62 protein-coding genes, 1 tRNA gene and 1 riboswitch (2 of these 64 cut by a window edge) are annotated in these 55,826 nt (G+C 64.6%); of the genes, 18 read left to right on the forward strand and 45 right to left on the reverse strand.

The annotated features are described in order from the left end of the window. The 12 genes from K323_RS0116660 to K323_RS26805 all read right to left on the reverse strand — a co-directional run. On the reverse strand, positions 1-238 hold the 5' portion of the coding sequence (locus K323_RS0116660) for a hypothetical protein (RefSeq protein ID WP_022886400.1). The gene continues 122 nt to the left of window position 1, outside the view; the window shows 238 of its 360 coding nt (coding positions 1-238); it begins with the start codon at positions 236-238; its stop codon lies off the left edge, out of view. Further along, complete coding sequence (locus K323_RS29045; protein ID WP_022886401.1) at positions 238-1,368, reverse strand: YqaJ viral recombinase family protein; 1,131 nt, start codon at positions 1,366-1,368, stop codon at positions 238-240. The genes K323_RS0116660 and K323_RS29045 overlap by 1 nt, the downstream gene beginning before the upstream one ends. Further along, positions 1,365-1,589 carry a hypothetical protein gene (locus K323_RS0116670; RefSeq protein WP_022886402.1) on the reverse strand — a complete coding sequence of 75 codons (225 nt, stop codon included), beginning with the start codon at positions 1,587-1,589 and terminating at the stop codon, positions 1,365-1,367. The genes K323_RS29045 and K323_RS0116670 overlap by 4 nt, the downstream gene beginning before the upstream one ends. Beyond that, a complete protein-coding gene (locus tag K323_RS0116675; protein ID WP_022886403.1) occupies positions 1,589-1,948 on the reverse strand; it encodes a hypothetical protein in 360 nt (119 codons plus the stop codon). Before K323_RS0116675 ends, K323_RS0116670 begins: the two co-directional genes overlap by 1 nt. Then, complete coding sequence (locus tag K323_RS29050) at positions 1,948-2,478, reverse strand: RuvC family protein (protein ID WP_022886404.1); 531 nt, start codon at positions 2,476-2,478, stop codon at positions 1,948-1,950. The genes K323_RS0116675 and K323_RS29050 overlap by 1 nt, the downstream gene beginning before the upstream one ends. Next, a complete protein-coding gene (locus K323_RS0116685) occupies positions 2,475-2,777 on the reverse strand; it encodes a hypothetical protein (RefSeq protein WP_022886405.1) in 303 nt (100 codons plus the stop codon). The genes K323_RS29050 and K323_RS0116685 overlap by 4 nt, the downstream gene beginning before the upstream one ends. Next, positions 2,774-3,085, reverse strand: coding sequence for a hypothetical protein (locus tag K323_RS0116690; protein ID WP_157509478.1), 312 nt, complete (start codon positions 3,083-3,085; stop codon positions 2,774-2,776). Before K323_RS0116690 ends, K323_RS0116685 begins: the two co-directional genes overlap by 4 nt. Before the next feature lie 2 nt (positions 3,086-3,087). After that, positions 3,088-3,246, reverse strand: coding sequence for a hypothetical protein (locus tag K323_RS29875; protein WP_157509479.1), 159 nt, complete (start codon positions 3,244-3,246; stop codon positions 3,088-3,090). Continuing rightward, positions 3,243-3,446 (reverse strand): hypothetical protein, encoded by a 204-nt coding sequence (locus K323_RS0116700; protein ID WP_022886408.1) that lies wholly within the window; start codon positions 3,444-3,446, stop codon positions 3,243-3,245. The genes K323_RS29875 and K323_RS0116700 overlap by 4 nt, the downstream gene beginning before the upstream one ends. Continuing rightward, positions 3,443-3,583, reverse strand: a complete 141-nt coding sequence (locus tag K323_RS30275) for a hypothetical protein (RefSeq protein WP_157509480.1) — start codon at positions 3,581-3,583, stop codon at positions 3,443-3,445. The genes K323_RS0116700 and K323_RS30275 overlap by 4 nt, the downstream gene beginning before the upstream one ends. Next, a complete protein-coding gene (locus K323_RS0116710; RefSeq protein ID WP_022886410.1) occupies positions 3,574-3,840 on the reverse strand; it encodes a hypothetical protein in 267 nt (88 codons plus the stop codon). Before K323_RS0116710 ends, K323_RS30275 begins: the two co-directional genes overlap by 10 nt. Before the next feature lie 75 nt (positions 3,841-3,915). Beyond that, a complete protein-coding gene (locus tag K323_RS26805) occupies positions 3,916-4,143 on the reverse strand; it encodes an XRE family transcriptional regulator (protein WP_022886411.1) in 228 nt (75 codons plus the stop codon). 132 nt (positions 4,144-4,275) lie between these two features. On the opposite strand from K323_RS26805, the gene K323_RS29885 reads away from it, so the two are divergent. After that, positions 4,276-4,590: a helix-turn-helix domain-containing protein gene (locus K323_RS29885; RefSeq protein WP_157509481.1), complete on the forward strand. Its 315-nt coding sequence runs from the start codon at positions 4,276-4,278 to the stop codon at positions 4,588-4,590. A gap of 148 nt (positions 4,591-4,738) precedes the next feature. On the opposite strand, the gene K323_RS0116725 is transcribed toward K323_RS29885, so the two are convergent. Beyond that, positions 4,739-4,999: a thioredoxin family protein gene (locus K323_RS0116725; RefSeq protein WP_022886412.1), complete on the reverse strand. Its 261-nt coding sequence runs from the start codon at positions 4,997-4,999 to the stop codon at positions 4,739-4,741. A gap of 160 nt (positions 5,000-5,159) precedes the next feature. Between K323_RS0116725 and K323_RS0116730 the strand changes: the two genes are divergently transcribed. The 5 genes from K323_RS0116730 to K323_RS0116750 all read left to right on the forward strand — a co-directional run bounded on the left by K323_RS0116730 (position 5,160) and on the right by K323_RS0116750 (position 8,423). Continuing rightward, positions 5,160-5,978: an SGNH/GDSL hydrolase family protein gene (locus K323_RS0116730; protein WP_022886413.1), complete on the forward strand. Its 819-nt coding sequence runs from the start codon at positions 5,160-5,162 to the stop codon at positions 5,976-5,978. A 9-nt stretch (positions 5,979-5,987) separates the two neighbouring features. Continuing rightward, positions 5,988-6,608 (forward strand): oligoribonuclease, encoded by a 621-nt coding sequence (orn, locus tag K323_RS0116735; protein WP_022886414.1) that lies wholly within the window; start codon positions 5,988-5,990, stop codon positions 6,606-6,608. Between the two features lie 48 nt (positions 6,609-6,656). After that, a tRNA-His gene (locus K323_RS0116740) sits at positions 6,657-6,732 on the forward strand. Between the two features lie 50 nt (positions 6,733-6,782). Beyond that, positions 6,783-7,133 carry a metallopeptidase family protein gene (locus K323_RS0116745; protein ID WP_022886415.1) on the forward strand — a complete coding sequence of 117 codons (351 nt, stop codon included), beginning with the start codon at positions 6,783-6,785 and terminating at the stop codon, positions 7,131-7,133. Between the two features lie 24 nt (positions 7,134-7,157). Continuing rightward, positions 7,158-8,423: a D-alanyl-D-alanine carboxypeptidase family protein gene (locus K323_RS0116750; protein ID WP_022886416.1), complete on the forward strand. Its 1,266-nt coding sequence runs from the start codon at positions 7,158-7,160 to the stop codon at positions 8,421-8,423. Positions 8,424-8,444: 21 nt separating this feature from the next. Here K323_RS0116750 and K323_RS0116755 read toward each other — a convergent pair whose 3' ends face one another. The 5 genes from K323_RS0116755 to K323_RS0116775 are packed head-to-tail and all read right to left on the reverse strand — an operon-like array spanning position 8,445 to position 12,316. After that, a complete protein-coding gene (locus tag K323_RS0116755; RefSeq protein WP_022886417.1) occupies positions 8,445-8,720 on the reverse strand; it encodes a hypothetical protein in 276 nt (91 codons plus the stop codon). A 9-nt stretch (positions 8,721-8,729) separates the two neighbouring features. Beyond that, on the reverse strand, positions 8,730-9,287 hold the full coding sequence (locus K323_RS26810) for a nucleoside/nucleotide kinase family protein (protein WP_022886418.1): 558 nt from the start codon (positions 9,285-9,287) through the stop codon (positions 8,730-8,732). Positions 9,288-9,339: 52 nt separating this feature from the next. After that, positions 9,340-10,134 carry an energy-coupling factor transporter transmembrane component T family protein gene (locus tag K323_RS0116765; RefSeq protein ID WP_022886419.1) on the reverse strand — a complete coding sequence of 265 codons (795 nt, stop codon included), beginning with the start codon at positions 10,132-10,134 and terminating at the stop codon, positions 9,340-9,342. Beyond that, entirely contained in the window at positions 10,131-11,651 is a 1,521-nt protein-coding gene (locus K323_RS0116770; RefSeq protein ID WP_022886420.1) for an ABC transporter ATP-binding protein, read from the reverse strand. The genes K323_RS0116765 and K323_RS0116770 overlap by 4 nt, the downstream gene beginning before the upstream one ends. Positions 11,652-11,653: 2 nt before the next feature. Beyond that, entirely contained in the window at positions 11,654-12,316 is a 663-nt protein-coding gene (locus K323_RS0116775) for an ECF transporter S component (RefSeq protein WP_022886421.1), read from the reverse strand. 37 nt (positions 12,317-12,353) lie between these two features. After that, positions 12,354-12,463, reverse strand: a riboswitch (TPP riboswitch). 67 nt (positions 12,464-12,530) lie between these two features. Between K323_RS0116775 and K323_RS0116780 the strand changes: the two genes are divergently transcribed. Continuing rightward, entirely contained in the window at positions 12,531-12,725 is a 195-nt protein-coding gene (locus K323_RS0116780; protein WP_022886422.1) for a hypothetical protein, read from the forward strand. A gap of 64 nt (positions 12,726-12,789) precedes the next feature. Here K323_RS0116780 and K323_RS0116785 read toward each other — a convergent pair whose 3' ends face one another. Together K323_RS0116785 and K323_RS0116790 are read right to left on the reverse strand one after the other, a co-directional pair. Next, positions 12,790-13,134 carry a GerW family sporulation protein gene (locus K323_RS0116785; RefSeq protein WP_022886423.1) on the reverse strand — a complete coding sequence of 115 codons (345 nt, stop codon included), beginning with the start codon at positions 13,132-13,134 and terminating at the stop codon, positions 12,790-12,792. 9 nt (positions 13,135-13,143) lie between these two features. Further along, the gene (locus K323_RS0116790; RefSeq protein WP_022886424.1) at positions 13,144-14,364 is read right to left on the reverse strand and encodes a DNA polymerase IV; all 1,221 of its coding nucleotides are present in this window, start codon (positions 14,362-14,364) and stop codon (positions 13,144-13,146) included. Positions 14,365-14,529: 165 nt separating this feature from the next. On the opposite strand from K323_RS0116790, the gene K323_RS0116795 reads away from it, so the two are divergent. Further along, the gene (locus tag K323_RS0116795; protein ID WP_022886425.1) at positions 14,530-15,090 is read left to right on the forward strand and encodes a TIGR03086 family metal-binding protein; all 561 of its coding nucleotides are present in this window, start codon (positions 14,530-14,532) and stop codon (positions 15,088-15,090) included. Between the two features lie 3 nt (positions 15,091-15,093). On the opposite strand, the gene K323_RS0116800 is transcribed toward K323_RS0116795, so the two are convergent. The 11 genes from K323_RS0116800 to K323_RS0116850 all read right to left on the reverse strand — a co-directional run bounded on the left by K323_RS0116800 (position 15,094) and on the right by K323_RS0116850 (position 27,609). Beyond that, entirely contained in the window at positions 15,094-15,594 is a 501-nt protein-coding gene (locus tag K323_RS0116800) for a dihydrofolate reductase (RefSeq protein WP_022886426.1), read from the reverse strand. Then, positions 15,591-16,400: a thymidylate synthase gene (locus K323_RS0116805; protein WP_022886427.1), complete on the reverse strand. Its 810-nt coding sequence runs from the start codon at positions 16,398-16,400 to the stop codon at positions 15,591-15,593. The genes K323_RS0116800 and K323_RS0116805 overlap by 4 nt, the downstream gene beginning before the upstream one ends. Before the next feature lie 217 nt (positions 16,401-16,617). Then, a complete protein-coding gene (locus K323_RS0116810) occupies positions 16,618-17,736 on the reverse strand; it encodes a VIT1/CCC1 transporter family protein (RefSeq protein WP_022886428.1) in 1,119 nt (372 codons plus the stop codon). Beyond that, positions 17,733-18,038: a hypothetical protein gene (locus tag K323_RS26815; protein ID WP_022886429.1), complete on the reverse strand. Its 306-nt coding sequence runs from the start codon at positions 18,036-18,038 to the stop codon at positions 17,733-17,735. Before K323_RS26815 ends, K323_RS0116810 begins: the two co-directional genes overlap by 4 nt. Positions 18,039-18,041: 3 nt before the next feature. After that, positions 18,042-19,547 (reverse strand): Asp-tRNA(Asn)/Glu-tRNA(Gln) amidotransferase subunit GatB, encoded by a 1,506-nt coding sequence (gene gatB / locus K323_RS0116820; RefSeq protein ID WP_022886430.1) that lies wholly within the window; start codon positions 19,545-19,547, stop codon positions 18,042-18,044. Beyond that, a complete protein-coding gene (gene gatA / locus K323_RS0116825) occupies positions 19,547-21,094 on the reverse strand; it encodes an Asp-tRNA(Asn)/Glu-tRNA(Gln) amidotransferase subunit GatA (RefSeq protein ID WP_022886431.1) in 1,548 nt (515 codons plus the stop codon). The genes gatB and gatA overlap by 1 nt, the downstream gene beginning before the upstream one ends. Positions 21,095-21,097: 3 nt before the next feature. Continuing rightward, on the reverse strand, positions 21,098-21,394 hold the full coding sequence (gene gatC / locus K323_RS0116830) for an Asp-tRNA(Asn)/Glu-tRNA(Gln) amidotransferase subunit GatC (RefSeq protein WP_022886432.1): 297 nt from the start codon (positions 21,392-21,394) through the stop codon (positions 21,098-21,100). A gap of 52 nt (positions 21,395-21,446) precedes the next feature. Further along, on the reverse strand, positions 21,447-22,835 hold the full coding sequence (locus K323_RS26820; protein WP_022886433.1) for an alpha/beta hydrolase: 1,389 nt from the start codon (positions 22,833-22,835) through the stop codon (positions 21,447-21,449). A gap of 141 nt (positions 22,836-22,976) precedes the next feature. Next, the gene (gene ligA, locus K323_RS0116840) at positions 22,977-25,241 is read right to left on the reverse strand and encodes an NAD-dependent DNA ligase LigA (protein WP_022886434.1); all 2,265 of its coding nucleotides are present in this window, start codon (positions 25,239-25,241) and stop codon (positions 22,977-22,979) included. A gap of 42 nt (positions 25,242-25,283) precedes the next feature. Further along, positions 25,284-26,405 carry a tRNA 2-thiouridine(34) synthase MnmA gene (gene mnmA / locus K323_RS0116845; protein ID WP_026851760.1) on the reverse strand — a complete coding sequence of 374 codons (1,122 nt, stop codon included), beginning with the start codon at positions 26,403-26,405 and terminating at the stop codon, positions 25,284-25,286. A 16-nt stretch (positions 26,406-26,421) separates the two neighbouring features. Continuing rightward, positions 26,422-27,609, reverse strand: a complete 1,188-nt coding sequence (locus K323_RS0116850; protein WP_022886436.1) for a cysteine desulfurase family protein — start codon at positions 27,607-27,609, stop codon at positions 26,422-26,424. A gap of 19 nt (positions 27,610-27,628) precedes the next feature. Here K323_RS0116850 and glgX point away from each other — a divergent pair, with 19 nt between their 5' ends. From glgX to K323_RS26835, 5 genes are all read left to right on the forward strand, one after another. Beyond that, positions 27,629-29,686, forward strand: a complete 2,058-nt coding sequence (gene glgX / locus K323_RS0116855) for a glycogen debranching protein GlgX (protein ID WP_022886437.1) — start codon at positions 27,629-27,631, stop codon at positions 29,684-29,686. A 9-nt stretch (positions 29,687-29,695) separates the two neighbouring features. After that, a complete protein-coding gene (gene ybaK / locus K323_RS26825) occupies positions 29,696-30,244 on the forward strand; it encodes a Cys-tRNA(Pro) deacylase (RefSeq protein WP_022886438.1) in 549 nt (182 codons plus the stop codon). A gap of 10 nt (positions 30,245-30,254) precedes the next feature. Next, positions 30,255-31,664: a sensor histidine kinase gene (locus tag K323_RS26830; protein ID WP_022886439.1), complete on the forward strand. Its 1,410-nt coding sequence runs from the start codon at positions 30,255-30,257 to the stop codon at positions 31,662-31,664. Next, positions 31,661-32,341 carry a response regulator gene (locus tag K323_RS0116870; RefSeq protein WP_022886440.1) on the forward strand — a complete coding sequence of 227 codons (681 nt, stop codon included), beginning with the start codon at positions 31,661-31,663 and terminating at the stop codon, positions 32,339-32,341. The genes K323_RS26830 and K323_RS0116870 overlap by 4 nt, the downstream gene beginning before the upstream one ends. 228 nt (positions 32,342-32,569) lie before the next feature. Further along, positions 32,570-33,910 carry an acyltransferase family protein gene (locus tag K323_RS26835; protein WP_157509483.1) on the forward strand — a complete coding sequence of 447 codons (1,341 nt, stop codon included), beginning with the start codon at positions 32,570-32,572 and terminating at the stop codon, positions 33,908-33,910. Between the two features lie 28 nt (positions 33,911-33,938). Here the strand turns inward: K323_RS26835 and glgP are convergent, their stop codons facing one another. Continuing rightward, positions 33,939-36,512, reverse strand: coding sequence for an alpha-glucan family phosphorylase (gene glgP / locus K323_RS0116880; protein WP_022886442.1), 2,574 nt, complete (start codon positions 36,510-36,512; stop codon positions 33,939-33,941). Between the two features lie 95 nt (positions 36,513-36,607). Between glgP and K323_RS0116885 the strand changes: the two genes are divergently transcribed. Further along, positions 36,608-38,638, forward strand: a complete 2,031-nt coding sequence (locus K323_RS0116885) for an alpha-1,4-glucan--maltose-1-phosphate maltosyltransferase (RefSeq protein WP_022886443.1) — start codon at positions 36,608-36,610, stop codon at positions 38,636-38,638. Beyond that, the gene (gene glgB, locus K323_RS0116890; protein ID WP_022886444.1) at positions 38,635-40,851 is read left to right on the forward strand and encodes a 1,4-alpha-glucan branching protein GlgB; all 2,217 of its coding nucleotides are present in this window, start codon (positions 38,635-38,637) and stop codon (positions 40,849-40,851) included. The genes K323_RS0116885 and glgB overlap by 4 nt, the downstream gene beginning before the upstream one ends. 11 nt (positions 40,852-40,862) lie before the next feature. Here the strand turns inward: glgB and K323_RS0116895 are convergent, their stop codons facing one another. Both K323_RS0116895 and K323_RS0116900 read right to left on the reverse strand, forming a co-directional pair. Further along, positions 40,863-41,834: a tetratricopeptide repeat protein gene (locus K323_RS0116895; RefSeq protein WP_022886445.1), complete on the reverse strand. Its 972-nt coding sequence runs from the start codon at positions 41,832-41,834 to the stop codon at positions 40,863-40,865. Then, positions 41,831-43,738: a DUF8094 domain-containing protein gene (locus tag K323_RS0116900; RefSeq protein WP_022886446.1), complete on the reverse strand. Its 1,908-nt coding sequence runs from the start codon at positions 43,736-43,738 to the stop codon at positions 41,831-41,833. Before K323_RS0116900 ends, K323_RS0116895 begins: the two co-directional genes overlap by 4 nt. Before the next feature lie 254 nt (positions 43,739-43,992). On the opposite strand from K323_RS0116900, the gene K323_RS26840 reads away from it, so the two are divergent. Both K323_RS26840 and K323_RS0116910 read left to right on the forward strand, forming a co-directional pair. After that, positions 43,993-45,606, forward strand: a complete 1,614-nt coding sequence (locus K323_RS26840; RefSeq protein ID WP_022886447.1) for a DivIVA domain-containing protein — start codon at positions 43,993-43,995, stop codon at positions 45,604-45,606. 56 nt (positions 45,607-45,662) lie between these two features. Then, positions 45,663-46,712 (forward strand): AI-2E family transporter, encoded by a 1,050-nt coding sequence (locus K323_RS0116910; RefSeq protein WP_026851762.1) that lies wholly within the window; start codon positions 45,663-45,665, stop codon positions 46,710-46,712. 27 nt (positions 46,713-46,739) lie between these two features. Here the strand turns inward: K323_RS0116910 and K323_RS0116915 are convergent, their stop codons facing one another. The 9 genes from K323_RS0116915 to rpsB all read right to left on the reverse strand — a co-directional run bounded on the left by K323_RS0116915 (position 46,740) and on the right by rpsB (position 53,560). After that, positions 46,740-47,465, reverse strand: a complete 726-nt coding sequence (locus K323_RS0116915) for an alpha/beta hydrolase (RefSeq protein WP_022886449.1) — start codon at positions 47,463-47,465, stop codon at positions 46,740-46,742. A 39-nt stretch (positions 47,466-47,504) separates the two neighbouring features. After that, entirely contained in the window at positions 47,505-47,804 is a 300-nt protein-coding gene (locus tag K323_RS0116920; RefSeq protein WP_022886450.1) for a hypothetical protein, read from the reverse strand. Between the two features lie 48 nt (positions 47,805-47,852). After that, entirely contained in the window at positions 47,853-48,536 is a 684-nt protein-coding gene (locus K323_RS0116925; protein WP_022886451.1) for an aggregation-promoting factor C-terminal-like domain-containing protein, read from the reverse strand. A 54-nt stretch (positions 48,537-48,590) separates the two neighbouring features. After that, positions 48,591-49,142: a DivIVA domain-containing protein gene (locus tag K323_RS0116930; RefSeq protein ID WP_022886452.1), complete on the reverse strand. Its 552-nt coding sequence runs from the start codon at positions 49,140-49,142 to the stop codon at positions 48,591-48,593. Positions 49,143-49,201: 59 nt separating this feature from the next. Beyond that, complete coding sequence (locus K323_RS0116935; RefSeq protein WP_022886453.1) at positions 49,202-50,179, reverse strand: phosphatidate cytidylyltransferase; 978 nt, start codon at positions 50,177-50,179, stop codon at positions 49,202-49,204. A 12-nt stretch (positions 50,180-50,191) separates the two neighbouring features. Further along, entirely contained in the window at positions 50,192-50,746 is a 555-nt protein-coding gene (frr, locus tag K323_RS0116940) for a ribosome recycling factor (protein ID WP_022886454.1), read from the reverse strand. 32 nt (positions 50,747-50,778) lie between these two features. After that, positions 50,779-51,510, reverse strand: coding sequence for a UMP kinase (gene pyrH, locus K323_RS0116945; RefSeq protein WP_022886455.1), 732 nt, complete (start codon positions 51,508-51,510; stop codon positions 50,779-50,781). Between the two features lie 156 nt (positions 51,511-51,666). Further along, positions 51,667-52,494 (reverse strand): translation elongation factor Ts, encoded by an 828-nt coding sequence (gene tsf / locus K323_RS0116950; RefSeq protein WP_022886456.1) that lies wholly within the window; start codon positions 52,492-52,494, stop codon positions 51,667-51,669. Positions 52,495-52,507: 13 nt separating this feature from the next. Continuing rightward, positions 52,508-53,560, reverse strand: coding sequence for a 30S ribosomal protein S2 (rpsB, locus tag K323_RS0116955; RefSeq protein WP_022886457.1), 1,053 nt, complete (start codon positions 53,558-53,560; stop codon positions 52,508-52,510). A gap of 322 nt (positions 53,561-53,882) precedes the next feature. On the opposite strand from rpsB, the gene K323_RS0116960 reads away from it, so the two are divergent. Then, positions 53,883-54,395 (forward strand): M23 family metallopeptidase, encoded by a 513-nt coding sequence (locus K323_RS0116960; RefSeq protein ID WP_245571015.1) that lies wholly within the window; start codon positions 53,883-53,885, stop codon positions 54,393-54,395. A gap of 95 nt (positions 54,396-54,490) precedes the next feature. Here K323_RS0116960 and K323_RS0116965 read toward each other — a convergent pair whose 3' ends face one another. Further along, positions 54,491-55,420: a tyrosine recombinase XerC gene (locus K323_RS0116965; RefSeq protein WP_026851765.1), complete on the reverse strand. Its 930-nt coding sequence runs from the start codon at positions 55,418-55,420 to the stop codon at positions 54,491-54,493. Positions 55,421-55,492: 72 nt separating this feature from the next. Continuing rightward, positions 55,493-55,826: the end of a phosphodiesterase gene (locus K323_RS0116970; RefSeq protein ID WP_022886460.1), read on the reverse strand. It continues 566 nt past the right edge of the window; only the last 334 of its 900 coding nucleotides appear in the window; the start codon falls outside the window, past its right edge; it ends in the stop codon at positions 55,493-55,495.

The raw sequence follows: 55,826 nt of genomic DNA on the forward strand, positions 1-55,826 counted from the left end.
CGCGTGAGTATCGGCCGCTCACCTTGTGGGTGTCCCAGTCGAAGTGCCCGAGGCGAGTGATCAACGCCTGCGCCTCGGCATCCGTCGTCGGGTGGTGCTGAGAACCCGTGCGAGTCGACCGCTTGCTTGTTTGGGGCTTGTCCGACTTGTGGCCCCAGCGCTCGTGGCCGTCGTCATCCGTGAACCACTCCGAACCGTCTTCGAGAATGTCGGCCAGAGCTTCTGCTTCCTCGGCCATCACTTTCTCGCCTTCGGCGCCTTGACCTCAGTCACCGTGAGGCTCTCCCGAACCGTCTTCGACGTCGTCAGCTTCGAAGGCACCTGCGACGTGTGCTCCTCCAACACCGCAGCCCACTCCGCGCGACGCTTCTCCAACGACCTCGCCGCGGACTCCGCCCGCTTCTCCGCCGCATGCAATGCCGCCCACACGTCCGCCCGAGACGCCTTCGCGGCCTCCTCGTCGACGAACGTGATCGAACCCTCACGCGTCTCCTCGACGAAACCGCCACGAGTCCACGTGATCCGCGCCAGCGGCGACTCCTGCGAGAACGACGCACGATCCGACAGCTTCACCTTCAACTCAGCCCAGGCCGTTTCCTTCGCCCTCGTGGCCTCGCCCTCGGCGCTGCGGAACTTGATCACGTTGAACGCGAGTGTGTCGAGCTCGTCGTCATACGACGGACCGTCCCCGGCCTCCAGTGCCGCGCGTGCCGCGTCCAACTCAGCGAGGAACTCCAGCGCCACCTTCTCTGCCCGGGCCGCGAGCAGCTCGTTGTAGTCGATCCACGCGTACAACGGCTCAGCGCGCAGCGGCGCCGGTTCGAAGTGCTCGGCACCGCGGTCCTGCCAGTCCTTGTCGTGCTGCTCCCACACGTACAAGCACCGGCGAGCACCCGTCACCCGCATGCCCCAGATCATCTGGATCAGATAGCCGACCTCGTCGAACTTCTGAGTACCAGGTGCGATGTCGTAACCAGACGTCTTGTCCTCAGCCAGCAGCAACAGGCCACTGAACGGATCGAACGTCACACCATCAGGCGAAGCCAGGAACCGCGCGTTGTCGGCAGCACGGAACACACGAGACTCCGGCTGGATCCCGAACCGGGTCTCCACCCAAGCTGCAATAACAGGCTCACGCTTGTTGCCCCAGGCCGTGTATTGGTTGCCCGTGAACGTGTCCTTGCGCAGACCCAGCTTCAGAGCGATCAGCTCACGCCGGAACGTTGGCCCCTTCACCATCAGGTCACGAATTTCAGTCGCAGTGACACCGCCCAGGCGCTCGGCGAGCCAAGCCGGGCGGTCAGTGTCAGACGCACCAGCGCGAGACAGCAGCTCGGCGAACACTCGGTGCACAGTCACGGCGCTCATACGTGCTCACCGTTTTCGATGACGTTGCGGAACGTCGGCGCACCATACTTCGCAGGCGCAACCTGAACGTTGTACCCCAGACGCGGATGCACTACACCGCGCTGTGGCCGGTGCGTGACCTTCTTCGCCGGTTCGAGCAGCGGCCGGCTCGCCAGCAACCGGGCACGGAGCATCGGGAACAACTCCCGAGCGGACGGCAACAGACGCCTCCTGGCGGCCATCAGGCGGCATCCTCAGGCGTGTCATCCCACGGACCCTCAGTGACGTTGTCCTCGTCCTCGAGAGGCTCGTCAAGATCAAGCTCCAACGGCAACGTCGCCTCACCCGTACGAGCCGCATACGCCGCCTCCAGCAGCAACCGTGCGCTCTCGGCCCGCTCCCCCTCCAACGGCTCAATGTGCTTGAACCGCACCACAGCAGAAGTGATCTGCTTCACGTCGTCGTACTTCCGCGACGCCCGCTCCACAACCACCACCGCCAGGAACTGATCCGGAGTGCGCTCGTGCAGCAGCTCCTCCTCCATATCGGCCAGCCCGTTTAACTGCTCGCCGGGTACCTGGCCACTCAGATTGATTCCCATCACATGCCCTTCATGTCAGGCCAGGACACAGCGCCCATGGCCTCTAACTGCTTCGGCGTCACCACGTCGAGCGGTGCACCGAGATGCCGGATCCCCATCAGCGCAAGCGCCATGGAATCCGCCACGTTGTCATCCGGGATCTGCACCCCGGGGAAACCTGCACGCATTGCCGCTTTCACAGCGGTCTTGTCCGAGTTACCGTTACCGGTCGCGTACTTCGCCCGACCCTTCGGCGTCACCACCACGACCTCGCCGCGTGCGAGCAGCTGGTCGACGAGGAACCAGAACAGGCCAGCCCTCTCATGCGGCTGCCCGAACTTCGACCGCATCGACGGCCCCTCGATCACGAACAGACCGGATGCCGGCGCCTGGTCGAGAGTGCGCCGCAACGACGTCCGGATCCGCCGGCGAACCTCACGCGGGGAACTGGGGCATGCCGCGGTTCTGCTGCGCCCAGTGCGAACAACGCCGTCTTCGATGACGGTGATCCCCGTGCACGTCAGGGACGGGTCTATGCCGGTGACGTTCACGACGCACCACCAGGAAGCGGAACGAACTGAAGCAGCTCAGCACCAGGAGCAACCGCCTTGCACACGCAGAGCACCGACCGGCACGCCAGCAACACACGACGGTGATCCTCACACGACGGCACGCCAATCCCACAGACACGGCACCGCGCGATGAACGTCGCCGGATGCGGGCACGCTTCGGGCATCGGGTCGTATTCGGTGCGGGCACGGATCTTGCACGCGACCTCGTACTCCCAGTCCAAGTGCTGGATCAGCGCAAGATCCACTGCGGCGTCGAACACCGGTGTCTCGGCGTTCACGAGTCACTCCCGACAATTGACCGGGCGAGCAACATGACCGGCTCTTCGAACACCGCGGGCATGCCCTGGTCGAGGAACCGCTGCAACACTGCGAGCTGCGCGTCGATGGTCCGGTGCAGGGTGACGATCAACTCGGCATTGCCCGAGCGGTGAGCTTGCGCCACCTGATCGTGGTCGTCGTCCTCGTCTGCAGTGCCCCACACGCGCGGATGAGTCGCCCGCTCATAGGTCAAGAACCACGGCCCCGGCGTGCCCTCAATCCGCAACTCGATCAGCTTGTCGATGGCCTCCAACACCACCAGCCCCACGCTCACGGCCGACGCTCCAACCGCAAACCCAGAACCACCGCGGCCACAGTGAACATCAACGTCAACAGCGACAGCCCGTCGTAGGCGATAGCTTCACGGACCAGAATCACCGTCGCACCACCCAGTGCGAGGGCTCCGAAGAGGACCACCCACCACTTCACGACGCACCGCCCGACGTCGACGAGAAGAACATCGCCCACACCAGCAGCCCCGCCGTGGCCACGAACAGCACCCCGGTCACCCACGCCGACACAGACCGCGACTTCCGCACCTGATACATCTCCACAGGCCGCGCCACCGACGCAGCACGCACCGGCTCAGGCAGATCCTCCGGCACCTCGTGCGACACCAGCCGAGTCACGACGCCACCTCAACAACGTCGTCGACCTCAGCGGCGATGGCATCCAAAGCACGCATCGTGCCCGTCATGCACAACCCCAACTCCGCAACCGGAATCACCACACCACGGCGACCCACCAGCACCCCGCTCACAGCCACGCCTTCTTCACAATCGACCGCAACCAGTCCATGCCCCAGGACTCCTGCTGCACCGCAGTGAACGCCTCAACGAGCTCAGGGAACCCCTGACGCAGCCGAGCCTTGTTGCCCTGGTCAGCGGCCGCGATAGCCCGCAGGAGACGGATGGTGAAGCTTCCCGGTTCCTGGCCCAGCTGGCGGTCACCGAAGTGCCACAGCACGTGCTGAGCAACCTCGACAGACACCGTCGAGGTCTTCTCGGCATCGATTTTTTCCATGATGATCGCCCTTCGATCAGTTGATGAGAATCGGCGTTGCGGGTTCGGGTCCCGCAACGACGTGTGTGGGGCGGACTAAGCCGCGTTTGCCAGACGGTCGGGAAAGAACTTGCGGATGTCTTCGTCGAGGGACACTGAGAGTGTCCAGACCTCCGACGCAGAGAACGGAATCTGCCCGCTGAAGCGGGCGCTTACGGACTTGCGGTCCTTGCCGATGATCTTCGCGATCTGGGCCTGGGTGAGTCGCTTTTCCGCAGCGACGCCCCGGACTTTGTCCGCGATCTGTAGCATTTCTTCCGTCATGCTGGACAGTATGGGCGGGATTCCGGACAGTTGCAAGTCATGAAATCGGCGTGTCGGGACGATCTGGGAAGCTGTTAGGACAGAGCGGGGCACATGTTGCGCGAAATGTCCTGAAACTGGTACAGTCCCGATATGGCAATTACACGCAGCAGTCAGGAAAGCGCTGAGAACACTCAGTCAGTACGAGCGAAATACCTCGACGACTGCCTCAAAGCTGAGCGCTGGTCCTACCGCCTACTTGAGACACGCACCGGCATCGCGAAGAGCACAGTAGCTAGTCGCCTCAAAGGCGAAACGGCACTCACCTTCGGCGACATCGAGGTTTTCGCGCAGGTACTCAACCGCGATCCCGTCGAGCTTTTCGGGACGATGCTCCGACTGACGGACACAAAAAAAGGCCCAGCCTCCGAAGAGACTGGGCGGCCGAACATCCGGCCAATAGATTAGAAGGCTGTTGCTCTATCCACTGAGCTACGGAGGCGGGATTATGCGGTTCAACGATACCGCAGCATATTGTCCAGGCGTGCGATCATGCGCCGTCGGATTCCCAGTGCCGTCGAACGCCCAGCGCCGTCGAAACTACAGCGCCGCGAAACTACAGCGCCTTCGATGCGGCCACCAGTACCTGGTCGAGCGTGGGCACCCCTACCGCACGGAACACTTCGGCGCCGTCGGCATTGGCGATGATCACGGTCGGGGTCGAACGGATGCCGGCCGCGGCGGCCTCGTCATTGAACCGGGCGACGTCCAGTTCCCTGACCTCCGCTTGCGGAACGAGTCGAGCGACTTCTGAGAGCACGACCCTGGTCTGGGCGCACGGGTCGCAAAACGACGAGGAGAAGAACGTGAGTTCCATGGTGTACTTCCTGAACGGGGTGAAAATGAGCCCTGACGAATGATGTGCCAGCGCCTCGTCCTATCCAACTCAGTGTACGGAGCACGAATTCCCGGCAACCGGTCGATGACTACTGGGCGATTCGTGTTCTGCCGGAGCATCTCGGTTCGAGAATGGTGCCGTGAAGCCTCACCTGTGGACACGCTATGTTGCTGTCGGGGACTCGATTACCGAGGGCCTCGGCGATCCGGCGCCCACTGACCGTTTCGGGCAGCCTTCGCCCGACTGGCTCGGCTGGGCCGATCGCCTGGCCGTGATACTTGACGGGGCTGCGCACCTCGAAGACCGTCAGGTCGAATTCGCCAACCTCGCCGTGCGGGGCAGACGGATTGAGCATGTGGTCAGCGAACAAATCCCCGCAGCGATCGCCCTTCGAGCCGACCTGGTCACCGTGATGGTCGGAGGCAACGACCTGATGAGCGCCAAGGCGGATCCCGATACGCTCGCCGCGCGGCTGGAGACAGGAATCTCCGAGCTTCGAAACAACGGCTCGACCGTCTTGATCGCCAACTGCTTCGACCCACAGTTCGCATTCTTCCTCAAACCCTTCCGCGGGCGCGCCGCCGTGTTCAATGCGAACATCTGGACGATCGCACGCACGCACGGCGCATCCGTTCTCGACGTCTGGGGGATTCGCGAGTTGCAGCAGGGCATGATGTGGGCCGAAGACCGAGTGCATCTCAGTCCCGCCGGTCACCGGCTTCTCGCCGCCCGCGCGGCGCACGCTCTCGGCGTTCCATACGCGGAGGTCGTCGCCCGCAGCCTGCCCCCTCTCACCGTTCCAGACGATCGCCTTGTGCCGCCGCAGAACCTCGCGCTGCGCACCTGGCTGCGCGTGCATGCCGCACCGTGGCTCGCCAGGCGCATGCGCGGCGTATCGGCCGGTGACGGCATCTCCGCCAAGCTGCCGTTCCCACGACCTGTCGGTCCTCGCCGATAGACTCGGCGCATGACAAACAGCAGTGACCGGTTGGTATGGATTGATTGTGAAATGACCGGACTCGACCTGGAAGCTGACGAACTCGTCGAGATCGCCGTTGTGATCACCGATTACGATCTCAACCTCGTCGACCCCGGCATCGACATCGTGATCAAGCCAGACGCATCCGCCCTGGAGAACATGGGAGACTTCGTGCGCGAGATGCACACCACGTCTGGCCTGATCGAGGAGATTCCGGGCGGAATCAGCGTTGCCGAAGCGGAATACCAGGTTCTCGAATACGTGTTGAAGTTCATTCCAGCGGGCCAGAAGGCGCCCCTCGCCGGCAATTCAATCGGAACCGATCGTGCTTTCCTGACCAAGTTCATGCCGCGCCTCGACGCGCAGCTGCACTATCGCAACGTCGACGTCTCCTCGATCAAGGAACTCGCGCGCCGCTGGTACCCCCGCGTGTACTTCAACGCTCCCGCGAAAGACGGCGGTCACCGTGCACTCGCCGACATTCTGGAGTCGATCCGCGAGCTCGCGTATTACCGCCAGGCAGTCTTCGTCGCCGCACCCGGGCCATCCAGTGACGAGGCCAAAGCCCATTCTGCAGACGTCATGCACAACTTCACCCCTCAGGTGTAATAGAATTCTTGAGTTGCCTTCATTCGAACGGGTGAAGAGCTTCGCATGGTGGGTATAGCTCAGTTGGTAGAGCGCCTGGTTGTGGTCCAGGAGGCCGCGGGTTCAAGCCCCGTTACTCACCCCAATGAAAACCGCGCCCGTCGCTGGGCCGGAGTTCTGTGAGATGGTCGACGGATGCTGGAACTGAATCACGACGACTTCGAGCGTCTCGTCATCGATGAGCTTGATCTTCTCCCTGACGACATGGTTGATGGCCTCGAGAACGTCGTTTTTGTGGTCGAAGACCGACCTGAAGACGGAACCCTGGGCACCCTGGGGCTCTATGACGGCGTCGCCCTGACCGAACGCGGCCAGTACGGTTTCGGTGAGATGCCCGACCGCATCATCGTCTATCGCGAGCCGCTGCTGGCGATCTGCGAAGATCTCGATGAACTGCGCGATCAGGTACACGTGACCCTTGTGCACGAGATCGCACATTTCTACGGAATCGACGACGACAGGCTGCACGCCCTCGGCTGGGCGTGAACCCTGCCGGGTTAGCCTGAGGGCATGAGCTCCTTCCGGCCCGGCCGATTCATCGGCATCACGGCCGGTGCCCTTGTTATCCTCGGTCTCGGCGTCTACGGGCCGGCCACCCTTCTTGGCCCATTGCCCGACGTGCAGATGACAACCGCAAAACCGACCGCGTCGGCAGTACCGGTGTCCCCGCCGGTCCTCCCCGCTGAAGGGGCGAGCGCCGTGGTGACCAGCACAGGTGGCAGCACAGATGGCACCGGAGCAGAGGCTGAGCCGCTGGCCGTCTCTGGTGTCCTCGAAGCTGTACCCATGGCATCCGTTGCCAAGATCATCGCCGCACTCGTTGTGCTGCACGCCAAGCCCCTCGAGGTCGGCAGGACCGGCCCGGCTGTTGTGATGACCGCAGAAGACTTCCAGGGCTACCTCGACTATGCCGCTGGAGACGCCCGCACGGTCACGGTGTTCGCCGGGGAGACCTGGACCGAGCGCGAGCTTCTCCAGGCCATCATCCTCGGATCAAGCAATAATCACGCCGACACCCTGGCCCGGTGGGCGTTTGGGACTGTTGATGCCTATGTCGAGGCTGCAAACGCCTGGCTCGGCGAGCACGGTCTCTCCAAAACCCTCGTTGCGGATGCCACCGGACTCAGCGATACCAGTGCAGGCACGGCAACGGATCTCGCCCGACTGGCCGGTATCGCCGCTCACGACCCCGTGATCACCGAAATACTGGCGAATCCGCCAACGGCGCTGGCCGGCCGAAGCGGAGTCGACAACACGACCGAGTATCTGCCAGAAGAAGGCGTGCGGGGTATTTCCCGCAGTTTCACAGATGCCGCCGGTCTCTGTTTTTTGTTCGCCGCGACGGTCGGTGAAGGAGAATCAGCCTTCACCTTCGCCGGAGCCCTGCTTCGCGAACCGGACTACGAGACCCTCGAGACCGATGTCGTCGCCCTCATGGCCAGCGCGAGGGCGGGCGTCGGCGAGGTGGCATTGCTAGCGGAAGGCGACACGTACGCGACGTTCGAGTCTGCCTGGGGCGACACGGCTTCTGGCGTTGTGGGAGTGTCGAAGACACACGTCGCCTGGCGGGCAGCGGAAACCAGCGATCCCATTATCGAGATCGATCCGTTCACGACCGGTCGGAAAGGAACACGCGTCGGAACCGTGAGCGTGGAAGCCGGCGGTGAGCGAGTGTCGGCACCGTTGGAGCTGGACTCCGCCATCTCGGATCCTGGACCGCTGTGGCGCCTGCTGAATCCTGTTCCGGTGATCGGGGCGCTGATCGAGTCGGGCTGATCGAGTCGCGCTGACTGAAAATCAGTACGGTGCGATGGACTCGGTGTCGTCGCCTGACTGGGCCGAGTCGCTGTCCCCCGCGTCGAAGGTATATCGAACGTGCAGGGTGCCCTGCACATCGCGCTGGTCGACCTCGTCGTACCAGAACACCGATTCCATGCCCTCGATCGCGGCCACCATACTGATGCGCGGAGAGTGCTTCCCGCCGATGAGAACCCTTTTGTCGATCTCCCCTTCCAGGGGCCCATCGATGAATTCGGCGACATAGGCGACATTGGCCGCTTCAGGACTAGTCATGGCACCAACTTAGTACTCCCCAGGCCAGACCGGAGCAGGACGATCCGGCGGCGTCGAAGTGAGACGGATGCTCGCCCACTGCTCTGGCGTCTCCCTGGCGCAGTACGTTTCCCATTCGTGCTGCCACTGGTCCCAGTGATCGGCGAAGGCGACTCCGTCGCGGTCGATCGCGCGACGCTTCCGCTCTCGGTCGTTTGCAGCCAGCCAGACCCTGATATCACTCAGCCCGGTGTTCGCCAGAGCGAGCGTTCCGCAGCCCTCAACGACGAGAGGGCACGCGGCATCCACCGAATGCCACTCGGCTGGTTGTCCCTTCACCCAGTCGTATCGCTGCCAGGCTGCCGGCTCGCCCGCGCGCCGAGGCCTCAGCACGTGTTCGGTCAGGTGCTTCGACGCCGCATCCAGACCGTCCCATCCCGGATAGATATCGTCCAGGCGAACGAGGGTCGGTCGATGACCTGTTGGCCAGGCGTGCACGAGCGCGTCAGCCAAAGTGCTCTTGCCCGCCCCGCTCGGCCCATCGATGAGCACGACCGGATTCGGTCCGACCTCGGCAACGGCCCGCACAACCGGGGCCTGAAGTACATCACGGACAGAGAATGACTCCTGTTTGACGCGATCAGGCGAGGACAAAATGCCACGTCCCCGCCCACATTGCAACGATGATCGCTGCTGCTGCGATGCCCACACCGATTCCCACGACCGCGAATTCGCGGGCACCGAATACGGATGGCCTTGCCCAGGTGCGAGGTTCATCAGAACCGAATCCCTTCGCCTCCATGGCCGTTGCGAGTTTGCTGCCGCGACGAACCGAGATCACCAGCAGGGCGAACGCCTGGCTCGCGATCCGCTTCAGGTTTCCGAACAGCCCGCCGCCGTCTCCGACGCCACGTGCACGACGCGCCAGGGCGAGCGACCGCCAGTCTTCAATGAGCAACCCAACCAGGCGAAGTCCAGCGAGCCCGCCGAGAACAAATCGAGCCGGGAGTCGAAGAACCTGGGCCAGTCCGTCGGCGAGGTCTGTCGGGTCTGTCGTGGCCAGCAGTACAACTCCCGGAAGACCGATCGCCAGAACACGAAGTCCGATCGCCAGCCCGAGTGAGGCGGAGCCCTCCGTAACAGAGACGAACCCGAAATGCCAGAGCAATGCCCCTGAGTCCTCGCCATACAAAACGGTGGTCAGGGCTGCGAGGGGTGCAGCGATCCACACGGGTGCGGTACGCAGCACAAACTGCCGAAGGCCCAGCCCGCTCCACGCCAGCAGGATGCCTTCGAGCAGGAGGGCGACGGCTGCCGACACCCAGTCGATCGACAGCAGAAGGGCGCAACTCACAGTGAGGGCGACCGCAAGCTTCGCCACCGGATTGATCCGGGCGATGGCACTGGGCCGGATTTCCGGCGCTATCAGACTCATCGAGGACTTACCGCCGGCACCGTTGATCGCGTTGCCGGCAGAACGCAGCGCGTGTCGGCCAGCGCATCGACGAAGAGCTCATCGTGAGTGGCCGACAGGAGCGCAATACCCTCAGCCAGGGATTCAGAAAGAAGCGCGACCAGCTCCCGCCAGGTGCGCGAGTCCTGTCCGAACGTCGGTTCGTCGAGAACCAGAAGCTGTGGTCGGGTTGCGAGTGCCGTTGCCACGGAGAGACGCCGCTTTTCCCCCCCGGAGAGGGTGAACGGATTCGCCCCAGCGAGCCTGTCGAGCCGAAGCCGCTGCAGCAACTCATCGACGATGCGCTCGGCATCCGTTGGATTCATGTGGAGCGCACGAGGGCCGACCATCAGTTCATCCCTCACCGTTGCCGCCAAAAACTGGTGCTCAGGATCCTGGAATACCATGCCCACCCTGCTCAGAAGCTGCTTCGATCGCCAACGGTGTGGCGCACCCCCTGCGCCGTTCGCGAGTCGCTCCTGGGCTACAAGGCTTCCGCCAGCCGGCGCAAGCAGCCCGGCCATGGTCAGCGCGAGAGTTGACTTGCCCGCTCCATTCGGGCCGGTGACAGCCGTGGCGGTTCCGGCACTGAGGGTGAGATCGATGGAGGTCGCGACGGCCACCGGTGTCTTTCGGCCGAACGGGATCCGTCCGACCGACAGGTCCGTCGCGACAAGGAGCGACCCCGGGCCTGCCGTCCCGGAGTTCCTGGCCGGATAGTGCGGTGGGATCCCCGGGACCCACACACCCGCCGACGCGAGCCGCTCCCCTTGCGAGGACAACACCTCGTCGACCGGGCCATCCGCCAGCACTCCACCTTCCGGACTCAGCACGATGACACGATCGACGACATCTCGCCAGACCGCGACCCGATGCTCCACCACCACAAGAGTCGCGCCAGAACCACCAATCGAACGAACCACAGCATCACGAACCTCATTCACACCATGTGGATCGAGATTGGCAGTCGGTTCGTCGAGGAGCACCAGGCCCGGTTGCATCGCGAGCACTCCCGCGAGAGCAAGTCGCTGTTTCTGTCCTCCGCTCAGCGTCGATGTCGGATGGCCCTGCGGCAGATCAAGTCCTACGGCCTCAAGCGCGTGTGCAACCCGACGCCAGATTTCTTCCCGCGGAACGGCCAGGTTTTCACAACCGAAAGCGACATCGTCGCCCACTCTGGCCAACACCACCTGTGAGTCCGGATCTTGGAGAACAAGACCGACACGCCCCCGAGAGTCGGCGGGGTGCCTGCTGTCTATGCGCAATTCGCCTGATTCTTCGCCTTCCTCATCATCGCCGAGAACGCCGGCGAGGGCATGCAAGAGTGTGCTCTTGCCTGCCCCGCTCGATCCGAGGAGTAAGACTCGCTCCCCCGGTGCGATTTCCAGATCGAGGTCGGAAACCGCGTCTGTAGTGCGTCCGGCGTGCCTCCAGCCCCACCCGCGGGCGCTGACGCGGGCGCCTTCCGCAGACGGTGACCCGGAGTCGCTGGATGACATAGTCAGGTCGTGACCGATGACCGTGCGTCTGGGCGCGAAGCCTCGCGCCCAGACGCGAATCTGCTTAAGGCGCCAGTCCTGGCCAGTCCGCGCACGGCCAGCCACGAGAGCAGGCCGGCAACGACAACACCGGAAACCACGGCCGACACGAAATAGACCACTTTGTATCCGAGTTCAAGCGCGGCATAACTGGTGAAAGTCGTGTCAAGCAAGCCGACGGCGACACCGGCACCGGCACCGGCCAGGAGCGCTACTCCCAACCTCCAGTTCGCGTAGAGGAACAGTGCAAGCACGATCTCAGCCCCCAGGCCTTCGACCACGCCCCAGATCAGCGTGGAGAAGCCCCATTGGGTGCCGACCAGCATCGACACCACGGCGGCGACGACCTCCGTGTAAAGGGCGGCACCGGGCTTTCGAACAACCAACCCACCGAGAACGCCGGCGAATAACCAACCACCCGCCAGTAGCCCCTCGAGGCCGGGGGTGAAGGCGAGAAGGCCACTGAGCGGTGACCAGGCGAGTCCCCACGCCCAGAAGATGACGCCGCTGGCGACGCCGATGACGCTCGCCACCACGATGTCGACGACCCTCCAGCGGAAGTTGCGTTTGGGCTTGGTGGTGGCCGATTCGCCTGATGCCGACGAGGTTGTTGCTGTTGCGTGCACTGTTCGTGCCCCTTTCGTATGTGAATACAGGGCACGGGTACGAGATGGTCTGCCTCCCTGCGCTGGCATTATCCAGATCAGGTTCGACGGTCGAAGCTTGAGAAGCTTCCTCTCAGCCCGGCTCACCGGACTCCCGTGTTCGATCCAAGTATAGTCCGGCCTAGAATCAACGAATGAGGTCGACCGGTGTCACACCAAGCGCACTGGCACGAGCATGACCATCCTCGCCCCGCTCATCCTCGCCGGCGTGCTGATCGTGCTGCTGCGAGCCGCCATCATCCGTCAACGGAGGATTCGCCTCGGCCTGCCGGTGCGTGGCCCCTGGCATTTCCCACGCTGGCTACGCGCGCTCCCCGGCCGCGCTGCGCGAGTGCTACGCCGCTTCGCGCGTGGCACGCCTCCCGCGTAACGGCCGCGTAACGGCGCACGACCCGCGCTCGCTCGAGCGGGAGCAGAGCTGGCCGCGGTGCCAGTTAGCGTTTGAGCGCGCGGATGATGCGAGCAAAGGCCTTGCCGGCCACCCAGACGAACGGAATTCCGACCGCGAGCAATGAGATCACATTCGGTTCGAAGCGCACCGTTCCACCGGACTTCACATAGGCGCCGATCGGGACCGACATCCCGCCACCGCCGCCACCGCTTGCGCCGCTTCCGCTCGAACCATCTGCCGGATCTTCGTCTCCGCCGGCGCCGAACCCGTACTGCACGAGGGCGACCGGGATGATGGTGACACCCTCCACTTCGACCGGTTCACCATAGGCACTGGTGACCCCGAAGGTGCGAGCGTTCTCTGCGAGTTTCACGGCGAGGTTCGTCATGCCTTCAGGTTACTCCCTGCCCGGTTTGAACAGTGAGGCCCGTTTCACGGCGCCACGGCCGAATTTCTCCGAAACCGAGTCGATGGCCAGTTCGGCCTCCCGCCAGTCGTCGTCCGGGTCCCACAGCCCCATCCCGAGCCCGTCACGTTCGCCCAGCTGTTCCATGCGGACACCGATAAGCCGCACCCTGATTCCGGATGCCGCGAGGGCGTCGAAACTGGTCGCGGCTTCCTCATAGATTCGTCGGCCGACGTTGGTGGGCTCAGGAAGGGTGCGCGAACGCGTCACCGTGCTGAAGTCCGCGTACCGGAGCTTCAGTACCACGGTCCGGCCGACGAGCCCCCCGCGGCGGAGACGAGCGGCGACCTCATCGCTCAGTCGGAGAATCTCGCTGCGCAACGCGTGGACATCCGTCACGTCATGCTCAAACGTTACCTCGTGACCGACGCTCTTCTCCTCACGCTCGATGGTGACCACTCGCGGGTCACGGCCCCACGACAAGTCATGCAGTCGCTGGGCCCCCACCTCACCGAGGTTCGCCCGCAGCACAGACAGAGGTGTGTTCGCGATGTCTCCCACTGTCGTCAGTCCCAGCCGCGTGAGATTCTGCTCGGTTGCTGCCCCGACGCCCCAGAGAGCCCCGACGGGCAACGGATGCAGGAAGTCCAGCGTGTCCTCCGCCGGAATCACCAGCAGACCGTTCGGCTTTGCTCGACCTGAAGCGAGTTTGGCCACGAACTTCGTGGCGGCAGCACCGACCGAACAGGTCAGGCCGGTCTCAGCCTCCACTCGCTGACGGATCAGGTTACCGACCTGCAGTGGCGACCCGTGCACTAGACGGGCACCGGCAACATCGAGGAATGCCTCGTCGATCCCGAGGCGTTCGACCAGAGGGGTGAAGTCGTCGAAGATGCTCATCACCTGCCGGGACAGGTCTCGATAACGGTCGAAGTGTGGTTCGAGCACAATGGCATTCGGGCACCGTCGCAGGGCGAGCGACATCGGCATTGCCGAGTTCACGCCATAGCGCCGAGCGACGTAGTTCGCCGCCGTCACGACGGAACGGCCGCCGCGGTGACCGACCACCACCGGTTTGTCGACCAGCTCAGGGTGATCGAGCAGCTCGACAGAGGCGAAAAACGCGTCCAGGTCAATGTGCAGCACTGTTGCCGTGCTGTCGTCGAGCGGAGCAGTGGTGATCTGTCGTCCGCTGCCGTCCTGCTTGCTCATGAACAGACCCTAACCCGCCCAGACGAGTACCGGTGACGAGTACCGGCGACGGCTGTCCGGGAATGACCGCGCCCCCACTGCAGTTGCACACCAGACACACCGAATCTCAGCACGGCGAATGACCGCTGTCGCGCCATGATGGCGTGATCACGAAGGGAATGCACGATGACCTACGACTGGGTGGAACTCCAGAAACAGGCACACGACGAGTTCACGGCGCGCCTGGATGCCGTCACCGACTGGGACGCCCCGACACCAGACTCGGAATGGAACGTGCGCGACCTGGTCAGGCACGTCATCCTCGAGCAGCAGTGGGTGCCGCCTCTCCTTCAGGGCCTCAGCCTTCGTGATGCCAAACGCACCCTCGCGTCGCTCGGCGTGGACCTCGCCGCCGAGTGGCGAGCTCACTCTGCGGCTGCTACCAGGGCCTGGGAGTCCACTCCATCCAACGCCACGGTCGAGCTGTCTTACGACCGGGTGAGCGCAGAGGAGTATCTGCGCGAACAGGTGTCAGATGTCACGATCCACACCTGGGACCTCGCCCGCGCGACCGCGGCGAACGAACGGATCGACGACGGGCTGGTCGCCGCCGTCTGGACGGTATTCGAGCCACAGCGCGACACCCTCGAGGCCAGTGGCCTGTTCAATTCGGAGGTACCAGTGCCGGAAGACGCGCCGCTCCAGTCGAGGCTGCTCGCGCTCACCGGTCGCGACGACCGACGCTAGGGGTCAGCCCTCGGCGGGCAGGTACCGTACGAATCGGTACTCCAGGCCTGTCCGCGAGGTGAACCAGCCTGCCTCAGGCTGCACGGATGCCGCGCGCCAGCCCTCTGGGATCACCGGCGCCCACGTGTCGCCTTCGAATTCCGCGTTGATCTCGGTGATCTCGAGAAGGTCTGCCCGTTCGAGCGTCTGCGCGTAGACCTCCGAACCGCCGATCACCCAGACCTCTCTCCCCTCCGCCAGCGCGAATGCCGCGTCGACCGAGTAGGCGACGGATGCGCCTGGCGCGGTAAAGCCAGGTCGGCGCGTGATCACGACGTTGAGCCGGTCGGAGAGCGGACGGAACCGCGGTGGGAGCGAGTCCCACGTTCGCCGACCCATGAGCACGGCGCCTGTTCCCGTGATCTCCTTGAAGTGCGCCATATCTTCTGGCAGGCGCCAGGGCATGACGCCGTCGTTGCCGATCACGCGATTCCGGCTCTCGGCCCAGACCAGGCCGACGGTCACACTGCGACCGCCCCACGGATCGCCGGGTGATGTTGGTAATTCTCGAGGCTGAGATCCTCGAACCGGTAGTCGAAGACGCTGTCACGCCTGGTCGTGATGGCCAGGTTCGGAGAAGGATACGGTCTCCTGGTCAGCTGCTCCGTGACCTGGTCGACGTGGTTGTCGTAGATGTGGCAGTCGCCACCGGTCCAGACGAAGTCGCCGACTTCGAGCCCGGTCTGGGCAGCGATGAGGTGCGTGAGCAGCGCGTAGCTGGCGATGTTGAACGGCACCCCGAGGAACAAGTCGGCGCTTCGCTGGTACAGCTGGCACGACAGTTTGCCGTCTGCGACGTAGAACTGAAAGAGTGCGTGGCAGGGAGCGAGCGCCATCTTCGGCAGTTCGGCGACGTTCCAGGCGGAGACGATCATGCGGCGCGAGTCCGGATCGGTGCGGATTGTCTCGATGACCTGGCTGATCTGATCGATGGCCTGTCCGTCGCTGGTCGGCCATGACCTCCATTGAACCCCGTACACCGGCCCGAGGTCGCCGTTCTCGTCTGCCCATTCGTTCCAGATGGTCACGCCGCGCTCGCGCAGCCAGTTCACGTTGCCGTCACCGCGCAGGAACCAGAGCAATTCCTGGGCAACGGATGCGAAGTGCACGCGTTTGGTGGTAACCAGCGGAAACCCGGTGGACAGGTCAAAGCGAAGCTGGCGTCCGAACACGCTCCTGGTGCCGGTCCCTGTGCGATCGGACTTGGGCGTGCCGTTTTCCAGCGTGTCCCTGAGGAGGTCTTCGTACGGGGTGGCGATCGTGTCAGTCATCACTTCGATCGTACGGTCTTCGGAGGCATTTGGGCTGCGCACCGCTCCAGCGAGCCGTGCATCGCGGTGGTCAGCCCCCGTACGAATGCGCGGGCACCCACAATTGTCGTGGGCACCCGAACTTTCGGGTGCCCACGACATTTTCGCGCGCCGGGCGACTCGTCATCGGCGCAATCGCCCGGGCCGTGAGCGCCGGATGAGCTGCGTGGGGCGGCGCCTAGCCGAGGGTGGTGCCGAAGGCGAGGCCGAGCAGGTAGGTGACGGCCGCAGCCCCGAAGCCGATGAAGAGCTGGCGCAGTGCGCGCTTGAACGGCGGCGCACCGGAGAGGAGCCCGACGATGGCGCCTGTGGCCAGCAGCGCGAGCCCGACGAGCACGGCCGCAATAATGATCGCGAGAGCGCCCTGCCCACCGAACAGATAGGGCAGCACGGGGAGCAACGCGCCTGAGGCGAAGAAGAAGAAGCTTGAAACGGCGGCGCTCAGGCCGGTTCCGATGGTCTCGTTCTCGTCGATGTCAACCACCGCGCCCGCGGTGCCTGCGGCAACTGCCCCGGCATTCACCGGCCCGGTGACCAGGGAGGCTGTGCGGAGCACATCGCGTGCGTGCGAGGCCGCCGCGTCCGGCGACATTCCGCGTGCGCGGTAGACCAGCGTCAGTTCGTTCGCTTCGAGATCAAGGTGCGGAAGTGCTTCTGCCGTCTCCTGACTGGGGGTCGATGCTTCGAGGAGTTCGCGCTGAGACCTGACAGACACGTACTCCCCCGCTCCCATCGACAGGGCACCCGCCAAGAGCCCGGCGATGCCGGTGAAAAGAATCGTGACCGAGGGCACCCCGGTGGCGCCGATGCCGAGTACGAGTGCGAGGTTGCTGACGAGGCCGTCGTTGATTCCGAACACCGCAGCCCTGAACGTTCCAGACAGGCGCCGTCTCCCCCGCGCGGCGAGGCCCCTCACCACTTCCTCATGAATGCGTTCGTCAGCGGCCATGGCATCAGTTGCGTCGTCGTCCGCATCGTATGGCGAACGCGATTCCGCCCGCTGGGCGAGTGCCAGAACAAACACAGAACCGAACCGGCGAGCAAGGAAACCGAGCAGGCGAGTGCGCACTGCTCCGCGTTGCCGCGTTCCGACCTGGTCTCCCAGGAGCACCCTCCAGTGCGCTTCGTGACGGCCTTCGGCCTCGGCAAGGGCGAGGAGGATCTCCCTCTCCTCGCCGTCGCGCCGGCCCGCCAAGTCGCGATAGACGGCGGCCTCGGCCTGTTCATCGGCGAGATAGCGGCGCCAGCGACGCACGTCGGCCTTGCTGGGGATGCGTTCGTTCGCCACGGTGATCATGCCTCTGGGGCAGCCTCGAGTCGGCTCTGCGGAACACGAGCCGTTTCGTGCGGCCCTGAGCCGTCGAGGCCGTAAAACGGCTCTTCGAACTGCACCACCCAAACCGCCTCCCTGACCATCGTCGGGGCATACAGCGCCAGCCCGGCGGCTGCTGCGTCCGCAATGATCACGCCGCCAGGGTCCTGGACGCCCTCTCCTGGATCCGCTTCACGATCGAGCCGGACCACTACCTGCACGCCGACACCGAAACGCGGCGGGGTCCCCGTCGCGGCGTCTGCACCGCGCTCCCGAGCCTTGCGCATGGCCTAACCGGCCTGTCCTGCCCGTTCGAGCACCAGTTCACGAACGCGTGCAGCATCCGCTTGTCCGCGCATCGCCTTCATGACGGCGCCGATCACCGCGCCGGCGGCCTGCACTTTGCCATCCTTGATCTTTGCCAGCACGTCAGGCTGGGACGCAAGAGCGTCGTCGATGGCCGCAATCAGCGGGCCGTCGTCTGACACCACGGCGAGGCCGCGGTTCTCGACCACTTCGGCTGGCGTGCCCTCACCGGCGATGACGCCCTCGAGCACCTGGCGGGCAAGTCTGTCGGTGAGCGTGCCGGCCTCGACCAGTTCGATCAAACCGGCCACCTGAACGGGTTGAACGAGCGTGTCGGCCGGAACTCCCGCGACGTTCGCCAGCCGGGCTATCTCGCCGGTCCACCACTTGCGGGCTGACTGCGCGGATGCGCCTGCGGCTACAGTCGCCTCGACGACGTCGAGCAGGTCGGAGTTGACGACATCCTGAAACTCCAGGTTGGCGAACCCCCAGTCGGACTGGAGCCGCTTGCGCCTCGCAGCGGGCGGCTCGGGGAGGGTCGCACGCAATTCTTCGACCCACTCGCGCGAGGGCGCCATCGGCACCAGGTCAGGTTCGGGGAAGTACCGGTAGTCGTCTGCGTCGGACTTCGGGCGCCCCGCCGAGGTGGTGCCGGTGTCTTCGTGCCAGTGACGGGTCTCCTGCGTGATGGTTCCGCCGGCGGACAGCAGGGCTGCCTGCCTCTGGATCTCATAGCGCACTGCGCGCTCGACTGAACGCAGGGAGTTGACGTTCTTCGTCTCTGTACGGGTGCCGAGGATGTTGGAGCCGCGCGGACGAAGGGAGACGTTGGCATCGCAGCGCACATTGCCCTCTTCCATCCTCGCGTTCGAGACCCCGAGCGCCTTCACGATCTCCCGAACGGCGGCGACGTAGGTTTTGGCAATCTCCGGCGAGTCGCTTTCTCCGCCCTCGATCATGCGGGTCACGATCTCGACCAGTGGCACTCCACCGCGGTTGTAGTCGACGAGCGAGTAATCCGCTCCCTGGATCCGACCAGTTGCTCCACCCTTGTGGGTCAGCTTGCCTGCGTCGTCCTCCATGTGGGCGCGCTCGATCTGCACGGTGACCTGGCGGCCACTGGCCAGTTCGATGGTGAGTTCACCGTCGAAGGCGATCGGTTCGTCGTATTGCGACGTCTGGAAGTTCTTCGCCGTGTCCGGGTAGAAGTAGTTCTTGCGCGCAAATCTCGAATACTCGGCGATGTCGCAGCCGAGCGCCAAGCCGAGCCGAATGCTCGACTCGATCGCCTTCTCGTTCATCTGGGGCAATCCGCCAGGGAGCCCCAGGCACGTTGGGCAGGTGTTTGTGTTCGCACCCTGGCCGAACTCATTTGCACACCCGCAGAACATCTTCGTCTTGGTGTTCAGTTCGACGTGCACTTCAAAACCGAGTACCGGTTCGAAGAGCTCGAGCGCCTTGTCGAAGTCCATCAGGCTCGCTTTCGCCATCAGACGACTCCTTCTTCACTAGCGAACATCTCATTCGGAGCCAGCACCGGTGCCTGGCTGAGCATGGTGTGCCCCCACGTCGATTCGAGTAGCTGCTCCACGGCCGCGCCGAACGTATACAGGCGGGCATCCGCCCTGGCCGGCGCCATCACCTGCAGGCCCACCGGAAGTCCGTCCTCCGGTGCAAGTCCCATCGGGAGCCCGAGTCCTGGCACACCGGCGAGGTTGGCGGGGATGGTGGTGATGTCATTGAGATACATCGCCATCGGGTCGTCGAGCTTCTCACCGAACTTGAAGGCGGTGGTTGGTGCCGCAGGCGATACCAGGACGTCGGCTTGGGCGAAAGCGGCGTCGAAATCGCGCTGGATCAGCGTGCGAACCTTCTGGGCGCTGCCGTAGTAGGCGTCGTAATAGCCGGCCGAGAGTGCGTACGTTCCCAGGATGATGCGGCGTTTGACCTCTGGTCCGAATCCGGCCTCCCTGGTCGCCGCCATCACTCGTTCGCTGGTCAGCGGACCGTCTTCTGGGTTCACCCGGATGCCGAATCGCACGGAGTCGAATCGGGCGAGGTTGCTCGAGGCTTCGGCGGGGAGGATCAGGTAGTAGGCCGCGACAGCGTATTCGAAGTTCGGTGCGCTGACCTCTATGATTTCGGCGCCCGCGCCTTCGAGTAGCGCCAGGGTCTCGTCGAAGCGCTGTTTCACGCCGGGCTGGAAGCCCGATCCGTTCAGTTCCTTGACCACGCCGACACGCACGCCTTTCAGCGCTCCGTCTTCGAATCCGGCCCGTGCCGCCTGGGTCATCGAGGGCCATGCATCGGTCAGCGATGTCGAGTCGAGCGGGTCATGGCCGCCGATGACGTCGTGGAGCATGGCCGCGTCGAGCACTGAGCGGGACACCGGCCCCACTTGGTCGAGGGAGGAGGCGAGGGCGATCGCCCCATAGCGGGAGACGCCGCCGTAGGTGGGCTTGACGCCGACGGAGCCGGTGACCGCGGCGGGCTGGCGGATTGATCCGCCGGTGTCGCTGCCGAGCGCCAGCGGAGCCTCGAAGGCGCTGACGGCGGCGGCAGAACCACCGCCTGAGCCGCCTGGGATCCGCTCGAGATCCCACGGGTTGCGGGTCGGGCCGTATGCGGAGTGTTCCGTCGACGAGCCCATCGCGAACTCGTCCATGTTGGTCTTGCCGAGCGGAACCAGGTCTGCCGCCCGCAGTCTGGCGACGACGGTCGCGTCATACGGCGGAATCCAGCCCTCGAGGATCTTCGACCCGGAGGTGGACGGCATGTCCTTTGTGGCGAGTACGTCCTTGATGGCGATGGGCACACCGGCCAGAGGGCCGAGCGGTTCGCCGGAAGCACGACGCGCATCGATGTCCGCGGCCGTCTGGAGCGCGGCATCCCGTGCCACATGCAGGAAGGCGTGCACGTCGCCGTCGACGGCATCGATGTGATCGAGATGCGCCGTGGTCGCCTCGACGGAACTGATGGATCGGTCTGCGAGCAGCCCGCTGAGATCGTTCGCTGAAAGCCTGATCAGATCGGTCATTCTCTACTCCTCGTCCAGGATGGCAGGAACCTTGAATTTGTCGCCATCGCGGTCCGGAGCGCCGGAGAGCGCCTGCTCGACGGTCAGCGACTCCACGACGGTGTCAGGCCGGAAGACGTTCGACAATGGAATCGGGTGACTGGTTGCAGCAACGTCTGGAGTAGCCACTTCCTGCACTTTCGCAACGGCCTCGACAATCTGGCCGAGTTCGGCAGTGAGGCTGGTGATCTCGTCCTGGCTGAGGTCGATCCGGGCGAGGTGAGCCAGATGGGCTACCTGCTCGGCCGTGATTTCAGGCATGTTGCTCCGATTGTTCGTCGAGGTTGGATACCCCAATTCTATTCGGAGCGCTTCATCGCCTGTGCCCCTGGTGCCCCGCGGCAGTGCTCGAATCCGGCGTTTGGGCGCCATCGGTCATCAGGGCAGCGTTGTCAGTGCCGGCCAGCGCCATGTTGTGCAGGGACTCACTCCCCTCTGCGAAGTATTCGTTGTGCCCGATCGAACCGCCAAGCCACTGTCCGGTGACTCGATCCTTCGCGCCGGACACTCCAAGCGACCTCGCCCCGTACGAGGGCGAACCGGGGTCACTCCCGAAGAACGCGCTGTTGACCGCCGGATCCCAGTCTGCTTCGCCCACGAAGACGTTTCCGCCCTGCACGCGCAGTTCATCCGCTGACTGCACCTCGCTTCCCGGTGACCCGACCATGACCATGGCGTCGACGGTGACCGACCCCCTGGCGAGGGCGATGAGGGCTGCAGTCGAGCCATACGAGTGCGCGTACACGGTGACGAACGGCTGGTCTGATTCGCGTGAGGAACGGATGCCGAGCCACGAGCTTTCGAGAGCGTCCGCACCGAATTGGGCGTTATCCGATCCGCCGACCGATAAGAGGTCTGGGGTCTCGTATCCGATCCAGGCAATCATGGCTACGCGCGCCTTCTGCCCAAGTTCTCGGAGTATCGCGGTCTGCTCCGCGTAGAGTGCATCCGCAGTGAGGGTCCAGTTGACCATCTGCTCCTGCACCCCGTAGTTCATCCCTGGCACCAGGTATCCGATGTAGTCAGCGGCGTCAGGATTGCCGATCGCGATCGCTGCCTTCCCGCCATCTGCCGGATCAAGGTAAATCAGCGAGCGCTTCGGTCCGCCGTTTTCCCGGAGGGCTTCGGCGATGCGGTTCAGCACGGATGGGTCCCTCCCCGACTCGCCAACGGTCTGCAGCGCGTCGCCGAGGAGTCTTTCATTCGCCCTGCCCCGTTCCCGGAAGCCGATCCCGTCGAGATTCCCGACGAGCTGCGGGGCTCCCGCGAGCAGGTCGGCACGGCTGCCGGAATCGAGCTGGTCCCACCACCTGTTTACCGTCGCGGGTGCGGGCGGAGCGGCGAGGATCGCATCGATCGTGACCGCAGAATTGGTGACGAATGAACGGATGTCTCCCAGCGGCAGCTGCGACAGACCGGCCAGAAGCTCCATTCCGCTGGCCTCCCTGAGCGCCGCCATGTCGATATCGACTGCCGTGCCGTAGGTATTCGGATTCGCCAGCCAGAGCGGCATCGATTGCGCGCCGTCCTGCCGATCCGAGACCCGCGTCGTCGACCGGCCGCTGAGCGAGCCATCGACAGAGCCATTGAACGAGGTACCGACCGAAGCATTGGCCGAATGGGAGGATTCCGCAGCGGGTGCGACAAGCGCCCCGCCTGCTCCAAGAGCAAGCGAGGCCGTTAGAACTGCTGCGACGTCCAACAGCAAACTCGGGTACGTCCCCTCGCGAACGACGAGCGGTGGGTCGGCTCGACGCCAGACAGGTCTGGTCTTCTCAGCATAGACTCAGGGATTGGCTGGTGGGACCCCTGTTCCACCCCCGTTTCAGGGGGAATCTCGAAACTACTCTGGCTCCGCCAGGCCAGCCGGTCCGTCGGCAAGCAGCCGTCGGAAGCCGTCAGCATCGATGATCGGAATGCCGAGTTCCTCCGCCTTGCCGAGTTTCGAGCCTGCGCCAGGTCCTGCTGCGACGTAGTCGGTGTTCTTTGACACGCTCGACGCCGCTTTCCCGCCGGCGGCCAGGATCGCTTCCTGCGCATCCTCCCTGCTGAATCCCTCGAGCGACCCGGTGGCCACAACGGTCAGTCCAGCCAGCACCCCGCCCGCTGCGGCAGCAGCACCAGGGCCGGGGTGGCCGGGTGTCGCAAACTGCACGCCGGCCGCGTTCCATCGGTCGACGATCTCACCATGCCAGTCGACGCCGAACCAGTCGATGACCGCATCAGCGATGATGCCGCCGACCCGGTCCACCTCGGCGAGTTCCTCGCGGGTTGCAGACCGAATTGCATCGAGAGAACCGAAGTACCCGGCCAGCGCGCGAGCTGCCACCGGCCCGACGTGGCGGATACTGAGGGCGACGAGGATGCGCCACAGCGGGCTGGTCTTTGCCTTCTCGAGATTGGCGATGAGCTGGGTCGCATTCGTCGACGGCACATACTCCGCCGTGCCGGCGAAACCAGACTGTGCGTCATCCGGTACGAACGGTGGATCGCTCTTCTTGCGCTTGCGGAGGAATGGAGCCAGAACTTTGGGAGTTCCGTTCTCTTCCAGCTTCTGCATCCCCGTCTCGTTGTCGCGCACGACGACCCGGATCGGGAACAGCGCCTCGATGGTGAGATCGAAGAGCCCGGCTTCCGTGTCGAGTGGTGGCTGGGCCGGCTCGATGGGCTGCGTCAGGGCAGCGGCCGTGACCTCGCCCAGCACCTCGATGTCGAGTGCACCGCGCGAGCCGGCGTGCTCGACCCTGCCGCGAACCTGGGCTGGGCAGCTCCTGGCGTTCGGGCACCGCAGGTCGATGTCGCCTTCCTTCGCCGGAGCGAGGGGGGTACCGCACTCAGGGCAGTTCACGGGCATCACGAACTCGCGCTCAGTGCCGTCGCGGAGCTCAACAACCGGCCCGAGCACTTCTGGGATGACGTCTCCGGCCTTCCGCAACACCACGGTGTCGCCGATCAGCACACCTTTGGCCTTGACCACATCCTGGTTGTGGAGGGTGGCCTGGCGCACTTCTGAACCGGCGACCCGCACTTTCTCCATGACGGCGAACGGGGTGGCGCGACCGGTTCGGCCGACACTCACCACGATGTCGAGAAGTTTGGTGTTGACCTGCTCAGGGGGATATTTGTAAGCGATCGCCCAGCGCGGAGCACGGCTGGTTGCGCCGAGTTCATCATGAAGTGCGAGTTCGTCGACTTTGACGACGATGCCGTCGATCTCGTGCTCGACACTCCCGCGGTTCTCGCCGTAGTACTCGATGAACTGCGACGCCTGGGCTGCGGATTCCTTCACCCGGTAGTGCGTGCTGGTTGGAAGACCCCAGCTGGCCAGCAGTTCGTAGGTCTCCGACTGCGAGGCAACGGGAGGTTCTGCCCAGGCCCCGATCCCGTGCACCAGCATGCGGAGCCGGCTGAGTCTCGCGTGCATCAGCTTCAGTCCTGCCGCGTTCTTACCCTCCGACTTCTGCCGGAGGGAGCCGCTGGCGGCATTTCGCGGATTGGCGAAGATGCGCTCTCCTGCTTCGGCTTGCTCGGCGTTCAGCTCTCGAAAGGACTCAACGGGGAAGAATACCTCTCCCCTGACCTCGACGAGCGGCGGATGCCCGGTGCCGGCCAGGCGACGCGGGATACCGGTGACAAAAGCGATGTTCTCGGTGACGTCTTCACCGACGACACCGTCGCCACGCGTCGCCGCGGTGATGAGCACACCGTTCTGATAGCGGAGATTGATCGCCAGGCCGTCGATCTTGAGTTCGCACAGGTAATGCACCGGCCTGGCGGCATCGCGTTCGACCTTTTTCGCCCAGGCTTCGAACTCGTCGATGCTGAAGACGTTGTCGAGGCTCAGCATTCGCTCGGCGTGTTCGACCGGATCGAAGAGAGCCTGGGCGGGACCCCCGACGGTCTGGGTGGGGCTGTCCTGGCTTTGCAGCTCGGGGAACAATCGCTCCAGCTCTTCGAGCCGGCGCATCTGGTGGTCGTACTCGTCATCAGAAGCGATCGCCGCGTCGCGATCGTAATACGCATCACGAAGCTCGATGATGCGCGTCGTCAGCTTCTCTGCTTCGTCTCTGGCCGCTTCGAGTTCGCCGGCGCTATACGTCTCTGCCACCTGCCCAGTTTAGAGATCACGGCCGACATTTCGGCAGCCTCGTCAGGTGACGGGAACCGGAACCGCTGATACCGTGCGGTCGATGGTGCACTGGCCGAGAACGCGCGTTCCGACGTAGACGACTGCGGTCTGCCCAGGCGCCACGCCGTTGAGCGGCTCGTCCGGCGTGATCTTCAGTTCGGTTCCGGCATCCGTCGCCACCACTTGCGCGAAAGCGGGCACCGGGTCTGCGTGTGCGCGGATCTGCACCTCGCAGGCGAAGGCGGCTTCCGGATGCTCAGGGGCACGACCCGCCCAGGTGAACTTCGATCCGGCGATCTCGGCGATATCGAGTGCTTCGCGCGGGCCGACGACGACCTCGTTGGTCTTCGGCCGCACCTCGAGCACGAACCGTGGCTTGCCATCCGGTGCCGGATAGCCGATGTTGATGCCCTTTCGCTGCCCGACGGTGAAAGCGTGGGCGCCCTCGTGCTGGCCGATCGGAGCGCCGGAGCGGTCGAGAACGACGCCCTGTTCTGCGCCGACCCGCTCGGCCAGCCAGCCGCGCGTGTCTCCATCTGGGATGAAGCAGATGTCGTGCGAGTCGGGCTTGGTGGCAACGGAGAAGCCGCGCTCCGCGGCTTCGGCGCGAACCTCGGCCTTCGACGGGGTCGCACCGAGCGGAAACATCGAATGCGCGATCTGCTCTGCGGTGAGCACGCCGAGCACGTAAGACTGATCTTTCGCCCAGGCCGCCGCGCGGTGGAGCTCAGGGTTGCCGTCGGCATCCGTTTCAATGCTGGCGTAATGCCCCGTCGCGACGGCGTCGAACCCGAGCGCAAGCGCCTTCTCGAGTAGTGCGGCGAACTTGATGCGCTCATTACAGCGCATGCACGGGTTCGGTGTGCGTCCCGCGGTGTATTCGGCGATGAAATCGTCGACGACGTCGAGCTTGAACCGCTCGGAGAAGTCCCAGACGTAGTAGGGGATGCCGATGATGTTTGCCGCGCGCTGAGCGTCCATGGAGTCTTCGATGGTGCAGCAGCCGCGGCTGCCGGTGCGCAGCGTTCCCGGCATTCGGCTGAGCGCCAGGTGAACACCGACGACCTCATGCCCCGCTTCGACGGCGCGGGCAGCGGCGACGGCCGAATCGACCCCACCGCTCATTGCTGCCAAAACCTTCACCGGTCAAGTGTAACCGTCAGCGACCTGGCACCCGATCGGCGAAGCCGGCCCGCGACGCCTGTGCATAGGCGGCAGGCAGTGCGGCCAGGAGAGCGTCCACATCCTGCTCGGTGGATGTGCGCCCCAGCGTCATTCGCAGTGCACCCCGCGCATCCGTCTCCGACCTGCCCATGGCCCGAAGCACATGCGACGGCTCCGGAATACCGGCCTGGCAGGCCGACCCTGTCGAGACCGAGACCCCCGCAGCGTCGAGCAGGAACAGCAGCGAATCGCCTTCGCAACCGGGGAAGGTGAAGTGCGCGTTCCCCGGCAACCGACCAGAGGCATCCGGATCACCGTTCAACACGGCGTCTGGCACAGCAGCGAGCACACCATCGACCAGTCGGTCGCGCAACGCGGCGATCCTGGGGCCTTCTGACTCGAGTCCCTCAATGGCAACGGATGCTGCGACCGCGAAAGAGATCGCCGCCGCTACGTCCTGGGTGCCGCTTCGTACCTGCCGCTGTTGCCCTCCCCCGTGGATCAGCGGTACGACCGTCGCCGAACGCGACAACACCAATGCGCCGATCCCTACCGGGCCACCGATCTTGTGCGCAGAGATGCTGATCGCCGATACCCCGGCCGCGCTCACGGCACGAAAGTCGATCGGCACATGCCCATACGCGGAGATCGCGTCGACATGCACCGGGATGCTGTGGGCTGCGGCGAGCGCGGCCACCCGCAGGGTCGGCTGCAGGGTGCCGACCTCATTGTTGGCCTGGAGCAGCGTGACAAGCGCAACGCTCTCGGGGTCCGACGCGATCGAACGCTCGAGAGCGGCGAGGTCGACCCGGCCGAGATCATCAAGCGGCAGCCACTCCACGATCGCACCGTCGTGCTGGACCAGCCATTCAATGGTGTCCAGGGTGGCGTGATGCTCGCCGCCCGGGGCGAGGATACGGCGACGGCCACCGCGCGCCCAGAAGAATCCCTTGATGGCGAGGTTCACCGCTTCGGTGCCCCCGCCGGTGAAGACGACCTCGATGGGATCTGAGCCAACACTCGCCGCCACCTGCTCTCGCGCTTCTTCGAGCATCCGTTTCGCGTTCTGGCCCTGGCTGTGGATGGAAGCGGGGTTGCCGACGAGCGTCATCGCCTCTGTGTAGGCGGTGATGGCGGCGGGCAGCATGGGCGTCGTCGCGGCGTGGTCAAGATAGACAGCCATACTCATTACTCTAGAACGCATGACCTTGGCCGATCCCCTCCGCAACCTCGGCGTTCGCTCCACCTCTCATGGCGGAGAACTTCGCGTCTGGTCTGAGACCGCAGACAGCATGGAACTCTGCATCATCGACGACACCGACCCCAACTGGATCGTCAAGACCGTCGCTATGGAGAGGGACGCGAGCAACGTCTGGTTCGGGCGAACTCGAACACTCTCTCCTGGCCGCCGCTACGGCATCCGTGTCTCTGGTCCTGCCGGCCCCAGGAACTCGTTCCACCCGGAGAAGACGCTGATCGACCCATACGCGCGCGGCCTCGCCCGTGCCGGGAGCGACGAGTGGCAGTCGGTGGTCGTCGACGGCTCGTTTGACTGGGCCGGTTCGTCGAAGCCACGGGTTCCGCTCGACCGCACGGTCGTCTATGAGGCGCACGTTCGAGGCATCAGCAAGCTCAACCCGGCGGTTCCTGCCCCACTGCGCGGCACGTACGCCGGGCTCGCCCACGAGGCCACCATCGGCTATCTCACCGACCTCGGCGTGACGTCGGTTGAGCTCCTCCCTGTTCACGCCTTCATCTCGGAGCAGCGGCTGCTCAAGCAGGGCCTGACCAATTACTGGGGCTACAACACCCTCAATTTCTTCTCCCCGCACACCGACTACGCCACCCAAGCGGCTCAGAAAGCGGGGCCAGAGGCCGTTCTGCGCGAGTTCAAGGGCATGGTCAAACTGTTGCACGAGGCAGGTATCGAAGTCATTCTCGACGTGGTCTACAACCACACCTCCGAAGAAGGCCCGAACGGCCCGGTCAACAGCTTCCGCGGAATCGACAACTCCACCTACTACCGCCAGGACGACGACGGCGCGTACATCGACGTCACCGGATGCGGCAACACCGTTGATTTCGGAAGGCGCGTTCCGACACGACTGGTTCTGGACTCCCTGCGCTACTGGGCAAACGAGGTGCAGGTCGACGGCTTCCGGTTCGACCTCGCAGCCACACTCGGGCGCGGCCAGAACGTCGAGTTCGACCCGGAGCATCCGCTGCTCACCGGCATCAGGGACGATCCCGACCTGGCCGGCGTGAAGCTGATCGCCGAGCCGTGGGACGTCGGCATGGGCGGTTGGCAGACCGGAAACTTTCCAGACGGCTGGACGGAGTGGAACGACCGTTATCGAGACCGGCTGCGAGACTTCTGGCTCACCGACATCGCCGCAGCGCGCGAGACGGGCTCGGCCGGCAGCGGCATCGGCCACTTCGCCACCAGACTGGCCGGGTCGTCAAACATCTTCGCGCAGGAGCGCGGGCCGCTCGCGTCGCTCAACTTCATCACGGCGCACGACGGTTTCACACTCGCCGACGTCACGGCCTATGACGTGAAGCACAATCAGGGCAACGGGGAATCGAACCGCGACGGCACAGACAACAACTTCTCCTTCAACCATGGCGCGGAGGGTCCGACAGAGGACGAGGGCATCCTCGCGGCCAGGCGCAAGGCGATGCGTAACCTGCTCGGCAGTCTGCTGTTCTCTGCCGGCGTTCCGATGCTGACGGCCGGCGACGAATTCGGGCGAAGCCAGCGCGGAAACAACAACGCATACTGCCAGGACAGCGAGCTCACCTGGCTGCACTGGGAGCGCCAGGAGTGGCAGGACGATCTGCACCAGGTGACCAGGCGACTGTTGCAGTTGCGGCGAGAGAACCCGGCGCTCCGCCCTGTGAACTACGGCCAGTCCGGCGAAACGATTGCGGGCGCGAGCCAGATGGACTGGTATGACGCCGGTGGCGGTTCGATGGACGAAGACGACTGGAACTCGCCAGCTGCGCGCACCCTGCAGTACCTGGTGGCGAGTTCACCGGAGCACGAAGATTTCAACCGTGTCCTCCTCGTCGTGCATGCGCTGGAGGAGGACACCACCGTGGTGCTGCCTGCGCATGACGGTGTCAGCGGATACACGCTGCTGTGGGACTCGAGCACAGACAGCGCGCGGGTCGACCCTGGTGACCAGGCGACTGAGCTCGCCCCTGGCACTTCGCTCACTGTGACCGGTACGTCCATGCAGCTCCTGCGGGCCAAATAGGTCGCCGATATGGCCAAACGAACGGATGCCGGCCGAACGGATGCCGGCGCCGGCACACCGGCAACGGCGAGCCTTCTGGCTAATGGCATCCACTTCACCGGGCATCACTATGAGCACGATGCCGTCGCCACGAACTTCGGCCGTGAGGCGGCGGAGAAACTGCGTCTTGACCCAGAGAGGGTGTTCAAGACGCTACTGGCAGACGCCGACGGTGAACTTGTGGTCGCGATCGTGCCGGTCACCGGACAACTCGACCTGAAGGCACTGGCGGCAGCGGTCAGCGCCAAGAAGGCCGTCATGGCCGATCCGAAGGTCGCAGAGCGAAAGACCGGCTACGTGGTCGGCGGGATCAGTCCCATTGGGCAGAAGACGTCCTTGCCGACCGTCATCGACGAGAGCGCCCAGTTGTTCGACACCGTCTTCGTCTCTGGAGGGCGCCGCGGTTTCGACATCGAGCTGGCTCCGAGCGATCTCCGACTGGCGACAACGGCAACCTTCGCAGCCATCGCCAAGGCCGGCAGGGAACCGTCAGAACCGCGCAGCCACCGAACGCTCTAAAGTGGGGCGGGTGAGCAAAGCATCCCGGCGCGCAGTGCGCGACCGGCTCGGACAGCGACTGACGCCGACCGGCTGGCTCTGGATCTGCATAGTCATTCTGGTGTCGGTGCTACTGCCGGTGAGCGCGGCCACCAACACCGGCGCGCTCGGGATGCCGGCGGCGATCGGCCTCGCCTTGGCAGTCGCGAGCGTGGGCGGCATCGTCCTCACGGCCTTCCTTCCCGTCGTTGGTCTGGCACTCACCCTGGCCGCGGCCGCCGCCGTCCTGTTCATTTCCGCGGTCCCAACAGACATGCCATGGCCGTGGACAGTCCCTGGGATGTTCACGCAGCTCTCTGTGCTCGTTCTGCTCGCCCTGCGCTCGAGTTGGCTCATCGCGAGTGCCGGCTGGCTCGTCAGCGTCGCCGTGCCTTTCGTCGCCGTTCTCGTGGTCTCGATGGGCGGCGGCGTCGGCGACGGGGCCGCAGCGAATCAGGTCGTGTTCGCGTCGGTCTCGCTCGGTGTTGTGACGATAGCGATGCTGATCAAGCAGCGGCGCTCGATTCGCGCCCAACTTCTGCAGGAACGTGAGTTGACCGCGGCGCAGCGAGCCGAACGGGAGATGACACTGGAGAAGACCCGCATCGCCCGCGAGTTGCACGATGTTGTGGCGCACAGCATGTCGGTGATCAACGTGCAGGCGAGTTCTGCGGTCTACCGGCTGCCTGGCCTCGATGACGCAGTGGCCGCAGAGTTCGACCAGATCGCCGCGTCGGCGAGACGCGCGCTCGGCGAGATGCGGTCATTGCTCGGTGTGCTTCGCAGTGAAGAATCCGACACCGCGCTCGCGCCGGTGCCTGATCTGGCCCGTTTGCCAGAGTTGGTCGAGAGCGCGGCAGCGGCCGGCGTACACGTCGACCTGCGAGTCGATCCCGCCCTCGCCGACCCGGCGCTCGAGAGCAGGTCCGTGTCCCAGATCACGGCCGCCACCGCCTACCGAATCGTGCAAGAGGCACTCAGCAACGTCATCCGTCACGCCGGAGGGGCCGATACGATCGTCACCCTCACTCCGAAGGGTGACGCCCTCATCATTGAGGTTGTCAATACGGCTCCAGCGCCGGGAGCAGCGCGCGGGGCGCGCACGAATGCCGCCGTTCCGCCTCCACCACCTCCCCCACCCCCTGACACAGACACGGGCGGACACGGCCTGAGAGGCATGCGGGAGCGGGCGGCGATCCTGGGAGGCCGGGTCGAAGCCGGGCCCCATGCCGGCGGCTATCGCGTACGCGCTGAACTCCCGCTCCACACGGATACACCGATCAGCACAGACTCACCGCACAGGACTGACTCACCAGACAGCACCAACCCGTCGATCAGCACCGACTCGCCAATCAGCACAGATTCACCAATCAGCACAGACACGCAGGAGCCGCCCGCATGACCATCACCGTTCTCGTGGTTGACGACCAGGCGATGGTCCGGGCCGGCTTCGCTGCACTGCTCGATGCCCAACCAGACGTGAAAGTCGTCGGGCAGGCGGAGAACGGCCAGCAGGCGGTCGAGCTGGTGCGCAGCACCCACCCAGACGTTGTGCTCATGGACGTGCGAATGCCGGTGCTGAACGGACTCGAGGCGACCCGCGCCATCCTCGGTTCAGGCGAGTCCGCTCGTCTCCCCCGCGTCATCATGCTGACGACCTTCGACATCGACGACTACGTCTACGAGGCATTGCGAGCCGGTGCGAGCGGATTTCTGCTGAAGGACGCACTGCCGGCAGACCTGGTGGCCGCCGTGCGCGTCGTCGCCGCCGGTGAGGCGCTACTGGCACCAACTGTCACCAGGCGCCTGATCGAACAGTTCGCGCGCACGACCCCTCCCTCCCGCTCACGCGCCCGCTCTCCACAGCTGTCCGGTCTTACCGACCGCGAACGGGAGGTGCTCGTTCTGGTGGCAACGGGGCTCTCGAACGCGGAGATAGCCGGCACGTTGTTCCTCGCCGAACAGACAGTCAAGAGCCATGTGAGCCGCATCTTCACGAAGCTCGACCTGCGCGACCGCGCCCAGGCCGTCGTCGTCGCATACGACACCGGCCTGGTCACGCCACCACCCGCTCAGTAACTGGCTGGGCTCAGGCACGTTGCGCGCGTTCAACGCCGCTGCGCGCGTGGCACACCACCCGCGTTTCGGCGTTCAACCCGCGTGACGACATCCAGCACGAGCGAGAGGTGCCACGCCCTACCGGAGTAGGGGGGACGAATGCACTCCACAGGGTGATTCCCCGGCTACCTTCGTCTCCGTACGCTCAGTGTGCTGCCGGAGACTCCGGTGGGGCGAGGAGCGAAGATCGTGTCAATACTGGAACTCAGACCCGCACTCGTCGGTAAACGGATGCCGGTGGTTGCGGTATCCGGGTCGACACCGAATCGCGAGCGCTCCGTCGACCTCGTTCGCGCGATTTGCCTGGTCGTCGTGGTCGTCCTGCACGGCACCATGGCCGGGGTCACGATCGGGCAGGGCGGCCTCGAGATCACCAATGTGATGGAAGGCCAGGTGTGGTTCGCGCCTGCCAGCTGGGTCCTGCAGATAATGCCGTTGTTCTTCCTGGTCGGCGGGTTCTCGAGCCTGACCCAATGGCGTCGCATGCAGCTGCGCGGAGAACCGGCATCCGAATACGTGCGCGGGCGGGTGGTCAGGCTCCTGCGCCCGGCACTGATCCTGTTCTCCGTTGTGGCCGGCGCCTGCGCTGCGGCGATCCTGCTCGGCGCAGATGAGGCGCTGGTCGCGGCTGCGGCCTATCGGATCGGCCAGCCGCTCTGGTTCCTCGCCGTGTACCTCGGAACAGCGTGCCTGGTCCCGGTGATGTCGCGCCTGCACGATCGTGCCAAAGGCCTGACGCTTGCCGGTCTCCTCGCCACCGTCGTCGCCGTGGACATCGTGAGGCTGGTGACAGGGCTCGAAGCGTTCGGTTTCCTCAACCTCGCCTTCGTCTGGTTGTTCCTGCAGCAGCTGGGATTCTTCTCCGGCTACGGGGCGTCCGTTCGGCGCGCCGCCCCCGCCGTCGTCGTCACAGGGCTGGCCGCGCTTGTGCTGCTGACCACCGTCGGGCCGTACTCGCCGGACATGCTGGTCAACCTCAACCCGCCGACGGCCTGCCTGGTCATCCTCGGAATCGTTCAGGCCGCGATCCTGGTGATGCTCCGGCCACGCCTGAACCGCATGATGCGCTCGAATGCGCTGGGAAAGGCCGTGGATGCGATCGGAAATCGTTCGATGACGATCTACCTCTGGCACCTGCCGGTCATGGTGACGGTGGTGCTCTGCATGCTCTTCCTGGGAGTCCCGTTCGCCGAGCCGCTCTCCCTGGAATGGTGGGTGACCCGCACGTACTGGCTCGGAACCGTTGCCCTCGCTCTCGCTCCGGTCGCGTGGGCGCTCGGGCGGCTCGAGCGCGGGAGGCTGGCGCCGATCGCACCGCTCAGCGGCGCTCGAGCTGCGGCGGCGGCGCTCTCGGGAATCGTCGGTGTCGGCCTCCTGTTGACGCTCGGGTTCGCCGTTCCGGCATCCGCCATCGGCGCGCTCGTGCTCGTGGTCCTGGCGTTGTACCTCGTGCGGGGCCTGCCTCGCACCGGCGCACTCTCGCGCGTGCGCCCGAATCGTCGGTCCTCGCGTCGTGAAGCGACGATGTGAGCGCACCCGCGGAGGCGCCAGGCGGGTGTCAGCCGGCGACGGCGATGAGTCCCATCTCCGCCGGGCTTGCCAGCAGCGCGTTCCGTGGGACAACCCGCACGGTGTAACCGAACCCACCTGCGCGGTGCAGAGCAACGGTTCCGGTGAAGAGCGTCGAACCCGCAGGCGACGTGCCCTGTTCGCGCGCAGCGGCCGGTTCGAGGGCCTGCGTCTGGGTGTCCGTCAGATTGTCGCCGTTGTGGCTGACCCCGTAGACGACCTCGACGGTCACGTCGTCGGCTGCGAGCGAATTCAGGTTCACATGAGCCCGAAGGTGAAGCTCGTCTCCCACCTGCGGAACGGACGAGACTCCCCCTGACTCCACGTGGGTGACCGAGACGCCCGGCCACGCCGCATGCAGCCGCTCCTTCCAGGCCGCGAGGTCTCGCGCGGAACGGTAGTTGTCGCGCGACAGTTCGCGCTCGAACCGGCCGGCAGGCCGATACCGTCGCTCAACGTACTCGCGCACCATGCGGTCTGCACTCAGCTCGGGCGAGAGCCCTGCGAGAGTGTGCCTGATGGCCTTCACCCACCGCTCTGGCACTCCGTCGGCGTTACGTTCGTAAAAACCGGGCACCACCTGGTGCTCAAGGATGTCGTACAAGGCTTCCGCCTCGAGTTTGTCGCGCTCTGCGGAATCGCCAGCGGCATCCGCCGTCGGAATCGCCCACCCGTTCTGCCCGTCGAAGTACTCCGGCCACCAGCCGTCCAGGATCGACAGGTTGAGAACGCCGTTCAGCGCCGCCTTCATACCGGATGTTCCGCAGGCCTCGAGCGGGCGCAGCGGGTTGTTCAGCCAGACATCCGTTCCCGGGTACATCAGCTGGGCCATCGCGATGTTGTAGTCGGGCAGGAAGGCGATCCTGGTGCGCAGCTCTGGGTCCTCCGCGAACTTCACGATCTCCTGGATGAGGCGTTTGCCCTCTTCGTCGGCAGGATGCGACTTTCCGGCGATCACGATCTGGATCGGGTGCTCAGGGTGCGTCAGGAGCGCACGAAGTCGCTCTGGATCGTGCAGCATCAGCGTCAGCCGTTTGTAGGTCGGCACCCGGCGGGCGAATCCGATCGTCAAGACGTTCGGATCGAAGACCGTGTTCATCCAGGCGGGTGGGATCGCGCCGGTGTTCTGCTGGCTCCAGGCCAGCGCCACCCTGCGACGGGCATCTTCCACGAACTGCAGGCGCATCCGCCCGCGCGCCGACCACAGCTCCTGGTCTGAGACGTCGGAGGACGCCCAGTCCGCGTTCGCCGTGTCGGTGGTTCCGAGCTTGTCGCGTGCCAGTTGCAGCAGAGCGGGGTCCGTCCACGTAGGCGCGTGCACACCGTTGGTGATCGAATCGATCGGCACGTCGGCCTCGTCAAAACCCGGCCACAGGCCCTTGAACATGCGCCGGCTGACTTCACCATGCAGCTTCGACACACCGTTGGCGTGCTGACCGAGCCGCAGTCCCATCACGGCCATGTTGAAGACGTCTGGCGACCCGCCCTCGTAGCTCTCTCGGCCGAGCGCCAGAACGTCATCGACGTCGACGGCGGGAAGCAGGTCGGTATCGAAGTATCGACGAACCAGGTCGAGCTCAAAACGGTCGATGCCTGCGGCAACGGGAGTGTGAGTGGTGAAAACGGTGCCGGCGCGGGCAACCTGTAACGCCTCGGAGAAACTCAGGCCCTCACCGATCAGGCTCGAGATCCGCTCCAGCCCCAGAAAGCCGGCGTGGCCCTCATTGGTGTGGAAAACTTCTGGCTCAGGGTTGCCGCTGAGCGCACTCCACAGCTTCACCGCCCGCGCGCCCCCGATGCCGAGCAGAAGCTCCTGCAGGAGCCGGTGCTCACCGCCTCCGCCGTAGAGCCTGTCGGTGACCTGGCGAAGCTCGTCAGTGTTCTCGGGGATGTCGGTGTCAAGCATGAGCAGACGGATGCGGCCGACGGATGCCTGCCAGACGCGCGCGTGCAGCGTGCGGTCGTCTGGCAGCGCCAGCGACACCTGCACGGAAGACCCGTCCGCCCTGCGCAGGATCGACAGCGGGAGGCCGTCCGGGTCGAGCAGCGGATAACTCTCCATCTGCCAGCCGTCTGCCGAGATCGACTGACGAAAGTAGCCGGCCCGGTAGAACAGCCCGACTCCAACCAGCGGAACCCCGAGGTCTGATGCGCTCTTCAGGTGGTCGCCGGCGAGGATGCCGAGGCCACCGGAGTACTGAGGAAGGGCTGCGGCGATGCCGAACTCCGGCGAGAAGTAGGCGATGCTCTCCGGCTTCTCCCCTTCGAGTCCCTGGTACCAGCGCGGTTCCTCGAGGTACTCACGGAGTTCGCTGCGCACCGAGTTGACCCCGGTGACGTAGTCGTGGTCGCCCGCGAGTTCTTCCAGTCGCGACGGCGGCACCGCGCCGAGCAGGGCAACGGGGTCCTGGCCGACGGATTTCCACACGTCGGGCGCGATGTGCTCGAACAACTGCCGAGTGGGTTCATGCCACGACCAGCGCAGGTTGCCAGCCAGTTCTTCAAGGGCCTCGAGCGGCTCGGGGAGCACGGCACGGACGGTAAATTTGCGGATCGCCTTCACGGGTCAACCCTAGGGGCCGCGGATGTCGATTACGTACGTGACATGCAACGAAGGGCCACCGCACCATCGGCGACATTTCGCGCTACGGTCGGTGTGTGGCAAAGACACCAGCACAATCGCCCGAACCGCGTGAGACCAAGGCCGGTCGTATTCCGATTCTTGACCTTTCTCCGCAACTGCCAGACAACCTCTGGCCGGCACGGGCGTTCGCCGGCGAGGTCGTTCCGTTTGCGGCCACCGCCTTCCGCGAAGGCCACGATCGCATCGGTGCCCTGCTCCTGCTCACCTCACCAGACGGAGTCGAAATCGAGCATCGGATGCGCAAAGGAGCGCCAGGCACCGACCGCTGGGAAACCGAAGTTCAGTTGTCACTCACGGGATCGTGGAGCTATCGGGTGCGCGCATTCGCTGACGACTACGCCACCTGGGAGCACAATGCGGCAATCAAGTTGCCGGCCGGAATCGACGTCGAGCTGACGTTCCAGATCATTGCAGGCCTGTTTGCGACTGCCGGTGCCGACAAGCACCGGACGGTCTCGGCACGTCGGCTCTTCGCCGCTGCGGCGAAGGCGGTGGCTGACCCCGCGAAGAGCGTCGACGAACGGTTCAGCGCTGCCACGAGCGTTAAACTGCGCGCTGCGGCATCCGTCATGCCCCTCACCAGCCTCGAAAGCGTGTCGGAGGCCCGCACGATCATTGTGGAACGCACGAGGGCCGGCGTTGGCTCCTGGTATGAGTTCTTCCCGCGGTCAGAGGGAGCAAAGCGACGGGCAGACGGCTCGTGGAAGAGCGGCACGTTCCGCACCGCGGCCAAGCGACTGGCCGAGGTGGCCGCGATGGGCTTTGATGTCGTCTACCTTCCGCCGATCCATCCGATCGGGCACGCGTACCGTAAAGGCCCGAACAACTCGCTGGTCGCCGGCGAGAACGACCCTGGATCACCGTGGGCGATCGGTTCCGCTGAGGGGGGCCACGACGCCATCCACCCCGATCTCGGCACCGAAGCCGATTTCGCCTGGTTCATGGGCAAAGCACGCAAGGCCGGAGTGGAGATCGCACTCGACCTCGCGCTGCAGGCATCACCGGACCACCCTTGGGTGAAAGAGCACCCGGAGTGGTTCACGACCCTGCCGGACGGAACGATCGCGTACGCGGAGAACCCGCCGAAGAAGTACCAGGACATCTACCCGGTGAACTTCGACAACGACCCGAGCGGAATCCGAGCCGAAGTACTCAGGATCGTTCGCCTCTGGATCGAACGAGGCGTGCGGATATTCCGTGTCGACAACCCGCATACGAAGCCGCTGGAGTTCTGGGAGTGGCTGATCGCTGAGGTCAACCGCGAATACCCGGATGTCGTCTTCCTCGCCGAGGCCTTCACCAGGCCCGCCATCCTGCATGGCCTCGCCAAGGTCGGTTTCGCGCAGTCGTACACCTACTTCACCTGGCGGAACACCAAGGAGGAACTGGAGGAGTTCTTCGACTCGCTCGCCCACGACACCGCAGATTTCCTGCGGCCGAACCTGTTCGTAAACACGCCGGACATCCTCACCGAGTACCTGCAGTTCGGCGGACCGGCGGCGTTCAAGATCCGGGCCGCCCTCGCTGCGACGGCTGCACCCACCTGGGGTGTCTACTCCGGGTTCGAACTGTTCGAGAGTGTCGCCAGGCCGGGCGCCGAAGAGAGCATCGACAACGAGAAGTACGAATACCGCCCCAGGGACTTCCGCGGGGCGGAGGCCCTCGGAAAGTCGCTCGCACCGTTCCTGACCCTGCTGAACCGCATCCGCGCCGAACACCCAGCCCTCCGGCAACTGCGCAACCTCGACCTGCACGAGAGCGACGACGACGCCATCCTCGTCTACAGCAAGTACCTGGCCGCAGAGTTCACCGACACCGGCAAGCCGGACGCCCTGATCGTCGCCCTGAACGTCGACCCGCATTCGGTCAGGGAGACCATGATTCACCTGGATGTGACCCGGTTCGGGATTACTCCTGGGGCGGGGTTCAAAGTCACAGATCTGATCACCGGCGCCGTCTGGACCTGGTCTGCCGACAATTACGTGCGACTCGATGCATTCACCGAGCCGGTGCACATTCTGCAGGTGACGGAAGGTCTCTCATGAAGCACGCAGCACGCACTCGCACCGTCGAACTGCCGTCGGTGCCAGGCGACATCCTCGAAGCGGTCGGCAACGGCAGCTATCACGACCCGCACGGGGTGCTCGGCCAGCATCTGGTCGACGCGCCAGGTGTCAGTGACCCACTCACCGTCATCCGTGCCCTGCGGCCGCTCGCCAACCGGGTTGCCGCCGTTCTGCAAACCGGTTCGCGGGTCGAACTCTCCCACATCGGCTACGGAATCTGGCAAGGATACAGCACGCTCGGAGTCCTGGACTACACGATCGATGCCGCGTACGACGGAGTTCCATCCTGGATAGCCGACGATCCGTACCGTTACCTGCCGACCCTCGGGGAACTCGACCTCCACCTCATCGGCGAGGGCAGGCACGAACAGCTGTGGACCGTTCTTGGCGCCCATTTCCGGCCTCACGCCGGCGTGCTCGGAACCACGACCGGCACCTCGTTCGCTGTGTGGGCTCCGCATGCCAGGGCGGTGCGCGTGGTCGGAGATTTCAACGGCTGGAACGGTGCAACACACGCGATGCGCAATATGGGAAGTACCGGCGTGTGGGAGCTGTTCGTGCCGGGCCTCGGCCCCGGGTCGAACTACAAGTTCCAATTGCTCACGCAGTCTGGCGATTGGGTCATGAAGGCAGACCCGATGGCCAGGTACACCGAAGTGCCGCCGAACACCGCGTCGGTCATCGGCGAGACCCGATACGAGTGGGCGGATGCCGACTGGCTGGCCCGCCGGGCGGCGACCGACCCGCACAATGCCCCCATGAGCGTCTACGAGATGCATGTCGGGTCGTGGCGGCCTGGTCTCGGCTATCGCGAGCTCGCGGATCAGCTCATCGAGTATTTGCAGGAACTGGCGTATACGCATGTTGAATTCATGCCGCTCGCGGAGCATCCGTTCGGCGGTTCATGGGGCTACCAGGTCACCGGCTACTACGCACCGACCAGTCGGTTCGGGCACCCTGACGACCTGCGCTACCTAATTGATCGGCTGCACCAGGCCGGATTCGGCGTGCTCATGGACTGGGTACCAGGCCATTTTCCGAAAGACGATTTCGCGCTGGCGAAATTCGATGGGCAGGCACTCTACGAGCACCCGGACCCGCGTCGCGGCGAGCAACTGGACTGGGGAACCTATGTCTTCGATTTCGGGCAGAAGCAGGTGCGCAACTTCCTCGTCGCCAACGCACTGTACTGGCTGGAGGAGTTCCACATCGACGGGCTCAGGGTTGATGCCGTCGCATCGATGCTCTATCTCGACTACTCCCGCGAAGAAGGCCAGTGGGAACCGAACGAACACGGCGGCAGGGAGAACCTCGAGGCGATCAGTCTGCTGCAAGAGGTCACGGCCACGTCGTACAAGCGAAATCCAGGCACGATCCTCATTGCCGAGGAGTCGACAAGCTGGGGCGGAGTGACGGCGCCGACGTCGGGCGGAGGCCTGGGATTCGGGCTCAAGTGGAACATGGGGTGGATGCACGACTCGCTCCAGTATATGGAAGTCGATCCGATGTACCGGTCGTACCACCACAACGACATCACGTTCTCGTTCTTCTATGCGTTCAGTGAGAACTTCCTGCTGCCGATCAGCCACGACGAGGTAGTACACGGCAAGGGGTCACTCGTCGCGAAAATGCCGGGTGATTCCTGGCAGCAGCTCGCCAATGTTCGGGCGTACCTGGCGTTCATGTGGGCGCATCCAGGGAAGCAGCTGCTGTTCATGGGGCAGGAATTCGGGCAGCGTTCAGAGTGGAGCGAGGAACGCGGACTGGATTGGTGGATGCTCGACCAGCCGGCGCACCGCGGCCTGTTCACGCTGGTCGGCCGGCTCAACCGGGTGTATCGGGAGAACCGGAGCCTCTGGCAGCGTGACAACGACTCCTCCGGATTCGAATGGCTCGATGGCGGTGCTGCCGCGCAGAACGTGGTGTCGTTCCTGCGTTTCGACGCCGACGGCAACCCGATCGCCTGCCTGTTCAACTTCTCAGGCCAGCCGCACACGGACTACCGGGTCGGCCTGCCGTTCCCCGGAACGTGGGATGAGATCGTGAACACGGATGCGACGGAGTACGGCGGTTCAGGAGTAGGAAACCTCGGCGCGGTGGAGGCGGTTGCCGAACCCTGGGACTCGCGCCCGGCATCCGCCGTGCTCGCCCTGCCGCCCCTGGCAGGGCTCTGGCTCAAGCTGCGGCGCTAGCGGCGAATGTATCAGTAGAGCAGCGCCGCCAGGCGCGCGCGGGTTGGGGGCACTCGAGGGTCGTCGACGCCGACGATCTCGAATAGCTCGACAAGTCGCTCCCTGATCGTATTCTTGCCGTCTGCATCCTGCCCCTGGAACAACCCGAGCAGTCGGTCGAAGGCATCCTCGACATGACCACCGGAGATGTCGAGGTCGGCAACCAGCAGCTGGGCAGCTAGGTCGTCGGGCGTGGATGCCGCAGCAGAACGGATGTCGTCAAGCGACTTCCCCTGCAGGCGGGCCAGCAGGCTCACCTGCGCCAGCCCGGCAACCGCCATGCGGTCGGCAGGATCCCTGGCGATGGCCATCTTGTACTCAGCGATCGCGGTTTCGTAGTCGCCACGCTCAATGGCGTCGTATGCGGCCTGGTGCTGGGGCGACAACTCCGGCTCCGCCGGAGGTTCAACTGCCACCGCCGCGGTGTCCGCATCGGCATCCATCGCAGTTGCCGTGCCGGTCACGCTGTGTTGCGCGGCGAGTTCGAGAACCCGCTCGAACACCTCACGAACCTGCGCCTCGGGGATGGCGCCGGAGAACAGCTGCACCGGCTGGCCCGCGATGACGGCCGCGACCGTCGGAATCGACTGTGCCTGGAAGGCCTGGGAGAGCTGCGGGTTCGAATCGACATCAACTGTGACGAGCACAAATCGCCCGCCGGCCTCCGCGATGAGCTTCTCGAGAATCGGCGTGAGCTGTTTGCAGGGCTCGCACCAATCAGCCCACAGATCGACGATGACCGGCACGGTCTTCGACAGCTCGAGGATCTCGCCGAAGTTCGTGTCTGTTCCTTCGACGATGAGGCTCGGAATGGTCACCGTCCCGCCTGCGGCGGGAGCACCACCGCCCGAAGGGGCGCCGGCCGGCCCGGCCGGACGGTTCACGAGTGAAGAGAGATCAACGGCGCCCCGCAAGCTGGCGCCGGTCGCGGGAACATTCGTCATGGCAACTCCACAGATGAGATCAGTCCCTGGGAAAAGCCAAGGAGAACGATTTTGTCTTTCGACCCGGCAGCCGGCACATGGAAGAGAAGCTGGTCACTGTAGGTGCTCAGGATGCCCTTCGCCGTTGCCTCGACACCGGACAGTGCTTTGCTCGCGCCTTCCGGGCTCACCGTGGCACCGGCATCCACCGGCTTGACCGTCTCGGTTTCACTCAGGCTGACCGCGACGATGGCTCCGGAGTCGTTGGTCGCCAGCGCCACGGTGTTGCCCGAGCCGGCGGCCGTTGCGAACTCGATCGACGCCGTCGTCGGCAGCGCCGCCCTCTTCTCATTCTTCTTCTCGAGCCCGACCTGGGTGCGGAAGGTGTCGCCATCAACGTCGAACTGGTCGTAGAAGGCGCTCGCCTCTCCCTGCATGAGGATGTCGGCATACGCTGCGGCGATCTGGTCTGGCGGCATGACCAGCAGCTTGGAGTCTGGTGCGATGATCGGCGCCCCGATCGTTGCGGGCGCGACATCCGGCACCGCTGCAGCCGCTTCGAGTTGCACGGCGTATTTGATCTGGTACGGCTTCCTCGGCGACGCCTGGGTCATGACCACCGCCGTTGGTGCCACCGTGGGGTCGTCTTCGTTCTGGATGACGCTCATCACGGAGCGCGGCCAGGTCGCCGACTGCTGTGGAAGCGTCAGGGTCAATGGCGAAGCTGGGAGCGCGGGCGGTGCAGCGTACTCGGGGATCGCGGCCCGAATCTTGTAGTTCGAGAGGCGCTCGTCGAGCGCGGGACCGGTGAACCTGGAGGCGATGGCGTCCGCGTTCAGGGTCGCGTCTGCATCCGTCGTCATCACCGCGATCTTGCGCACGATGCGCTCGAGCTGGGGCACGGTCACCGCGGGGGGAGGCACGTCTGCGGCGGCCTCAGGCGCAGCTGTCATGTCTGGGGCGGCCGTGAGCGAGCTCATCGGCACCGTCGAGGGAGACGGCCAGAAGTCGGCCGAGCATCCGGTGAGGACGAGCCCAGAGACGAGCATCACCGGCACCACAGCCGTCATGGAACGACTGATCGACCGGCCGTTGTCGGTGATCTCACTGGCCTTGATCGCCTTGGGGCGCGGCGCCCGCGGCAGCCTCGGCAGTCGAGGTCCTCTGGGGACATTGCGACGCGGCCGCCGGGAACGACGCAGGTGCAACAGCGCCCACAGGTACAGCGCCAGCCCGATGAGGAGAACAACCGCACCGCCGACGATCAGCGGCCCAGCCAGCGGCGTCGCGTTATCTCGCGGCCACGACAACCGAACGCTGGACGGGGCAGGAGCCGTGCCGTCTGACGCGATGATCACCGAGATTCCCTCCGGTAGGTTCATTGCCGTCGACAGGGTGCGCTCTGCGCTGAACTCCTCGAGCCACAGGTCGGAACCGGCCGGGTTTGTGGTCACCGCATCGGAGCCAGGCTCGGCCGGGGTCTCTGCTGGTGGTACTTCAGCAACCGGCGGCTCGGGCGCCGGGGGCTCGGTTGTCGGGGAATTGGTCGCAGGGACATCCGCACCTTCGTTGCCCTCATCGTTTGCTTCGGCGGAGCCCTGCCCCTCCTTCACCTCTGTCGTCAGTTTCGCCTCGCCCTTCACATGGCTGATCTCGACAAACTCGTCGTCGCCGATCCAGGCCGCGACATCCGCTGTTCTGCCATAGGCGGCGAATACGCCGTCCGGGCCACTGACACTCAGTCGTTGGCGCCCGGGGAAGGCAGACAGGGCGGATGAATCGATGACGGCGTAGCGAGGTCCGTCTTCAACGGTCGCAGAGAGGCTCGTGGAGCCAGGCTCAAGGAACACCGTTCGCTGCGCGATGCCGAGCACAATCATCACGGCCGCGAGAACGAATGCCGCTATGGCAAGAACGAAACGCACGTATAACCCTCCTGTGTTGCCATCTGGCAGGCACCGATTGTGTTCGGCCCTCCTGCTTCGGACACAGACAGCAACAGACACAGATCCGCAATAGACACGGACGTGCAACAATACCGGACGCTCCTGAACGCCGCCTAATAGCAACCTGAGGAGATCGTGGACGCGGATCCCCCGGATGGGGCTAAAATTGTGGCGGCTCTCCCGGCCCAGCGTGGCGACCGGCGTATGCAGCCCAAATTTCCTGAGGAGACAGTGTGCCGATCGACGAGTCCGATTTTACGCAGGTGTTCCGCGGCTATGACAAAGACGAGGTCGACAAGGCGATCCAGGGCCTGCGTCGCGACCTGATCCAGGCCAACAACCAGTCGACCGAGGCCAGCAGAGAAGTCAAACGCCTCACCGCACGCATCGACGATCTCAGCGCAGAGATCGAAGAGGTCGGGAGCCCGACTTTCTCCGGGCTGGGAACGAAGCTCGAGAACACCCTTCGAGTAGCGGAGGAACAGTCGACCCGCGTCATCGCGCAGGCAGACATCGATGCCGAGAAGCTGCGCGCCCAGGCCGCTGCCGAGGTCGACGCGCTTCAGCGTGAAGCGGCAGAGTACACCGAGCGCACGCTGTCGGATGCCACGGTGAAGGCCGCGAGGATCCTCGAAGACGCACGGGTGGAGGCAGATGACTACGTCGCGCGCGCTCAGGAGGAGCACGCTGTCCTCACCCAGGACGCCGCGCAGGAGGCGGCCACGGTGCGTGGCCGCATCGCGACGGAGGCAGCAGAACTTCGATCGACCGTCAAGCGGGAGGCTGCGGCCCTTCGCTCTGAGGCCGAACGTGAGGCCGCAGAACTCAGGGTCGTCGCCCAGCAGGAAGCGACCCAGGCGCGCGAGATCGCGGCCGGCCTCACCAGCGAGACCGAGTTGACCCGCGCAGAGGTCGCTCTCGAGCTCGACCAGCAGCGGGCAGAACTGGCCGTTGAAACCGAGCAGGCGCGCATCGACCTCGCGGCCGAGACCGAACAGGCCAGAATCGACCTTGCCCGCGAAAGGGAAGAGGCCCGGATCGTCCTCGAAGAGGAGAGCGCGAGCGCGAGGCGCGATCTCGCGGCCGAAATCGAACAAGGGCGCGCGAAACTTGCCAGGGAGATCGAGCAGACGCGTGCCGATCTCGCGGCGGAGCGTGAGCAGTCGCGAGCCGAACTGACCAGGGAGACCCTGCAGACGCGGGCGTCGCTGGCCAGCGAGGTCGAGCGAAACCAGGCCGCCCTTGCCGCCGACGCTGAACAGTCCAGCGCGGACCTGGCCAGGCATAACGAACAGGCCAGGGCAGACTTCGAGGCCGAGAGCGAGCAACTGCGCATCGATCTCGAGAACTCCCTCACCGCCAGCCGGAAGAAGGGCCAGCACGAGGCCGCCAAGCTCAAGCGCGAGATCGAGCAGACCCGCGCAGACCTTGAGGTGGAGCTGAAGGCCAGGCGCGACGAGGCCGAGCAAGACCACCTCGCGCGGCACCAGGAAGCCGTGCTTCAAACGCAGAGGTTCCTTGGCGACGCCAACACCCAGCTCGACGAGACCAACAAGCGCACCGTGGAACTCCGCCAGCTCAATGACCAGCTCGACACCGGGGCTCGCGAGGAAGCCAAGCTGGGTAAGCAGCAGGCCGAGGAGACGGCGGAGCGCATCGTGAAGGATGCCGAAGCGAAGTCCAAGGCCATGGTGAAGGATGCGCAAAAGCGCACCCACACCCTCGTCGCAGACGCGGAGGACCGTCTGTCCCAGATTCGCATCGAGCGCGACGCCGTCGCCGGGTACTTCGAGAACCTCCGCGGTGTGCTCACCCAGGCGGAAAAAGTGGCGGCCGACGGCGAGTAATGTGATGCTGTGAGCGGGGTTCGCCGGCCGAATCTGCCACAAACCGGGGAGTGTCGTTGAAGATACAGAATGCGTTCCGTTTCGGGCTGATCTTCACGCTCGGCGTTGGACTCGGACTCCTGATCATCACCTCGGTGATCACCCTGCAGACGATCATCACCTACGTCGGCGCCGCCCTCTTCCTGTCACTTGGCCTCGATCCGGCGGTGTCGTGGCTGGAGAAGAAGAAGTTCCCCCGCTGGTCGGCGATCCTCGTCGTTGTGATCGCCGTTGTCGGCATCCTGACCGGCGTCATCTTCGCGATCGTGCCCATCATCGTCGAACAGGTCGCCAAACTCGCCGAGCGCATTCCGGACCTCATCGACGCCGTGAACTCGGCGACCTTCATTGACGATCTGCAGAAGCAGTTCCCCGGCCTCGACATCCAGAGGATCACGGAGTCCATCACTGATTATCTCGGTGGCAATCTGACCACGATCACCTCAACCGTGATCGCGTCCGGTATCGCCGTGGTCAGTGGGCTCTTCGGCGGCCTGGTCATTCTCATCCTGACGCTGTACTTCACAACATCGCTGAACTCCATCAAGCGCGGACTCTACCAGCTGGTCCCTGCATCCAAGCGCGAGCGATTCGCCGACATCAGTGAGCAGATCACCACGGCCGTCGGCCGCTACGTGGTCGGCCAGGCCGCTCTCGCCTTCTGCAACGGTGTACTCAGCTTCATCTACCTGTCCATCATCGGCGCGCCGTTCGCCGCACTGCTGGCCTTCATCGCCTTCCTGTTCTCCCTGGTGCCACTCGTCGGAACGATCAGCGGGTCCGTCATCATCGTGCTCACCTGCCTGATCCCCGGCATCGGCAGTTCGGTTCCGACCGCGATCGCAGCGGGCATCTACTACCTCATCTACATGCAGGTCGAGGCATACGTGCTGAGCCCCAACATCATGAATCGCGCCGTTGCGGTTCCGGGTGCCGTCGTCGTCGTCGCGGCGCTGGCCGGAGGCTCACTGCTCGGAATCCTCGGCGCACTGATCGCGATCCCGGTGGCCGCAGCGATTCTGATGATCATCAAGCAGGTTGTCATTCCCCGTCAAAACGAGCTGTAGCGCTCAGGGCCGATCCAGTAGGGTCCGTCAGGCCGTCCACTCCGTCGGCAGCGGTGCAGCAACCGGGTTGACCACAGCAACGATCTCGTTCAGCACACGACGGGTCTGCTTCTCCCCCACCCAGAGGTGCTTGCCTTCTTCAACAGAGATGAGCGTGGCTTCAGGAACGCTGGCAAATCGCTCTGTCGCTTCCGCAGGTCGCAGGTAGTCGTCGAATTCCGGGATGACCGCCACCAGCCGCCTGGGATTGCCCGACCAGGCCGCCAGTTCAGTTGCGGTTGCCCTGTGCAGCGGCGGCGACAGCAGGATAGCCCCGTCGATCGGGTGCTCCAGCCCGTACTTGATCGCGAGTTCTGTTCCGAACGACCAGCCAAGGAGCCACGGATGCGGCAGGGCGCGTTCGGCGACAAATGCCATTGCCGCCGCAACGTCCTGCCGCTCTGCCACGCCGTCCCCGAAGGCACCGTCGCTGGTGCCTCGCGGTGCCGTGGTTCCCCTGGTGTTGAACCGAAGCACTGCCAGGTCGGCAAGCGCAGGCAGCCGCGCGGCGGCCTTGCGCAAGATGTGCGAGTCCATGAAGCCGCCCGCTGTGGGCAGCGGATGAAGCGTCACAAGCGTCGCGACCGGGTCGCGGTCGGCCGGCAGCGCAAGCTCGCCGACGAGGGTGAGTCCGTCAGTCGTTGTAAGTTCGATGTTCTCCCGCCGCGCGGGAAGCTCAACGCTGCTGCGGATTTCAACGGTATCTGGTGCCACCGGCTTCCTTTCATTCGATTGGCTGCGCGCTGTTGCGACTCAGGTGATCTTCCAGCAGTGCGAATGCCAATGGCGCCTGGCAGAGATGTCGGCCGCATCGCCCATGACGCCATCTCCCCGCCAGGCGACGACATGTGCGAGACCTGGCACGATCTCGAGGTTGCAACCCGGACACTGGTAAGTCTTGACGGCCTGGGCGGCCTGGACTGGTTGCACGTTCCAGACTCCGCCCCTGCGCACTTCCGTGCGTCGCCATCCCGAGGCCAGACGTGACAGATCGTCTTCGCCCTCGGTATCCGTCACCGGCTTGCGGCCCTTCGGACGGTTACTTCGCGGCATGGTGAAAGTCTAGGCGAGCTGTCCGGGTACTGAACCCGACAAGCTTGCTCAGTACCAACCCTTACTCTCCGAAGTGTTCCACGCGTCGCACGGCGTGCCGTAGCGGCCGCTGATGTAGCCGAGGCCCCATTCGATCTGGGTGGCAGCGTTGGTCTCCCAGTCGTCTCCTGCGGATGCCATCTTCGACCCGGGAAGAGCCTGCGGGATGCCGTAGGCGCCACTCGAACTGTTCATGGCGTTCACGCGCCAGCCGGATTCCTTGTTCCACAGTGCGACCAGGCAATCGAACTGCTCTGAACCCCAGCCGCGCGCTGCAACGGCCCCGGCGGCATACGCCTGTGCGGACCCGGGATCGGGGACAGCGGCCGAAGGTGGCCGGTAGTTCGCCGGCTCTGAATCCACAGGAGGCGGCGGAGGAGGCGGAGGCGGCGGATCGGTGATCGTGAAGCCGTCGCGCGACACGGTGGTGGTGTATTCGCCGGCAATGTCGACCGACTGGATGTCCTGACCACCGAAACGATCGTTTGCGGCCTGGTAACTGGCCGAGGCGGTTGCTCCGGAGTACGGGTCGACGACGCTGACCAACATGAATGCAGCCGCCGCCGTGAAGGCGAAAAACCCCAGCACGCTCTTGCTTCTGGAACGGGGCCGGTACATCTGCGGTCGCGTCGGCCGAACGGCCACAACCGGTTCGATGACGTCTAGGTGTTTACCCACGATGTGCTTACCCACGATTTCTCGATCGTAGCCCAAATCTCAGGTAACAGCCAGATAACGGTGTGGCCATTACCGCACAGCCAGCATGACGTCGATCACGCTGTCGAGCGCCAGGTCGACCTGTGCTTCGCGGTATCCACCGCGCTGTGGGCGGAAAACGGCGGTTCGCACGTCGTCGACGGTGACAGGGAAACCATCCTGGAAATACTTCCCGAGCCTGTTCGCAAAGCGGTCCACATCGGCGATGCTGTACCCGACGCTGAGGAAGCTCGTCCGTGTGAACCGGTGCCCTGCCGGGCGTCCCAACCGGTTGACGATCACCTGGGCGTTACCGCGGGCCTCATCAAACCAGGCCTGTTCTCCCGCCGTGCCGGTCGCGAGTTCCCGCTCCCTGGCAGCGAAGGCATCCTCAAGTCGTTCAAGTGCGGAGTCCACGTGCTGGGGAGAGTAGCCCCCCTTCTGCATTGCGAAGGCCGTGTGCCTGATCTCTTCGGCGCTGAGCCCGCTGTCGGCCGTGCCACCCGCGTCATACGCCCGGCGCGCCGAAGTCAGGAACTCCTCAACCTGCTGGGGGCTATAGCCGAGAGTCTTCTTGTTCGTCTGCGGGAAGAGTTGGCTCACCGGTTCATTCTCTCCCACTCTGCCCGCTGTGTCGAAACCAACGCGCGCAGCCCGCCCACTCAGCCGAAGATCAGGAACAGTGCATACGCGGCGGCAGCCGACGGCAGGATCGAATCGAGTCGGTCGAGGAAGCCGCCGTGGCCCGGGAGCCAGGAACTCATGTCTTTGATGCCCAGATCGCGTTTGACGAGCGATTCGGCGAGGTCTCCAAATGTCGCCGCCAGCAGGATGACGGCGCCGAAGACCAGCCCGAACCACCAGGGTTGTCCGAGCATGAACACAGCAAGCAAAACGCCGACAACGAGGCACACCAATGCGGCGCCAGCCAGGCCCTCCCAGGTCTTCTTCGGGCTGATCGTCGGCGCCATGGGATGCTTCCCGAAGGTGAGTCCGGCCGCATACGCGCCGGTGTCTGCCGAGATCACCAGCAGGAGGAAAGCGAGGGTCCACCATTGACCGCCTTCCTGCGCGGCCAGCAGAACGGCGAAACTGGCCAGGAAAACGACGTAGACCTCGATGAGGAAGGCTGCGCCGATGTCCTTCCGAACCTCCCGCAGCGTGACTCGCCGACTCGGCCACAACAGTTCGACCAGCCGCCACAGCGCGATGAAGGTGATTCCGCCGAGCGTTGCGAGCCACTGCCCGGTGGCATCCCAGTAGAAGGCGGCGGGCACCACCGCGACGGCCGAAATGACAACGGGAATTCGCGGAACGTTGCGACCGGCCCTGCGTAACGCCTCGGCGAGTTCGAAAGCCGTAAAACCGACGATCACAACCGCGAAGACCATGAACAGCTCTTTGATGAAGATCAGGCTGAACACCATCGCCAACCCGAGTACCAGGCCGATCAAGACTGCCAGGATCAGGTTGCGGCCCGTCCTGGCCTCAATGCGTTCGTTCGTCGCGTCGATCTGTGCCCTGGTGGCCTGCACCTGGCGTTCGAAGTCTGCCCTGGTGGCTTTCACCTGTGCCCGAAACTCCGCACGGCCGCCGTGACCGGTCTTGTGCGGATTTCTCTCCTGAGGATCGTGAGCCATGACGAGAGATCCCTAGATTTCGAGGAGTTCGGATTCCTTGCGCTTGAGCGCGTCGTCAATGCCGTCGACGTGACTCTTCGTGATCTGCTCGAGTTCCTTCTCAGCCCTGGCCACCTCGTCGTCGCCGACTTCGCTCTTCAGCGCATCGAGTTCGTCCTTCGCCTTGCGGCGGATGTTGCGCACGGAGACCTTGGCGTCTTCGGCTTTGGCCTTGACGATCTTCACGAACTCCTTGCGGCGGTCGGCCGTGAGCTCAGGCAGCGTCGCCCTGATGACGGTGCCGTCGTTTCCGACGTTCGCCCCGAGGTTCGGCGTGTCCCTGATGGCCTGCTCCATGTCACGAAGCGCACCCTTGTCGTACGGGGTGATCAGGAGCGTACGTGCCTCCTGATTGTGCAGCGAGGCGAGCTGGCCGAGTGGGGTCGGCGTTCCGTAGTAATTCACCAGAATCTTCTGGAAGAGTTGCGGGTTGGCGCGCCCGGTTCGCACCGTCGCGAAGTCGTCTTTGGCGGCTTCGAGCGCACGGCTCATACGGGAAGTGGTATCGGACAGTACATCCGCGATCACGGTGACTCCTTCAGTTTGTGGCTTCGCCCATTCTAGTTGGAGACGAGGGTGCCGATCTCGGAGCCGAGAATCGCGGCCGTAACGTTTCCGTCCGGTGCCATGCCGAACACCCGCATCGGCATCCCGTTGTCCATACACAAGCTGAACGAGGTGGAGTCGACGACCTTGAGTCCGCGCTGGAGCGCTTCCTGGTAAGTGATGTGGTCGATTCGCTGGGCATCGGGGTTGGTGCGAGGGTCATCGGAATAAACGCCGTCTACGCCGTTCTTGGCAACCAGCACCACGTCGGCAAAGATCTCAAGGGCCCGCTGGGCGGCAACGGTGTCTGTGGAGAAATATGGCAGGCCGGCGCCGGCGCCGAAGATCACGACACGGCCCTTCTCAAGGTGACGCTCTGCTCGACGTGGAATGTACGGCTCTGCAACCTGTGTCATTGAAATGGCCGACTGCACCCTGGTCTCCGCGCCGGCCTGCTCAAGGAAGTCCTGGAGGGCGAGTGCGTTCATCACTGTGCCGAGCATTCCCATGTAGTCGGCTCGACCACGGTCCATGCCACGTTGGGACAGTTCTGCACCACGGAAGAAGTTGCCTCCGCCGACGACGATCGCGATCTCAACCTCGCGCGCGGCCTCTGCGATCTCCCTGGCCAGCGCACTGACCACGTCAGGGTTGACCCCCAGGCCACCTCCACCGAATGCCTCTCCCGAGAGCTTCAGAAGTACCCTGCGTCGCTTGGCAGTGGTGCTGGGGAGCGTGTCATTCATTCGGTGAAAACCTTCCGTCGTGGCCTGTGACTAAAACTACCGGGTGCGACTCGGTGTCGCCTCACTGATGTCGCTTCACTGATGTCGCCGCAGCGCGAAAAAGACCGGACCGCTTTCGCAGTCCGGTCTCTTCGGCGTTGGTGATCGCAGCGCTGGTTACGCGCCGACCTTGAACCGGGCGAAGCCCGAAACGGTCAGTCCCGCATCCGCCAGTACTTTACTGATGGACAGCTTGTTGTCCTTCGCGTAGTCCTGCTCGAGAAGGGCGACCTGCTTGAAGTAGGCGTTGACGCGGCCCTCGACGATCTTCGGCAGTGCCGCTTCCGGCTTGCCTTCGTTCTTCGAGATCTCGGTGACGATCTTGCGTTCTGCTTCGACCGCGGCCTCTGGAACGTCTTCCTTGCCGAGGTACTCGGGGTTGGCGAACGAGATGTGCTGGGCGACGCTCCGCGCCGTCTCAGCGTCGTCTCCCGCGTAGCCGAGCACAACGCCGACCTGTGGGGGCAGGTCTTTGTTGGTCTTGTGCAGGTAGATCGCGAAGTGCTCGCCGGTAACGGATGCGACACGACGCAGTTCGATCTTCTCGCCGAGGATCGCCGCTTCGTCGTTGATCAGGTCCGCGACGTTCTGGCTGCCGGCAGATGCAGCGAGGCCCTGTTCGACCGACGCTGCCCCAGCTGCTGCAACAGCATCAAGGACCTTCTCGCTGAGCGCGACGAACTTGTCGCCCTTGGCGACGAAGTCGGTCTCGCAGGCGAGTTCGATCAGCGTGGCGGTGTCACCGGTCTCCTTGGCAGCGACGAGGCCCTCTGAGGTGGAACGGTCCGCGCGCTTGGAATTGCCCTTCGCACCCTTGAGGCGGAGGATCTCGACGGCCTTCTCCATGTCGCCTTCGGCTTCGACGAGGGCGTTCTTGGTGTCGACCATTCCGGTTCCGAGGCGCTCGCGCAGAGCCTTGACGTCTTCGAGGCTGAAGTTTGCCATACCTATGAGTTCCTTACTTCTTCTTGGTGTCGGCTGCGTCGGCGTCTGCATCGGCAGGTGCGTCAGCATCTGCATCGGCAGGTGCATCGGCATCCGGTGCTGCGTCGGCGGGTGCTGCGTCAGTCTCGGCTGCCTCTGCCGACGCCGAATCGGTGTCCTGTGGCTTCTCTTCGACAGCAGCAGTCTCTTCGACAGCGGCGGTGTCTTCGGCAGCCACCTTCTCGTCGGCGACCTTGGCGGTCTCGGCGGAGGACTGCTCAGGAGTCGTCTCGCCTGCTGCAGTTTCGGTCGCAGCGCCTTCGGATTCAGACGCCTGCAGGAGTTCGGCCTCCCAGGCGGCGAGCGGCTCGACCTCTGCACCCTCTTCGGGCTTCTGGTGGCGCTGAATCAGACCCTCGGCAGCTGCATCCGCAATGATGCGGGTGAGCAGGCCGACCGAACGGATGGCGTCGTCGTTGCCCGGGATCGGGTACTGGACGTCATCGGGGTCGCAGTTGGTGTCGAGGATGGCGATCACCGGGATGCCGAGCTTCTTGGCCTCGTCGATGGCGAGGTGCTCCTTGTTGGTGTCCACGATCCAGAGCGCCGACGGCGTCTTGGTGAGGTTGCGGATGCCGCCGAGGCTCTTGTGCAGCTTGGTGAGCTCACGCTTCTTGATGAGGAGCTCTTTCTTGGTGAAGCCACTCTTCGCGGTGTCTTCGAAGTCGAGCTCTTCCAGCTCCTTCATGCGCGCGAGGCGCTTGGAAACTGTCTGGAAGTTGGTGAGGAGGCCACCGAGCCAGCGCTGGTTGACATAGGGCTGGCCGACACGCGTCGCCTGCTCCGAGATCGCTTCCTGCGCCTGCTTCTTGGTGCCGACGAAGAGGATGGTGCCGCCGTGGGCGACCGTCTCCTTGACGAAGTCGTATGCGCGGTCGACGAATGCGAGCGACTGCTGCAGGTCGATGATGTAGATGCCGGAACGCTCGGTGAAGATGAAACGCTTCATCTTCGGGTTCCAACGGCGGGTCTGGTGCCCGAAGTGCACGCCGCTGTCGAGCAGCTGGCGGATGGTGACGACGGCCATGAGCCGTACTCCTTGTCCGGCGGCATCCTGCGGGCAGGGTGACGCCAATCGGTTCTGTGTGATGATCGGTTGACCAGCACTCCTGGTGCCCGGCACACGTCCGCCTGGCTCGTGAGAGCCGGACCGAGTGGATGTGGAGGCCGAATGGGCACGCGTAGTCAGCGCACAAAGCGCTGCTGAAGTTAGTTTAGCACCTGTCCGGCGATGGTTTACGCCCCTGGTTGATCGCGTGTAGTCCTCCACAGGAGTGCAGCAACACACACTCTCCACCGATCCAGACGGACCCCGACTCAGCGCGCACCGGATGCGGCACCGTTGGAGTGTGAAGCTTCCGCGACCGATCCGAACGAGCGCCCTCTGCGCGAGAATGCTCGCCATCGTCCTCTTGGGGACCATGGTGTCTGCCACACCAGCTGCCGGAGCCGAGGGTTCATGGGAATGGCCGGTATCCCCGCCTCACACCGTCACCCGTTCCTTTGAAGCGCCGCCGACACCGTATTCCGCCGGTCATCGCGGTATCGACATCGCTCTGCACCCTGGCGCTCCGGTGACCGCGCCCGAAGCCGGAGTCGTTCATTTCGCGGGTGTCGTCGTCGATCGCCCTGTCCTCTCCATCGCGCACGAGGGAGACCTCCTCTCTAGCTTCGAACCGCTGGACGCCGTTGTCGCAGAAGGCGAGAGCGTTCTGAAGGGCCAGGTCGTCGGCACGGTGTCGACCGGCGGGCATTGCTCGGCGACGTGCCTGCATCTCGGGGTCCGGCTGCACGGCCAGTACGTGTCGCCGCTGCTCTTACTCGGAGAGGTGCCGCCCGCCGTGCTCCTCCCCCTTGAGTAGCTTCGCTGGCCCGGGCAGGTGCCGAGAGTCGCCCTCTGCGCCGGGAATCGCCCGCGCAACGGCGATTCCCGGCGCCACTGGCGATTCCCGGCGCATCAGGCGCGGGGATGCGCGGTGCGGTAGGTCTGCTTCAGGCGCTCTGCTGACACATGTGTGTAGATCTGCGTGGTGCCGAGGCTGGCGTGTCCGAGCAGCTCCTGCACTGCGCGCAGGTCCGCACCACCGTCGAGCAAGTGGGTGGCCGCCGTGTGACGGAGCGCATGCGGTCCGGCCGGCCCGTTGCCTGGAATCTCCGCGAGCAGACCGGCGACAAGTCGATACACGGCACGAACACCGAGCCGCGATCGGCGAGCGCCGAGGAACAGCGCCCTCGTCGAAACAGGATGCGAACCGTCAGCCACCGGCGACTTCTCTAGTACCGGTCGCGCTCGACGCAGATAGTCGACGACGGCCGACTGGGCAGGCACCCCGAACGGCACCACCCTTTCTTTTCCGCCTTTGCCCGTCACCCGCACGGTCAACCTGTCGAGGTCGACATCGCCAACGTCGAGTCCGACAAGTTCAGACACTCGGAGCCCGGAAGCGTACAGCAGCTCGACCACTGCACGGTCCCTCATCGCCGCCGGGTCGTCATCCGCTGCTCGCAGCTCGAGGCTCCCCAGCAGTTCGTCCATCTGTCCCCTGTTGATCACGCGGGGCAGAGTTCGGCCGGGTTTCGGCGAGCGCAGTCTCAGGCCGGGATCGGCCGGTATCACGCCTGTGCGTGCGAGCCAGGCCGTGAAGCTCCGTGCGGATGCGGCGTGCCGGGCGATCGATGCTCGGGAGAGGCCTGTCTGGGTGTCGTCCCACAGCCACTCCCTCAGCAGGTCGAGACTCATCCCTTCTGTGGTGTCAGTGTCTCTTCGACCGGCGAAACCCTCAAGCTGGCGCAGGTCGGTGCGATAGGCCCGCACGGTGTTCGTCGAGAATCCCCGCTCAGCTGTGAGGTACAGCATGAACTCCTCAATGGCGACGACAAGCTTCATGTTCTCAGCATTGCGGTTCAGGCCTCGAAAGCCGGCGGCGACTGGCTGAAACGCCACATCACCAGTGCAAAATCACACCTGACGGGAGAAGGCCTCCGTGCGCTCGTCGGCGCTAAGCTCCTCCATGCGGTCGAGGAAATCGGAGTTGAATCCGCTCACCGGTTTGAAGGCGCCAATCGGCACGACGGAGTGGGTCACCTGGTCTGCGTAGACGTTCACGAGATTGATGGACTGACCTCCATCGACGCCCGTGAGTTCCCGTTCGGGTGCAGAGAGGTCCATGGTGTAACAGGTCGCCGCCGCGACCGACACCGGGATTCCCGCGAACATCCCGGTCGTCGCGTAATGGAGGTGACCGCCGAGTATGGCCCGGATGTCGCTGCCCGCGACGACCTCGGCCAGGGAG

Source organism: Glaciibacter superstes DSM 21135 (assembly GCF_000421145.1).
In the GTDB taxonomy this organism is placed as follows: domain Bacteria; phylum Actinomycetota; class Actinomycetes; order Actinomycetales; family Microbacteriaceae; genus Cryobacterium; species Cryobacterium superstes.

Bases quoted from the DNA above. Each gene is read 5' to 3' on its own strand.
- K323_RS0116810 (WP_022886428.1), bottom strand. From the start codon at position 17,736: ATGATCACCGTGGCGAACGAACGCATCCCCAGCAAGGCCGACGTGCGT.
- K323_RS26815 (WP_022886429.1), bottom strand. From the start codon at position 18,038: ATGCGCAAGGCTCGGGAGCGCGGTGCAGACGCCGCGACGGGGACCCCG.
- K323_RS0116670 (WP_022886402.1), bottom strand. From the start codon at position 1,589: ATGGCCGCCAGGAGGCGTCTGTTGCCGTCCGCTCGGGAGTTGTTCCCG.
- K323_RS0116675 (WP_022886403.1), bottom strand. From the start codon at position 1,948: ATGGGAATCAATCTGAGTGGCCAGGTACCCGGCGAGCAGTTAAACGGG.
- ybaK (WP_022886438.1), top strand. From the start codon at position 29,696: ATGGCCAAACGAACGGATGCCGGCCGAACGGATGCCGGCGCCGGCACA.
- orn (WP_022886414.1), top strand. From the start codon at position 5,988: ATGACAAACAGCAGTGACCGGTTGGTATGGATTGATTGTGAAATGACC.
- K323_RS0116965 (WP_026851765.1), bottom strand. From the start codon at position 55,420: ATGAAGCTTGTCGTCGCCATTGAGGAGTTCATGCTGTACCTCACAGCT.
- K323_RS0116870 (WP_022886440.1), top strand. From the start codon at position 31,661: ATGACCATCACCGTTCTCGTGGTTGACGACCAGGCGATGGTCCGGGCC.
- glgX (WP_022886437.1), top strand. From the start codon at position 27,629: ATGACCTTGGCCGATCCCCTCCGCAACCTCGGCGTTCGCTCCACCTCT.
- gatB (WP_022886430.1), bottom strand. From the start codon at position 19,547: ATGGCGAAAGCGAGCCTGATGGACTTCGACAAGGCGCTCGAGCTCTTC.
- K323_RS0116780 (WP_022886422.1), top strand. From the start codon at position 12,531: ATGACCATCCTCGCCCCGCTCATCCTCGCCGGCGTGCTGATCGTGCTG.
- K323_RS0116785 (WP_022886423.1), bottom strand. From the start codon at position 13,134: ATGACGAACCTCGCCGTGAAACTCGCAGAGAACGCTCGCACCTTCGGG.
- tsf (WP_022886456.1), bottom strand. From the start codon at position 52,494: ATGGCAAACTTCAGCCTCGAAGACGTCAAGGCTCTGCGCGAGCGCCTC.
- K323_RS29045 (WP_022886401.1), bottom strand. From the start codon at position 1,368: ATGAGCGCCGTGACTGTGCACCGAGTGTTCGCCGAGCTGCTGTCTCGC.
- K323_RS0116755 (WP_022886417.1), bottom strand. From the start codon at position 8,720: ATGACTAGTCCTGAAGCGGCCAATGTCGCCTATGTCGCCGAATTCATC.
- K323_RS0116725 (WP_022886412.1), bottom strand. From the start codon at position 4,999: ATGGAACTCACGTTCTTCTCCTCGTCGTTTTGCGACCCGTGCGCCCAG.
- K323_RS0116770 (WP_022886420.1), bottom strand. From the start codon at position 11,651: ATGTCATCCAGCGACTCCGGGTCACCGTCTGCGGAAGGCGCCCGCGTC.
- K323_RS0116750 (WP_022886416.1), top strand. From the start codon at position 7,158: ATGAGCTCCTTCCGGCCCGGCCGATTCATCGGCATCACGGCCGGTGCC.
- K323_RS0116895 (WP_022886445.1), bottom strand. From the start codon at position 41,834: ATGACGAATGTTCCCGCGACCGGCGCCAGCTTGCGGGGCGCCGTTGAT.
- gatC (WP_022886432.1), bottom strand. From the start codon at position 21,394: ATGCCTGAAATCACGGCCGAGCAGGTAGCCCATCTGGCTCACCTCGCC.
- K323_RS0116920 (WP_022886450.1), bottom strand. From the start codon at position 47,804: ATGCCGCGAAGTAACCGTCCGAAGGGCCGCAAGCCGGTGACGGATACC.
- K323_RS0116935 (WP_022886453.1), bottom strand. From the start codon at position 50,179: ATGGCTCACGATCCTCAGGAGAGAAATCCGCACAAGACCGGTCACGGC.
- glgB (WP_022886444.1), top strand. From the start codon at position 38,635: ATGAAGCACGCAGCACGCACTCGCACCGTCGAACTGCCGTCGGTGCCA.
- pyrH (WP_022886455.1), bottom strand. From the start codon at position 51,510: ATGAATGACACGCTCCCCAGCACCACTGCCAAGCGACGCAGGGTACTT.
- K323_RS0116710 (WP_022886410.1), bottom strand. From the start codon at position 3,840: ATGGAAAAAATCGATGCCGAGAAGACCTCGACGGTGTCTGTCGAGGTT.
- K323_RS0116795 (WP_022886425.1), top strand. From the start codon at position 14,530: ATGACCTACGACTGGGTGGAACTCCAGAAACAGGCACACGACGAGTTC.
- K323_RS29885 (WP_157509481.1), top strand. From the start codon at position 4,276: ATGGCAATTACACGCAGCAGTCAGGAAAGCGCTGAGAACACTCAGTCA.
- K323_RS0116745 (WP_022886415.1), top strand. From the start codon at position 6,783: ATGCTGGAACTGAATCACGACGACTTCGAGCGTCTCGTCATCGATGAG.
- K323_RS0116850 (WP_022886436.1), bottom strand. From the start codon at position 27,609: ATGGCTGTCTATCTTGACCACGCCGCGACGACGCCCATGCTGCCCGCC.
- K323_RS0116765 (WP_022886419.1), bottom strand. From the start codon at position 10,134: ATGAGTCTGATAGCGCCGGAAATCCGGCCCAGTGCCATCGCCCGGATC.
- rpsB (WP_022886457.1), bottom strand. From the start codon at position 53,560: ATGGCCGTCGTCACCATCCGCCAGCTGCTCGACAGCGGCGTGCACTTC.
- gatA (WP_022886431.1), bottom strand. From the start codon at position 21,094: ATGACCGATCTGATCAGGCTTTCAGCGAACGATCTCAGCGGGCTGCTC.
- K323_RS0116790 (WP_022886424.1), bottom strand. From the start codon at position 14,364: ATGAGCAAGCAGGACGGCAGCGGACGACAGATCACCACTGCTCCGCTC.
- K323_RS0116805 (WP_022886427.1), bottom strand. From the start codon at position 16,400: ATGACTGACACGATCGCCACCCCGTACGAAGACCTCCTCAGGGACACG.
- K323_RS26805 (WP_022886411.1), bottom strand. From the start codon at position 4,143: ATGACGGAAGAAATGCTACAGATCGCGGACAAAGTCCGGGGCGTCGCT.